This window comes from Polaribacter huanghezhanensis (genome assembly GCF_030444335.1).
In the GTDB taxonomy this organism is placed as follows: Bacteria; Bacteroidota; Bacteroidia; order Flavobacteriales; family Flavobacteriaceae; genus Polaribacter; species Polaribacter huanghezhanensis.
Map to the genome: position 1 here is coordinate 115,343 of NZ_CP128595.1, position 57,671 is coordinate 173,013.

A 57,671-nucleotide genomic window follows, 5' to 3' on the forward strand; every position below is an offset into this window, starting at 1 on the left:
TATTATCTACTTAAAGTTTTTTAACGAAATAGCTTCTCGTTTTATAGACAAATACAACGAGTTACAATCTTTTATCGCTTTTTTAATCTTTTATCTTTCCGTTGTTTTTGTGGCAAATCTGGCAAAATACATTTACTCTAAAAAAAATAAAATTTCTGCTGGCAAAAAAAATAATGTCCATTTTGGAATCGAAAATATTGCTAATTTTACCGTTGGCATTGCTGTTATTATAATGCTTATCAGCTTTTTTAGCGGTGTAAATCCAAAAGATTTAATCACATCATTAACCATTGTTGCTGCAGCAATTGCTATTTTAACAAAAGAATATATTGTTGATTTTATCAGCGGAATTTACTTAAGTTTTTCCAACACTTTTGAAATTGGCGATTATGTTAAGATTGATCACTTAAAAGGAAAAATAGTAGAAATTAGCATGTTAAAAGTAAAAGTTTTGAATGATGATGACGATATCGTAATCATTCCAAACTCTAAAGTACACTACAACGAAATTATCAACTATACCAAAAGAGATGCTCGGTTTATGACGGTCGATTTTCAAATTGCTTTAAAATATATTGATACTCTTGAGCAGCTTGAAAAAGAAATTATTTCATCACTAAGAAGTTTTAGTCAATATATTGAACCAAGAACTTACAACCTTAAAGTAGTAGAAATGAAAGTTGATTATTTAGATCTTAAATTTCAGTACACATTAAAACTCGTTGATATGGATATGCAACGAAAAATAAGAAAGAAAACAATTAGAGAAGTTTTTAATTTTATTTCTAGTAAAAAAGAACTTCCCATCGCAAATCCATCATTATAAAACACAGCACTTGTACTTTAAATAAGTAAAATGATTACTTATTATATTATTAAAAACTTCTTTATAAAACAGTAAGGTTTTTCTTTTTAGTATCTTTGAAAAAATCAATTTTCAGATGAAAAAATTCCTTTTCTTTTTATTTGCAACTTCTATTGCTGTTGCACAAACCAACACAGAAGTATATCTTTTTGAATTAAACAATAGCAAAGGAAATTGGACTGTTGGTAACGGAAAAAACATTTCTAACAACCCGGGGTACGATAGTCAACCTTATTTTTATTCAAAAAATGCTGTTATTTTTTCATCAACCAGAAACAAGCAAACTGATATTGCAGAATACAATCTAAAAACTGGGAGCATTAAGTTTATCAATAGCACCCCAAATGGCGGAGAATATTCGCCACAGAGAATTCCAAAATCTAAAGATATTTCTGCGGTTAGATTAGATACTGATGGATTGCAACGTTTTTATAAATACAATTACAAAACAGGAAAGAGCACAGAAATTATTGCAGATTTAAAAGTGGCGTACCCAATGTGGTATGATAAAAATACTGCTATAAATGTTGTAATTGTTGGCGATGATTTAGATTTAATTGTAAGTGAATTAAAGCTGAAAAGAAATACAACTATTCAGAAAAAAGTTGGCAGATCTTTACACAAAGTTCCAAATACAACTTTTATAAGTTATATCAATAAAGAAAAAGAGCAATGGGAAGTTACTATGTTTAATCCTAAGAGTGGAGAACGAAGAAAAATTATTGAAACAGTTGGACAAAAAGAGGATGTTTGTTGGTTGCCAGACGGAACCTTATTGATTGCCGTTGGAAATACAATCATGAAATTTAATCCTGTAATTGATAAAAACTGGAGCGTTTTTCACACGTTTCCTAAAACTAAATTTAAAAATATTTCGAGAATTTTAGTAAACTCAAAAGGAACTCAATTGGCTTTAGTCTCTGATTAATGCACTCTTTTTTCGAAATACCCTTTTAAATAAATTAATTGAATTGCCATAAAAATTCCGAAAATCACTTAATAAAAGCCACTTCTAATTAGAAGTGGTTTTTATTTTTTATACATTCGTGTTTTAAATTTAAATCATGAGAAAAATAATTACCAGTATCGCTATCTGTTTTACCATTACTTTATCGGCACAAACAGATCAAAAAATCTACGACATTATAAATAATGTTTCTGCAGATAGAATTAAAAAAGATGTTAAAACACTTACAGAATTTGGAACAAGAAATACATTTTCTGACACCATTTCTAATACACGTGGAATTGGAGCAGCGCGTCGTTGGGTAAAATCAACCTTCGAAACAATTTCGAAAGATTGTAATAATTGCATCAACGTTTTTTATCAAAAAGATTTAGTTACCACTAAAATGAGTAAAAGAGTACCGCATGATGCTTGGATTGTCAATGTTGTAGCAGTACAAAAAGGAACAAAATACCCAAACAGATATATTATTATGAGTGGCGATATTGATTCTCGTGCAAGTAATGGATCTGATTTTACAACCGATGCTCCTGGCGCAAATGACAACGCTTCTGGATTGGCAGGAACCATAGAGGCTGCAAGAGTTTTATCGAAATATAAATTCGAAAATAGCATCATTTATCTTGGATTGTCTGGTGAAGAGCAAGGATTGTTTGGCGGCGCAGGTTTGGCAAAGTATGCAAAAGAAAAAGGGTGGGATATTATTGGTATTTTAAACAATGATATGATTGGTAATATTACTGGAGTAGATGGCGTAATTGATAATAGATCGTTTAGAATTTTCTCTGAACCAGTACCTGCAAACGAAACCGAAAGACAACGTAAAGCAAGACGTTTTTATGGTGGAGAAGTTGATGGAAATTCTCGTCAATTAGCTCGTTACATTCATAAAATGACAAAAACATACATGCCAGAAATGAATCCGATGATGATTTATCGTTTAGATCGATTTGGTCGTGGCGGACATCACAGACCTTTTAATGATTTAGGTTTTGCAGGAATCAGAATTATGGAGGCGCACGAAAACTACACACAACAACATCAAAATATTAGAGTAGAAAATGGCATTAAATATGGTGATACTTTTGAGCATGTAAATTTTGACTATGCAAAAAAATTAACCGCTGTAAATGCTATTACAATGGCAGGCATCGCTTCTGCTCCACCAGCACCAAAAGATGTTGGAATTGGAGGTGCAGTTCAAGCAGCTGTGAAATTAGAATGGGACAAAGTTGATGGCGCAAAAGGATATAAAATTTATTGGAGAGACACCACCTCTCCAACTTGGGATAAAAGCCGTTACGTAGGTGATGTTTCTCGTTTTTTACTAGAAGGAATTGTTGTTGATAATTTCTTTTTTGGCGTTGCAGCTGTTGGAAAAGACGGACATGAAAGTGTCGTTGTTTTTCCTTCTAAGATTATTAGAAAATGGTAGAAAAACCTCTTTTATACTTTAAACATCAAACAGAATGGCGTTTATGGTTAGAAGAAAACCACACAAATTATAAAGGTGTTTTTTTGATCTTTTATAAAGTAGAAAACAAAGAAGCATCAATGCGTTGGGAAGAGGCCGTTAAAGTTGCCTTGTGTTTTGGCTGGATAGATTCTACCGTAAAAAGTTTAGGAAACGGAAAAAGAAAACAAGCATTTGGCCCACGGAATGAAAAAAGTGTTTGGAGTGCATTAAACAAAAAATACATTAAAGAATTATTAAAAGATAATTTGATGCATCCATCTGGTTTGGATAAAATTAAAACGGGTAAACAAAATGGTTCTTGGACTGCTTTAGATGCTGTAGAAAAAGGAATTATTCCAGAAGATTTACAACAAATATTTAATGTAAATTTTATCGCTTTTAAAAATTATCAAAACTTTGCTCCATCTTACAGAAAAAGTTATTTGTATTGGTTACATCAAGCTAAAAGAGAAGCCACAAGAGAAAAAAGAATAACAGAAATTATTTTACTTTGTGAAAGAAATATAAAATCTAGAGGAGAATGGTAATTGTTTTTAGTATTTTAGAACTTCTTAAAAACTAGTAGATGCAATTAGAAGAACTTGTAGTTCAATTTAAAAATAAAGATGTAAAAGCTTTTGAAACTTTATATGAAATGTATCATAAAAGTGTACAAGGTGTTGTCTTTAATATTGTTAGAGATAAAGAATCTGCAGAAGAAATTGCGCAAGATGTTTTTATCAAAGCATGGAATAATGCAGATTCTTATGCTGCAAAAAAAGGGCGTTTTTTTACTTGGATTATCAATATTGCAAGAAATGCAGCCATAGATGAAACGCGTTCTAAAAATTTTAAGAACAATTCTAAAAACCTTGATGCCCAAATTTTCGTAGATATATTAGAGACACACGATAGCTTAGATTCAAAAACAGATGCTATCGGAATTAGAAACTTTGTAAACAAATTAAAAGATAAATGTATTAAGGTAATTGAACTTTTATACTTTAAAGGTTTTACTCAAAAAGAAGTTTCTGAAAGTTTAGAGATTCCGTTAGGAACTATAAAAACAAGAAATAGAAATTGTATCAATGAGCTAAGACTCATGCTAAAATAATGACAAAAAACGAACACATAGAATCTGGAATTTTAGAGCTATATATTGCTGGCGCGCTTTCTGAAAAAGAAAACGAACAAGTATATCGTTTGTTACAAGAACATCCAGAAATATTAGAAGAAATTAAAGAAATAGAAAAAACCATTTCTACCTTAACTTCTAGTGTTGCGCCAAAAGAAAGTGAAAATTCTTTCAAAAATATTTTAATAAAAATGATTCAGGATAAAGAAAATACTTCTAAAGTAGTTTCTATATCAAAACCAAGAAATAACTGGGCAAAATATTCTGGTTGGGCAGCAGCAATTATTGTTGGTTCTACACTTACATATTCTGTTTACAATACTTCAAATTTAAACAACAAATTAGAAGCAATAAATACAGAAAAACAGCAGTTTGAATTACAATTAGAAAAAGCATCAACAGATTTAGCCCAAAACAAAAAATTACTAGGAGTTATTAGAGATAAAAATATTATTTCAATTCCTCTACAAGGACAAAAAGTTTTTCCAGAAGCGTATGCAAAAGTATATTGGGATCAAAAAACGCAAAATATTTATTTAGATGCGCAGGGTTTACCAGATCCGCCTAAAGGAAAAGTATACCAAGTCTGGTCTTTAAAACTAAATCCATTATCACCAACAAGTTTAGGAACCATTGATAATTTTACTGCGGATGCAAACAAGATTTTCTCAATAGAAAACCCAAATCAATCTCAAGCTTTCGGAATTACTTTAGAACCTGAAGGAGGAAGCAAATCTCCAACACTAGATCAATTGTATACTTTAGGAGCAGTAAGTCCTTAAAATCAAAAACTTATATATTAAAATAGCCGCTTTAAAAGCGGCTATTTTTGTTATCATTTGAATCCTTCAAAACATCACAATAACAATTGTTGATTAAAATTCCCTAATAATAATTCCACTTTCTTTTAAAAGGTGTAAGTAACTGATAGCTTTGCAGAAAATGGAGTTCCTGGTGTAAAATGAATTTCTTCTACAGGATTTGCTTCATTTTTTAATCTAGATGCTGTTGCAAACTGGGTTTCGTTCCAATCAACATTAAAAAGGTTTTGTAAAGAAACACCCAATGTTATCTTGTTTATTTTATAATTTAAATTTGCATCAGCTACAAAATATCCTTTTGCTACAATAGAATTGTCTTCGTTTGCAGCTCTATCACCTATATATTTATAGTTGATTGATCCAGAAAAATTATTGTAATTATTTACCGATAATCCGCCAGTTAAAGTAACTTTTGGCGCTAACGGAATATAATCTTGACCCGCAGCAGCTTCTAAACTTCTTGCCTTTGTAAATGTTGCATCGGTATTAAAATACACCCAATTTGTAAACTGATAACGGATTCCTAAATCCAAACCATAACGTTCAGATTTTCCTGATGGTTCTACGATTCCAGCATCACCAACATACACAAATTCTTCTTCAGATAACAAGTACCAGAATGTGGTATTTAAAAGAAATTTTGATACTGGTTTCCAACTATTTCCAACATCTAAACCATAAGCTCTTGGCAATGTTTTATTGGTTTGCTTTACAACTACACGCGCATCATTTGAATGAAAACCAATTCCCGATTTTAAAAACCATTGTATATTTTTATTTGGTGTGTAGGTAAAGTTTAACTTCGGGTTTACAATTGCTTTAGATGTAGATGCTGTATTATAGGTTGGTTGCAAAGCATCGTTGTATTGAAAAGTTAAATAATCTAAACGCAAAGCTGGTGCAATTGTAAAGTTTCCAAATTCAAATTCGGCGTTTAAAAATGCATAATAATTGGTTTGATTAAGATCACCCAACTGAATAGTATTCAGCGTAGTTTTTCTATCTAATGTATGCGATAATTCAACATTTTTTACATTATCATTTCTTAAGCCTGTTCCTGTAGTTACTGTTACATCAATATCAGAAATACGTGTATTCTTTTTAAACTGTGTGTTAAATCCAAAAATATCTCTATCTTCTTGTTGTTTAATTTGATCTCCGTTTATTGGATCATTTAAAAAGAACGTAAAGTTTGAAAATAGTTTAAAAGCATATTTTGTATAAAAAACATTGGTTTGTACTTCCACATCACTTTCTAAGGTTTTACTGTATTGAAAATTTAAATTTGTTCTAGACGTTTCTCCCCCTTCAGTATCATCAATTGCACCAAAACGAGTGATGTTTTTATGATCAACTTCTCTTTGTGGAATTTGCCCAGAAGCATCCCATTTACTTGTAAAATGAGAAGCGGTTAATGTAAACTTACTATTGTCTTTTAAGTATGTATTGTATTTGGTAAACAAATTAATTCTGCTAAAATTTTGAGGCGATTCTACAAAACCGTCAGTTGCTAAATATTCTAGGGCAACGTAGGCACTTTCATTGCTTTTGTTGCCTAATAAATTAAACATTCCTAAGGTTCTAAAAGTATTAAACTGACCAATACCAATATTAATTTGACTTTTTTGTATTGCTGTTTTTGTTTTAAAATCTACATATCCTGCAGTATTAAAATCTCCATGATTTGCATAATAAGGTCCTTTACCAAAATTTATTTTTTGAATGGTTTCTGGAATCAAAAAATGCAAATCGCTATACCCTTGTCCGTGTGCATGCGAAACCATATTTACGGGCATTCCGTCTACAGACAAACTTAAATCTGTTCCATGATCTATATCAAAACCACGTAAAAATATTTGTTCTGCTTTACCTCCACCAGCATGTTGACCAATAAATAAACCTGGTACTTTTTGTAAAATTTCTTGCGAAGAGTTTACAGGGTTTTTTGCCAAATCTATTTTTACAACAGTTTGAATGGGATCTATTTTTTTAGTTAAAATCAATTCATCTAACAAAAATACTTTGTCTTCTAAAATTAGCGTTACTTTGTTTTTAAGTTCAGATTCTTTCAAGGAAAATTGCTGCTTTTTATATCCTAAAAGTCCTATTTCAATAACATCGCCAACGGTAGAATTCTCGAGGATAAAACCTCCGTTTACTTTTGTATGTGTATGACTGTTTGATGTTGTATTATATACATATACATTTTCTAAAGGCTCTTTACTTGCATTTATGATACGTCCAGAAAATAATTGTGCAAAACTTTGCAAACTAAAGAGTATTGTTAATACAGTTAATAACGTTTTTGTTTTCAAAACAGTTTTTTTAAATATTATTGATTCTCCTCTCCATTAATGGCCCTAACTCAAAAGTACTTTCTAACAACTCTTTTTTAATTTTTAAAGCCTTATTTGTAAAACCGTTTACTTTATAAATTTCTGCTAAATGATATTTTGCTATTGGCGCAAAGGTTTTATTTACCACATAAGAATTCATTAACTCTAACGCTTTTTGATAGTCTTTTTTCTGAAAATAATACCATGCTAACAAATCATAGGTTTGTGGTGTAGGTCTGTTCTGAATTTCTTTTTTAATAATTACTAAAGCTTCTTCTTTTTTATCAAATTCCTCTAAAAATAATTTGATATTGTATTGATTATACATATTGCCATAAAGCTTATTTTTTACTGCAGAAAAATAGAATTCTAGGTTTTTATTTTTATTGGTTAAATTATTATCAAACTCAGCAATTTCTGCTTTTAACAAATAATAAATTGGGGATAAATTTTCTTTAGAAATCGTGTTTAAAATTCGCAAAGCTTCTTCTGGGTTTTTCTCATAAGAATACACAATCCAAGCAATTCCTTTTTTTGCATAGGTATTATTAGCATCTAACTTTAACGTTTTTAAATAAAAAGTATATGCTTTTTTAATTTTATTATTATGACCATAATAATCTGCCAAATTTGTATACGCCCAAATTTTTAAACCGGTATTATTCGAAGATTCTGCAATTTTAGTCGCTTTTTCCATAAAATGAATTGCCGAATCTAAATCGCCCATATGATCGTTCCATTTAGAATCTCTAATCAAATAATCAAAATCTGAAAAACTTTTAATTTTTGTTAAATAACTTTCAGCTTCTTTATAATTTCCTAGTTCTAAATGTATGTCAAAAAGCATTTTTTGAGTTGCTTTTAAATTATCACCTAAAATTTCTGCTTTTTTTACTAATTCTAAAGCTTCCTTAAATTTATGCTGAGAAATATAATTTCTAGCTAAAGCTCTTAAACTACCTGATTTTTTATATTCCGTTTTACTATTTAATTTTTGTAATTTTTGTTCTGCATTCACTAAATACTCAATGTTTCCTTCTGATGAAAAAAGCATCGTATTTGCACTTGCAATTTTCCCTAAATACGGATATTGACTTGGTTGTTTTTGAAGTTTATTTTCCCAAAAATCAAGTTCTTTTTGAGCTACTATTTTTGAAGTGTTTACCGATAAGTTTAAATAGGTATCGTAGTCTTTTTTATTGGTAATTTTAGAATCATTTTTAGTTGAACAACTAAATGAAACAACTGCAAATATTACTAAAATAAAATTTTGTTTTGTTTTCATTATTTCGAAGGATTTAAAGTGAAAATTATTGTAAAAATTGACTGTATTTTACAACAGTCAATTTTTATTTTTAAGGGGGATTTTATTAAGGGGGATTTTATTTTACCAAGGTGACGCCAAGTAAGGGAACGACGTAGAAAAAGTTTTGTCGTTTGCATCTACATGATCATCAGATAATGTTGGGTTTTCAGTAAAATCTTCTCCACCAAAAATCAACAATAATTCTACCGTAATAACATCATCATTCAACGCTCTTCCTGTCAACACATTTGTGCCATCATAAAAAGTTGTTTTTCCGTCTAATGATACTGTTAATACATCTGTTGCCAAAACACTTGTAAAAGTTGCAGCGTCCAACATTAATGCATTTTTATCTCCTGCATTTGCGTACGCCGGACTTAAGGCTTTTAAATTTATTTCAAACATTGATTGAAATGCTGCTCCTTGTTGAGTAGGAATTGTAACATTAAAAGCATCTTTCATATTTGAGTTTACAAATACAGTATTAATCGCTGGTCTTCCCATTTGATCTTTCTGCGCATATGTACCAGAAAAATCAATCATAACCTCTGTTTCTAAACTCGATTTTTTACTACAACTTGTCAATGACATAATTGACAAAATTAATACGGTTACTATTTTTATATTGTTAAGTTTCATTTTTAAAAGTTTTAAAATTGTTAATTAATTATTGTTTTACTTTAGATTCTACCCAAGTATTAATTGTTCCGCTTCCACCAATCATAGATTTTGGAACTTCAACTACAATAGATAATACATTAGTTCCTGCAAAAGTATCTGCACCTGGATTGTTAAAGCTTGTTGCTCTACCTCCAATAATTTCTCCGTATTGTGCAAAATCCATAAAGAAAGGATCATCTCTTGGACCAGCAAAGAATTTCATTTCTCCTTTTGTTCCTATGATTGCATTTGAACCATAAGGTGTAATTGCTACTCCATACGCAGAATTATCAGTAGGAATTGTACTATTTAAACCTGTAGAACCTGGTGCAAAAGGACCAAAGAAATACATTTTCCCGTTTCTTGGAATTGCTTGTATTACCCAATCTTCAATTTTATCATCGTTGGTATCAATATTAAATTCTACCAAAACGTTTTCATCAAATTTTGCTGTTTGTGACGCCATCGGACTTAATAGTCCTTGTACGTTGGCAACAAAAACTAAATTGTTGGTGTTTTCGCCTTGAAAGGCATAAAAATCGGTGATATCACTTGAACCACCTGCTACTGTTGGAGCATCAATATGATCTGCTGCATATAGGATTAAACCTAATACTGCAAATGCGCATGTTCCAATAATTAATTTCATTTTTTTCATGATTGTAAATTTTAGTTAATTACTTATTCTCCTCTACTTACGAGAAAAAGAAAGGCACGGTTTTATTTTTTTTAAAAAAAATTAATTTTATTTTAAAAAAATACCTTAAACAACTAATCATAAGTATTTTAACTTATTAAAAAATATTTATTTTTTCTGATAAGAATCCTTATTTTTGAATGATGACTACAATTTTAATTACAGGAGGAACAGGTTTGGTAGGAAAATTACTTGCCGAAAAATTGATTGTTAAGAATTATACTGTTCGTGTTTTAACAAGAACTCCAAAAAAAGAAAATGAATTCTCCTGGGATATTGCCAATAATTTTATTGATGAAAAAGCATTTGACAATTTAGATTATATCATTCATTTAGCTGGCGCAGGAATTGCCGATAAAAGGTGGACATCAAAAAGAAAAAAAGAAATAATAGATAGTAGAACACAATCTACACAATTACTATTAGATAAAGTAAAAGAATTAAAAGTGCCACTTCGTAGTTTTATTTCTGCATCTGCTGTTGGTTATTACGGAGCCATCACTTCAGGTAAAATTTTTACCGAAAGGGATGTTTCTGCAAATGATTTTTTAGGAACTGTATGCAACCTTTGGGAGAAAGCTGTTTTAGAATTTGACAAAATTGCGATTCCAACTACAATTTTTAGACTCGGAATTGTATTGAGTAAAAAAGGAGGGGCATTAGAAAAGATGAAAACACCCATTATTACTCCGATTGCAAACGGAAAACAATATATCCCTTGTATAGATATTGAAGACTTAACTGATATGTTCATTTTTGCCATTGAAAAGAATCTAACAGGAATTTTTAATGCCGTTGCGCCAGAAGAACAAACCAGTTATGGTTTCTCTAAATTATTGGCTAAAAAAACAAAGAGACCATTTGTACCAATTGGTGTTCCAACATTTTTATTAAAACTAATTTTTGGTGAAATGTCTATTCTATTAACTACAGGAAGTAGGGTTTCCTCTAAAAAAATTATAGAAACTGGCTTTCAGTTTACACATAAAAAACTAGAAAGTTCGTTAAATAACTTAACTTAGCATCCACTTTATAACACTACAAAATGAAAAATAAAACGTTTTTAAGTATAGTATTTCTTCTAATTACAATTTCGATTACTGCTCAAAAAAATAATTTTACAAGACAAGATACTTTAAGAGGATCCATAACTCCAGAGCGCGTTTGGTGGGATTTAAAATACTATCATTTAGACATTCAGGTTTTTCCAGAAACCAAATCTATCAAAGGAAAAAATACCATAGAGTATACCGTTTTAAAACCATATCAAGTATTACAAGTAGATTTACAACCGCCTTTAAAAATCACCAAAGTAACTCAAAATGGTAAAGCGTTAAAAGTAATTTCTGAAGTAAATGCGCATTTCGTTCAACTAGAAGAAAAGCAACAAGTTGGGGCTGTAAATGCTATTGTAGTGTATTATGAAGGCAAACCACAAGAAGCAAAAAGAGCACCTTGGGATGGCGGGTTTTCATGGAAAAAAGACAAAAATAACAATGAATTTATAGCAACATCGTGTCAAGGTTTAGGCGCAAGTGTTTGGTGGCCAAATAAAGATCATATGTATGACGAAGTTGAAAACATAGATATTAGTGTTCGTGTTCCATCAAATTTAATGGAAGTATCCAACGGAAAATTGAAAAGCGTAGAAAAACATAATGATCATACAACCACGTATAATTGGACGGTAAAAAATCCAATCAATAATTATGGAGTAAATGTAAACATTGGAGATTATGCACATTTTTCAGAAAAATACAATGGAGAAGCTGGCGTTTTAGACATGAATTATTATGTATTAAAATACAATCTAGAAAAAGCGAAAAAGCAATTTAAAGATGCTCCAAAAATGATGAAAGCGTTTGAGCATTGGTTCGGGAAATATCCTTTTTATAAAGATGGTTATAAGTTAGTTGAAGTGCCGTATTTAGGTATGGAACACCAAAGCTCTGTAACTTACGGAAACAAATTTGCAAACGGATATTTAGGCAGAGATTTATCTGGAACTGGTTGGGGTTTAAAATTCGATTTTATCATTATTCACGAATCTGGACACGAATGGTTTGCTAATAATATTACGTACAAAGACATGGCAGATATGTGGATTCATGAGAGTTTTACCAACTATTCTGAAAGTTTGTTTATAGAATATTATTACGGAAAAAAAGCAGCTGCTGAATACATCATTGGTTTAAGAAAAACTATTGGAAATAGAAGTCCGATTATTGGAAAATACGATGTAAATAACTCAGGTTCTGGCGATATGTACAACAAAGGTGGAAACATGTTACACACCATTCGTCAACTAGTGAATAATGATGAGAAATGGCGAGAAATTTTACGTGGATTGAATAGCGAGTTTTATCATCAAACAGTTACCACAAAACAAATTGAAGAGTATATGTCTCAAAAATCTGGCGTGGATTTGTCTAAAGTGTTTGATCAATATTTAAGAGATTATAGAATTCCAGAATTTGCATATGCAATTAGAGGAAATCAATTAAAATACAAATGGAATCATGTTTTAGACGGATTTAATATGCCAATAAAAGTGATGATTAACGGAAAAATTAAAACTTTGCAGCCAACGGATATTTGGAAAACAGCACAATTAGAGGGTTCTAATCCAACGTTAAAAGTGGATGAAAATTATTATGTAAAATCTAAAAAACTAGACTAATTCTTTTACTAAAATTTGATCCAAACAAACATCGTGTGTTTCTTTAGGAACAGCAGCTACTTCTTGAAACGGATAAAAAATCCCGATTTTAAAAGCAGTTGGAAGTTGCGCTAAAAACGTATCGTAATATCCGCCGCCATAACCCAATCTAAAGTTTTGATTATCGAAAGCCAAACCTGGCACAATAACCAAATCATAATTTCCAGAATACACAGTAGAATTTGCTGGATACGATGTGCCAAAAATACCTTTTTCTACGTCTTCTAAAGCATGTAATTCTAAATTTTCTAACTGACGTTTAGGTAACGTTTTTGGAGAAATAATTTTGATATTTTGCGCTAACATTTTTTGTATAAACGGACGAATATCGATTTCTGTTCCCATGGGTAAATAGGCATGAACCACTTTTGCGTTTTGTTCTTTTACCAATTTTTCTAGTTCTGCACAAATCCATAAATCGTATTCTTTTTTAGCTGCAGATCTATTTCTTGCGCGTTTTTTATACATTTCTTTTCGCAATGCATCTTTCATGTCTAAAATTGGCTCCATGTAAAATTCTTTTAACTCAAAGATAAATGAAATTCACTAAAAACCCATTTTGTAGTATGTGCATTTTTGTATATTGCTAACATAAATAGAACTATGGATTTCTGGCAACAACTTTTAACGCAATTACAACAAAATAAAAAAGTATACCTCTTAACGGTAATCGAAAATTTCGGAAGTTCTCCTGGCAGAAAAGGATTTAAAATGTTGGTTGCTGATGATGGATTTATCTTCGGTTCTGTTGGTGGCGGCGTTATGGAATTTACCTTAGTAGAAGAAGTAAAAGATTTGTTGCAAAAAGAAAATCAACCTGTATTTTTTAGAAAACAAATTCACCAAGGAAACGGAAAAGACAAATCTGGGATGATTTGTTCTGGAGAACAAACGGTAGTTTTTCATCCTATACAGACTTCAAATATTCAGCTTGTAAAAAACATTTTAAACTGCATCAACAATAACGAGCCACAAACGTTATCTTTTACTCCAAACGGAATTCAGCTTTCAAAAAATACCATTGCCGATAAATACGAAACTCAAATAGAATCTGAAAAAGAATGGACATTTAAAGAACATATTGGCTTTAAAGAAACACTTTATATTGTTGGTGGCGGACATGTTGGTTTGGCGGTTTCTAAACTGTTTCGATTCTTAAACTTTACGGTTGTGGTTTTTGATAATAGAGACAATTTAAACACGCTAGAATCAAATACTTTTGCACATCAAAAACACGTCATTGACTACACAAAAATTACCGATTTTATTAAAAAAGGAAACGATAGTTATGTAGTAATTATGACCAATAAATATACGGATGATAAATTGGTGTTGAGTCAATTGCTACGAAACAAATACGCCTATGTTGGTGTTTTAGGAAGCAAAGCCAAATTAAAAACCATGTGGGAAGTTCTACTTAAAGAAGGTTTTAAACAAAAAGAACTTGACACTGTTTTTGCGCCAATAGGAATTCATATTAAAAGTGAAACTCCAGAAGAAATTGCAATAAGTATTGCCGCAGAAATTATACAAACTAAAAATAAAGCGCTGTAATTTAGTTTGTTTTAAATTTATTTTTAGATAACTTCTATGTTGGTGAATTTATTTCAGCAACTCTTGAGGTAAACATTTATGCTAAAAGAAATATAACTTGAATTATATGCAAAAAAGCATATATATTTGATTATATGCAAAAAAGCATATATATTTGATAAAAATTAAAACTTATGATTGCAGTTATAACTGGAGATATTATCAATTCTAGAAATATAGATGCTCAAAAATGGATGCCCAAATTAAAAAAGGTCTTGAACAAATATGGATCAGAACCAAAAACTTGGGAAATATATCGAGGTGACAGTTTTCAAATAGAAGTACAAGCCACAGATGCATTAAAAGTAGCAATACTAATTAAATCAACAATAAAGCAATTTAAGTCATTAGACGTTAGGTTGGCAATTGGAATTGGAGAAAAAACGTATGAATCGGAAAAAATAACTGAATCAAACGGAGATGCCTTCATATATTCTGGAGAAACATTTGAGAAACTAAAAAAACAAACACTTGCTATTAAAACCATATGGAATGATTTCAATCAAACAATAAATTTAATGTTTGACCTTGCAACTCTTACTATGGACAACTGGACTCCATCTTCTTGTTTAATCATAAAAACAGCAATAGAGTCTGAGAATATTAATCAAAAAGAATTAGCTGCTCTACTTAATAAAAAGCAAAGCAATATTAGTACTAGTTTAAAAAGAGCTGGGTTCGATGAAATCCAAAAGCTACTACACTACTATCAACAAAAAATTAAAAACAAATGTTAACACTAGCCATAAAGTTTATTTTAGCTCATTTAGCAGGGGATTTTTTATTTCAAACCGATAAATGGATAGAGGATAAGAATGAGAAAAAACATAAATCATCTTATTTATATTGGCATCTATTAATTCATTTCATTTTACTATTATTCACGTTACAATTCGACTTTCATTACTGGGTTGGAATTGTCATTATCATAGTTTCGCATTATATCATAGACCTCTTAAAATTGAACTTGAATAAAAAAATGAATTCGCAGGCACTTTTTTTTACAGACCAAGTTCTACATTTTATAGTAATCTTAGGAGTTGTTCATTACTACATTCCTTTTAAAATAGATCTAACTTCTATTTACAGTACTGAGTCCTTACTTTTAATTACATTTATGCTAATAACCACGCATGTATCTTCTGTTGTAATTAAAACACTTATCTCTAAATGGAAAATAGATGAGGAGTCTCCAAATCAAGCAGGAAAGTATATTGGAATGTTAGAAAGGTTGTTTGTTTTTTCCTTTATAATTTTAAATTATTGGGAAGGAATTGGTTTTCTTCTTGCTGCTAAATCTGTATTTAGGTTTGGTGACTTGTCCAAAGCTAAGGATAGAAATTTAACTGAATATATTTTAATCGGAACATTATTAAGTTTTGGTATTGCAATTGCAACTGCTGTTGGATACAAATATTTAGTAGAGATATCCATTTAACTTTCAAAATATAAGAACACAACTCTTTATTTGTCGGTAACAAATTAAAAAATCTTCCTCATTTATGAAGAAGGTTTTTTAATTCAATTAATTTATAAATTCACTTATTTTCTACATTGTTTTAAAGCTTCTTGTGCTCTATCAATGCCGCCAAAAGGATGAAATTTTCCTGCTGGTTTTTCCTTTTTAAACAATTCTATAGAACGTTCTATTTCTTTACAAAAGGGTTTGGTAGATTGTCCAAAAAATGTTGCTCCACCAATATCCCATTGTGCTTTTGCCAGAACAACTCTTGGATTGTTTGGTGCAATTTTTAAAGCTGTTGCATACAATTGTATGTTCTCTCCAGATAATGTCATTCCGTATTTTTGTCCATCAAAAGCAACATATACTGTGTTTAACATTGCTTGTGTTATGATAATTTCTGGATTGCTTTTAGAAAGTGCATTTGCGTCGTCTAACAACTCTTGTGCTTTGTCTAAATGTGTTTTTAACTTTGTTTCGTCTTTGATAGAAAAACCATCAATAATTAATATGGTTGCGGCATAATAAGGTGGCAACCAATTGTCTTTTTCTGCGGAAGCAATTCTTTCAAAAAGCTGAACAGCTTCTGTGTTTTTTTGTTGTCCCCAAAGTGCAAATGCTTTGGTCATTCCTTTTTCGTAAGGTGTTTGTGCAGAAATACTTACTGCAAAAATAAATGCGAATACTAGTGTTATTTTTTTCATCTTTTAATAGTTTAGTTTGTTTATAATGATTACTGTCATTGCGAGAAATTTTAATTTTGTGGCAACCTCATTAATTTAAAAGATTGCTTCATTGCACTCGCAATAACGATAGTTATTCTACTTTCACAGGAATTGAAATATCTTTTGTTACGTTAAATTTTGCGTCTTTAAATTTTGGCGGCCCCATAAACCCAGTTGCTCCATTAGAACATCCAATTGGTTCTTTTGGGATTCCAAAAATTCTAGTGTCTAGTTTTTTATTGTCGTTTTCATCATGGAAAACCGAAATTGCATAAATTCCGTTTTCAATATCATCAAAAACTGCTGTTGCTTTTTTAGCTGATACTTTTACAATAGTTCCTTTAAAACTTTTATTTAAAAAATCTTTTTCAGAATTGTATAAGGCTACAAAAACGTCCCCTTTATCAGAAGTCATTCCAGAAATTGTTACGGTAATTGTGTGTGTTTCTTTTTCTTGTGAAAATGCTTGAAAGAAAAAACTTGTGATGATACATACGAGTGTTAAAATTACTTTTTGCATGGTGTTTGGTTTTTAGTACGATTCAAATATCTAATTGTTTTACAACTTAAAAATATATTTATAACCGAATTGTCGTTTTTTAATACTGAGTTGTTAATTCTACTAGTTCTCGATACATTACTCCTAAAGCGTGACACTCGAACTGACATTTATAAATTCTTTAATTGATTGTCGTTTTTATTGTCGCTAATTGTCCAAAAGAACCCTACAAAAAAGAACCGATCTGCGGATGGAGTTATCGCTCTACTTTCAAATTGTCCCTGTCCGTTTTGTTGATTTGAATATTGATACCCGTTCACATTTTTAGTCCCCAACACATTACTAACTGATACATACAATATTTTTTGCTGACTTATTAAATACGCCCAATTGACATTTAATGCATTGTAACTTTTGGTTTGATCGTTTAAAAATCCTGCCTTATTTGGGTTTGTAAAATTTCTGCCAGAAGCATAATTATAACTAAATCCAATTTGACTTTTCCAATCCGTTACAAAATGTTTTACAACTACTGATACATTGTGTTTTGCAACAAAATTGGGCGTTGCAGAAGCAACATAATTTTTATAATCTCTTTTGGTGTCTAAGAAAGAATATGAAATCCAATAATCTGTTTCTTTGAATGTTTTATTATCTCTCCAAAAAACATCCAATCCTTTTGCGTACCCAAAACCATTATTAGAATAGTTTGATGTTGGCAACGTAAAATCGGTGTCGTATTTTACCAAGTCGTTATATTTTTTATAATACGCTTCAATTCTTAAAATTTTCTTGTCTTTTACATATTGATAATTGGCAATTACATGCGACGTATTTTCTGCTTTAAAATTAGTATTAAATTTTAAATAGTCATTATTTGGATTTTGATAAAATCGCCCATACGCTAAAGAAAACTGTCCGTTTTTACTTGCTTTATACGCCAATGAAACTCTTGGAGAAAGTGTAGATTCTTTTAATAATTGCGAATATTCTGACCTCAATCCAATTTTTGCCGCAATTTTTTTAGAGAAAAAAACATCTACTTCTGCAAAGGTTCCAAAAATGTTATTATCAAATCCGTAGTTAGAATTCCCAACATTTGTGTTTTTATAGGCTTCTTTAAAATTGGTCATAAAGTATTCTGCACCAACATTTAATTTAACACGATTGTTGATGGTTTTCTTAAATCGCGCTTTAAAATGTGCCGAATTTTCGTTGTTTATTACTTCATCAGCTTCTAATTTTATATCAGAATGATCGTTTGTTAACGACAAACCTGTTAAAAATGTCCAATTATTTTTTAAAAATCCTTTGTAAGAAGTATTGAAATATACGTTTCTATTCTTTAATCCAAAACGAAATCCGTTGGGTAAATTGATGTCTTCTTGCGTTACATCTAAATCTGAGTAACTAAACGCTCCGTACACTTTTAACATGCCGTCATTTTTCATTTTCTGACGATAAATCATTTCTCCACCTAAAGCTTGCACAGGTTTATGCCATTTATTATTGTCTGGAAAAGCAGCTTGATACGGAGCTAAATTGATATATGAAACATTTACACTCAATGATTTTTCACCCCAAATTTGTGTGTTTCCTAAACCTAAACCAACTGTCATAAAAGACACATCGGTTTTTTCTTCTATGGGTTCATCAACCGAATTTAATAATAAAACACTCGACAAAGCTTGTCCGTACTCAGCAGAATATCCACCGGTAGAAAATGTGATTCCTTTGAATAAAAACGGAGATAAACGTCCGCGAGTTGGAATGTTATTTGGTGATGGAGAATACGGCGTAAAAACTCTAATTCCATCTACAAAAATTTGTGTCTCACCAGCATCACCTCCACGTACAAAAAGTCGCCCATCTTCAGAAACATTTGTTGTTCCTGGCAAGGTTTGTAAAGCACCCACAAAATCGCCCATCGCTCCAGCAGTTGTTACTACGTCTAATGGTTTTAAAGCGGTTACTTTTGCGTTATCTCCGGCTTCAAAAGTTCCTGCGTTGATGTTTACAGCATCTAAAGTGTTGACATCTTCTCTTAATTTTATCAACAATTTTGAAAATGTTTTGACATCCGCTGTTTTAAAATACTGCACGTAAGAAATAAATGAAATTTTTAAGGTTTGAATTCCTTTTTCTGAAGTTGTAAAAGAAAACTCCCCTTTTTCGTTGGTTGATGTTCCGTCGTAAGTGCCATCTAAAAACACGTTTGCACCAATAATTGGTGCTCCTTTTTTATCGGTTACTTTTCCAGAAACCGTAGTTTGTGCTGTTAAAGAAATTTGACAAATGACGAGAAGAAAAAATAATACTTGTTTCATTTTTATGAATTTGTTTGTTTGATGCCACAAAGGTGTAGTAGAAAACAAACGCTTGCTAAAAAGAAGTACCGAATTGTATTAAAAGAATGATGAATTGTTTGAATCTACAATCAGGAGAATCAATTACATGACTAGAAATAAGGTGTTGTTATTTAAACGATTGGTTGTTTTTATTTTTAAACGGACGGATAATTAGTCTGTTTTCTTTATCAAAACGGATGTAATTATATATCCAATTTAAAAAAACAACTACTCTATTTCTAAAACCAATCAAAGAAAATAAATGTACAAACATCCAAACAAACCAAGCAAAAACACCTTGAAATTTCCATTTTGGCAAATCTACAACGGCTTTATTTCTACCAATTGTTGCCATTGATCCTTTATCGTGATACACAAATGGTTGTAATGGTTTGGATTTTATTTCTGCTAAAATATTTTTTGCTAGTAATTTTCCTTGTTGCAATGCTGGTTGCGCCATCATTGGATGTCCGTGTGGATTTTTATCAGAATTCATGGAAGCGACATCTCCAACTGCAAAAATATTTTTAGAACCGTTGATTCTATTAAATGCATCAACTTTAATTCTGTTGGCTCTTTCTATAATGCATTCTTCGTCTAAACCGCTAATGGTTTCTCCTTGAACTCCGGCTGCCCAAATTACGGTTGCGGCTTTAAAAGTTTCATTCGTATTTGTAGTAACGATATCTCCATCATAATTAGTCACCTGAAGATTTTTCCAAACATTTACGTCTAAATTAACTAAAAAATCTTCTGCTTTTTCAGATGCCTTTACACTCATTGCATCAATCAATCGGTCTGAACCTTGAATTAAATTGATTTGCATTTCTCGAATGTCTAAATCTGGATAGTCTTTTGGTAGAATTCCTTTTTTCATTTCTGCCAAAGCTCCAGCTAATTCAACTCCAGTTGGTCCACCACCAACAATAATAAAGTTCATTAGTGCATTGCGTTCTTCAAAATCTGATGTTAGTAAAGCTTCTTCAAAATTTTCTAAAACTAAACTTCTAATGTTTAAGGATTGCGGAATGCTTTTCATTTCCATTGCATATTTTTCGATATTTTTATTACCGAAAAAATTGGTTTTAGAACCTGTTGCTATCACCAAATAATCATATTCTAAATTACCAATAGATGTTTCTATTTCGTTTTTTTCTGGATGAATTTTTAACACCTCAGCCAATCTAAAATGATAATATTTTAAATTGTTAAATAATTTTCTGATAGGAAACGCAATAGAATCTGGCTCTAAACCGCCCGTTGCAACTTGATATAATAACGGTTGAAAAGTATGGTAATTGTGTTTATCTACTAAAACAACTTGAACTTCTTTTTTTTCTAGTCCTTTTGCGAGTGCTAATCCAGCAAAACCTCCTCCAACAATTACAACTCTTGGCAAACTAGTTTGTGGTATGTTCATAGTAGATTTTTAGAATATTAGCTATTTAGGTTTTTATAAAAACAAATTTACTGAAAAGTGGTGATTTCTTATTTGAAACTTCGCTTTATTTCTTGTAAAGTTTTATCTGAATTTATAAAAGTTAAAATAATTTGACTTCTTAACGTAGAAATATCTTCATCAAAATAGTTTGCCCATGTATCATTTGAAAATAGCTTTCTAATTTGAGCAACTTTTTTTTGAGCAGTTGCTGCAAAAAACAAAAAAACATCTTCTTTTGTTCCTTTATGATGAAAATTGACACTCTTTTTTTTAAAATCTACAGCAATATAAAATTGCTTCTCGGCTTCGTTTAATGCATAGAAATCTGTCCATTTTGCAAACCCAATATAATCATTTTGATTTTCAATTTTTTCATCAGAAAGCAATCGCCACCTACAATTTGCAACGCGTCCCCAATGATTTGATTTCCGATAAACTCCTTCATCCGTATAAAAATAGAAGCTCTCTGACTTGCTTTTATAATGTGTGTTTTCTGAAAACTCAAAGTCAATTACTTTTGTAAATTCACAAAAAGTATGTTTAAAAAAATTGGTTGGATTGTAGGTTTTTAACAATTAAAAATTATTTAATTACTAATTTTCTTGAAGGCTCTCTATAATAACCTTCAACAGTAATGGTGTCTTTGTCAAATTTAACTTTAGCAAATGCTGAAGTGTTCTCTGTATCTACCATTCCTTTAAAAGTTAAATAATGCACATTATCAACTAATTGATACCCTCCTGCATGATTATGTCCATTAAAAAAAATCTTTACGTTTTTATATGGTTTTATAAGCGATAGAAATTGGTCTCTATTCCAAATATTATGTTGATCAACAGGGAAAATAGAAAAGTGACAATAAAACCCAACTTTCTCATTATTTTTAACTGCTTTTTCTAATTCTTCTTTTACCCAAGTTAATTGTTTTGTGCTTAAACCACCATTCCATTCTTTTAAATAAGGTAAATCTCTATCTTTAAACGAGTTAAATAGAGAATCTGTTTGTTGTTTTTTAGTTTCGGTTAACGCACCATAAAAACTAAGATCATTGCCATCTAGAACAATAAAACGCCAGTCTTTTTCTACAAAACTATAATATCGAGATTTTAAATTGAACTGTTGTATAACTTCTTTTTTTAGTGAATCTTTTACTTCAAAATCATGATTCCCTAACACATGATACGAAGGTGACTTTAATTTTTCCCATGTTGGCATTACGCTGTCTAAACTTTCAAAATTTTTATCAATAAAATCGCCTAAATGAATGGTATAACTTAATGTATCTTTATTTAAAACCGAAACAGCTTCTTTTAACCTTTGAGGTGCTTTTTTATAATATCGATTCCATTTAATATCGCAATTACAATATTGGCTATCAGTAACAACACCTATTTTAAAAGAAGTCTCATTTGTGTTTGAGCAAGAAATTATACTTGAAAAAATTATTGAAAAGAAAACTATTTTTTTCATTTTTTAATACGTTTTATAGCTACAAATATACAGCATTCTAAAATCAAAAAACGCAACCAACTTAATGATTGCGTTTTATTTTATGTTTCTGAATCTTATTCAGAAAGGCCTGTTTCTTATTCAGAAATATTTATTTTGAAATCCCGCTTTTCAGCGGGATAAGTTCAATTACGTATTTTGAAAACAAAATACTATTTCACTTACTTCACTTCCTCAAAATCTACATCTTCAACATTGTCTCCTTGAGCGTCACTTGCTTCTGGTTGACCTTCTGGTGCTCCAGCTCCACCTTGCGCTTCTTGCTCTGCTTTATACATTTCTTCTGAAGCAGCTTTCCAAGCTTCATTTATGGTTGACATTGCAGCATCAATTTGTGCAATATCTTTAGATTCGTGCGCAGCTTTTAATTCAACTAATGCAGCTTCAATCGGCGCTTTTTTATCGTCAGATAATTTTTCTCCAAATTCTTTCAATTGCTTTTCAGTTTGAAAGATCATTCCGTCAGCTCCATTGATTTTCTCAGCAGTTTCTTTTGCTGCTTTATCTGCATCAGCATTTGCTTCTGCTTCTTGCTTCATTTTTTGAATTTCTTCTTCTGATAATCCAGACGAAGCTTCGATTCTAATCTCGTGAGATTTGTTCGTTCCTTTATCCAAAGCAGAAACTTTGATAATTCCGTTTGCATCAATATCAAAAGTTACTTCAACTTGTGGAATTCCTCTTCCAGCTGGCGGAATACCATCTAAATGGAAACGACCAATTGTTTTATTATCTGCAGCCATTGCTCTTTCACCTTGTAAAACATGAATTTCTACTGAAGGTTGATTGTCTACTGCCGTAGAAAATACTTGAGATTTCTTTGTTGGAATTGTTGTATTTGCATCGATTAACTTTGTAAATACATTCCCCATTGTTTCGATTCCTAATGATAAAGGTGTAACGTCTAATAACAATACATCTTTTACATCACCAGATAAAACTCCACCTTGAATTGCAGCTCCTAAAGCAACAACTTCATCAGGGTTTACTCCTTTACTTGGTGTTTTTCCAAAGAATTTTTCAACTGCTTCTTGTACAGCAGGAATTCTTGTAGAACCTCCAACTAAAATTACCTCATCAATATCACTTTTAGATAAACCTGCCGCTTTTAATGCTGATTCACATGGAGCAATTGTTCTTTTTACTAAATCGTCAATTAATTGCTCAAACTTTGCTTTTGTTAAACTTCTTACTAAGTGTTTTGGTCCACTTGCAGTTGCAGTAACATATGGCAAATTGATTTCTGTAGTTGCAGAACTAGATAATTCTATCTTCGCTTTTTCTGCAGCTTCTTTTAAACGTTGTAAAGCCATTGGGTCTTTACGTAAATCAATATTTTCTTCAGCTTTAAATTCTTCTGCTAACCAGTTGATGATTTTTTGATCTACATCATCTCCTCCTAAATGAGTATCTCCATCAGTTGCTAATACTTCAAAAACTCCGTCTCCTAATTCTAAGATAGAAACATCATGTGTTCCACCACCAAAATCAAAAACAACAATTTTTTGGTCAACTCCTTTTTTATCCATTCCATACGCTAAAGCAGCAGCAGTTGGCTCGTTGATAATTCTACGAACTTGTAATCCTGCAATTTCTCCAGCTTCTTTTGTAGCTTGTCTTTGTGCATCATTAAAATATGCTGGCACTGTAATTACCGCTTCAGTAACATCTTGTCCTAAATAATCTTCAGCAGTCTTTTTCATTTTTTGCAAGATCATTGCAGAAATTTCTTGTGGCGTATATAAACGGCCATCAATATCTACTCTTGGCGTATCATTATCTCCTTTTACCACTTTATAAGGAACTCTTTCTGCTTCTTTTTTAGATTCAGAATATTTGTTTCCCATAAAACGTTTGATAGAATACACGGTTTTTGTTGGATTGGTTACCGCTTGTCTTTTTGCTGGATCACCAACTTTACGTTCTCCTCCTTCAACAAATCCAATAATAGATGGTGTTGTTCTTTTTCCTTCTGCATTAGGAATTACAACTGGCTCATTTCCTTCCATTACGGAAACACATGAATTTGTTGTTCCTAAGTCAATTCCTATAATTTTACTCATAATTGTTATTTATATAATTAATATTGTTATTTCAATTTTACAATTCTCTAATAGTCAATTTGTATGCCATCTCTTTTTAAATAAAAAAAATGTCAGTTTCTAGGATTTACAACTAAAAAAATATGACAGGTTGACAGAAATTTGTGTTTTTAGGTATCGTAAAATCCGAGAAATAAAATTTTTCAAATCGACAAATTTTATACATTAGCCAAAAATTTAAGTATGTCGCAATTTATTAGTGTTTTTGATATGTTAAAGATTGGAGTTGGACCATCAAGTTCTCATACTCTTGGACCTTGGCGTGCCGCTCAGCTTTGGATAAAAAAGTTGAATCTAGAAATTATCACCGATGTAGTTACACATATTAAAGTAGATTTATACGGATCTCTTTCTTTAACAGGAAAAGGACACGCAACCGATTTAGCTGTTTTATTAGGTTTAAGCGGAACAGATCCAGAATACATTCCGATTGATTCTATAAATGCAATCATATCAAACATAAAAGACACAGGAATTCTAAAACTAAATGGTTTAGATGATGTTCCTTATACAGAAAATACGATCTCTTTTAATAGAGATTTTTTACCATTTCATTCAAACGGAATGACGTTTACTGCGTATCATGATACCAAAGTACTTTCTAAAGAAACCTATTATTCTATTGGTGGCGGATTTATTGTGCAAGAAAATGACAATTTAGAAGATGAAATAGAAATTTCAAAAAAGAACTTTCCATATCCTATCAACAGAGCAAAACAATTAGAAGAATATTGTGAAGCAGAAAATAAATTAATTTCTGATATTGTTTTATTAAACGAATTGGAATTAAAATCTGCCGATGAAATTGATTTTGAATTGCGTAGAATTTGGGATACGATGTTAGAATGTATGTACATTGGTTGTCATACAGATGGAATTTTACCTGGCGGATTAAATGTAAAACGCAGAGCTTTAAGCATGCATGATAAATTGATTAAAGATAGTTCTTATACAAATCCGAAAGAATGGATTACTGCAATTAGAAGTACAGAAGTAAAATTTAGAGAAATCTTAAAATGGGTAAGTTGTTTTGCCTTATCTGTAAACGAAGTAAACGCTTCTTTAGGAAGAGTTGTTACAGCACCAACCAACGGAAGTGCAGGTGTAATTCCAGCTGTTTTAATGTATTATTTAGTGATTGAAAACCATGATGCTGACTTTGTACACATCAAAAAATTCTTATTAGTTGCTGGTGAAATTGGAAGTATTTTTAAAAAGAATGCAACTATTTCTGCTGCGATGGGCGGTTGCCAAGCAGAAATTGGCGTTTCTTCTTCAATGGCTGCTGCTGCATTAACTGAAGTTTTAGGAGGAACACCAGCGCAATGTTTGGTTGCTGCTGAAATTGCAATGGAACATCATTTAGGTTTGACTTGTGATCCGATTGGTGGTTTGGTTCAAATTCCGTGCATAGAACGCAACGCAATGGGAGCGATAAAAGCAATTAATGCCGCAGAATTGGCATTAGATACCGATCCAAAAGACACAAAAGTTCCGTTAGATAAAGTGATTGATACGATGTGGGAAACTGCAAAAGACATGAACAGAAACTACAAAGAAACTTCTGAAGGTGGTTTGGCAATTACAGTTCGTTTAGCCGATTGCTAGATTCAGTGATCAGTTATCAGAAATAAAAAAGTTGCAGAGTTGCAAAGGCTCAAGGTTTCAAAGATTCAAAATTCAAAGATTCAAAGATTGTTCATTTGCGAATGTAATGAAGCAATCTCTTTGTTTTTAGTTAATTTCTTGTCTAAAAGAACTGAAATAAATACACCAATTATATATGCGAGGATATCTAACCAATCAAAAGTAGCTCCTAAAATAATAGTTGCTATTTTATTATCTTCAAGTCCAACTATTTTTACAAATTCAACATATTGTAATATTTCAATTGTAACCGCAAATAGTAAAACCCCGAATCCAAGATTTAAACCATTTCTTTTGTAAAAAATTCTTAAAAATGAAAAAATAAGCATTACAGCTAAAACATCTCCAACAAAAGGACGTATAAATTGATCTTGAATATAACCCGCAATAATCAATTCAATAATTAATACTAATAAAGTAAGATAGATATATTTCTTATTGATTGACATCTGTTTTATTACAAACTTTTATTCATTGCTATAAAATCAAAAACATATTTTCCTATTTGAAATTGATGTTCTCCAACCTTCTCAAAACCGTTTTTTAGGTAAAAATTAATAGCTCTAAGATTATCAACATACACAGACAACCATATTTGCTTACTTCCTAAATCAGCAGCTTTTTGCAATACTGTTTTTTGGAGTTTTAATCCGATTTTCATAGACAGAAATTCTTTTAAAACATAAATTTTCTGCAATTGAGAAACGTTTTCTCTAGTCACAAATTCTGATGGAGAATGCACTTTTAACTTTGCATAACCAACAGGGTTTTCATCAACAAAAGCCAACCAAAATACATTGTTTTCTTTTTGAATACTGTTTTTCATTTTATCTTCAGAAAAAGTACGGCTAAAATAATCTAGTAAGATTTGTCTGTCTTCAAATAAATGTCCAAAAGTTTCATCAAAAGTTGTGATTGCTAGTTCTGCAATCATTGCAGCATCATTTGTATTTGCTTCTCTAATTTGCATTATCGTGTAAAGACCAATTCTGTTTTGGTAGACATATTTTCATCAAAACCATAACCATCAATATGAAATCCTTTTAAACCATCAATAGTTGTAATATTGTTATCAATGATATAACGCACCATTAATCCGCGTGCTTTTTTAGCAAACATCATAATCGTTTTATATTCTCCGTTTTTAAAATCTTTAAATACTGGCGTAATCATGGGCACTTTTAATACTTTTTGATTGACCACTTTAAAATATTCTGAACTTGCTAAGTTGATGAACAAATCATCTTCTGCTAATTCTTCGTTTAAAGCATTGGCAATTTTATCGCCCCAAAATTGGTACAAGTTTTCTGTGCGTCCAACTTTTAACTTTTTCCCCATTTCTAAACGATAAGCTTGTATTAAATCCAACGGCTTTAACAAACCATACAAACCAGAAAGAATGCGTAACCGATCTTGCAACAACGGAATTTTATCTGCCGCTAAAGAATTTACATCGATTCCTCTAAAAACTTCTCCGGTAAATGCAAAAATGGCTTGTTTAGAATTGTCTGGTGTAAATGGGATACTCCAATTTTGATTGCGCTCGTAGTTCAGTTCTGCCAAGTCTTTTGAAATACTCATAAAATCAGCAATCTTTTTTCGAGACAAGGTTTTTAATTTCTTATTCAGTTTTACTGAATCGTCTAAAAATTGTGGCTGCGAATGCAAACTCGCTGGCACTTTACTTTCAAAATCTAAAGATTTTGCTGGAGAAATAATAATTTTCATAAAACTGTTTTCTTAATGAAGTAAAAATACAATTCAAAAAAAGAATTATCAAACTTTTAAAAACTTTAATTTTTATCGATAAAAAAACACTTCTCCCCTAAAAAATAATTCAATTCCTTTTATATTTACACAGAAACGCAAAACATTCATGACCTTAACCATTGAAAATATATTATTAGTTGGCTCTCTATTGCTTTTTTTAAGTATTATCGTTGGCAAAACATCGTATAAATTTGGCGTTCCAACATTAATTCTTTTCTTAACAATCGGAATGTTAGCGGGTTCTGACGGAATTATTGGCATTCGTTTTAACGATCCAAAAATTGCGCAGTTTATTGGAATTGTTTCGCTAAATTTTATTTTATTTTCTGGAGGATTAAACACGCAATGGTCTAGTGTAAAACCAATTTTAAAAGAAGGAATTGCTTTATCTACTCTTGGTGTTTTACTTACAGCAATTTCGGTTGGTGTTTTTGTTTGGTATGTTACCGATTTTACAATTTACGAAAGCATGTTGTTAGGTTCTATTGTATCTTCTACAGATGCAGCCGCCGTTTTTTCTATTCTTAGATCTAAAAATTTGGCTTTAAGAAAAAACTTAAGACCCACTTTAGAATTAGAAAGCGGAAGTAACGATCCGATGGCTTACGTGTTAACAATTGCATTTTTAAGTTTGGTTATCAATCAAGATCAAGGTTTATTATCCGTTGTTCCAATGTTTTTTCAACAAATGATTTTTGGCGCCATTGCAGGTTTTGGTTTTGGAAAATTAAGTGAACTTATTATCAATAAAATAAAACTTGGTTTTGAAGGTTTGTATCCTGTCTTGGTAATCGCTTTAATGTTTATTACTTTTTCGGCAACAGATTTTGTGGGCGGAAATGGATTTTTAGCCATTTATATTTGTGCTGTTTATATAGGAAATCAAGATATAATTCATAAAAAAACCATTTTAAAAATGTACGATGGTTTGGCTTGGTTGATGGAAATTGTGTTGTTCCTTACTTTAGGTTTGCTTGTTTTTCCTACGCAAGTTTTTCCGTTTATGGGAATTGGATTATTGATTTCTTTGTTTTTAATTATCATTGCGCGTCCTGTTGCCGTTTTTATCAGCTTGCTATTTTTTAAAATGAAACTTCGCAGACGTTTTTATATTTCTTGGGTTGGTTTACGTGGCGCAGTTCCTATTGTGTTTGCAACGTATCCGCTTTTAGCGGGAATTGAACAAGCAAATAATATTTTTAACATTGTCTTTTTTATTTCTGTTACTTCTGTATTGATACAAGGAACAACCCTGTCTATTGTTGCAAAATGGTTAAATGTTGCTACGCCTGACAAGAAAAAAATTCTTACAGATTTGGATAAATTTATTTCTGATTCGCCCAAAACCACGATGAAAGAATTTGAAATATCTCCAACTTGTTATGCAGCAAATAAGAAAATTGTAGCATTAAAATTTCCGAAAAATGCAATTATTGCAATGATTAAAAGAGATGATAAATTTATAACTCCAAACGGCTCTACAATTATTGAAGCCAATGACACACTTGTAGTACTTTCTGAAAGTCAAGCAGGAATTGACAGTGTTAATCTTTGCTTAAATAAAACAGAAATATAACTTTATTTCTACTTTATATCATTTTCTTATTTACTTTTACAGCATGACAAAATACCTGCACTTTTTTGGATTAGCGTTGCTAATTGTATGTTGCTCTTTTACCAAAGGAAACACGCATACAAATACAACCAAAAAAGAGCATAACGAAGTTTCTTTTTTTAAAGAAAAAGCTTCTTCTTCTGTTGAATCTACTTTTTTTAAGGCGATTCAAGTAGCAGAAATAACTATAAATCAATTAGGTGCTAACACGTTTACCTTTTCTTCTGAGGAGTCAACTGTAAAGCCCTTTACTACAAACAAAGGACTAGAGCAGTTTATTGAATTTCAGTTTTTACAATATGTAAACACCGAAAAAAACTTTCTTTTTCTCTCTAGAAAATCTGATCTTATTTTTCCTTTTCATTACCATTGGTAATTGATGTAAACTAAGTAGCTACTTGGCTATTCACATCATTTTTTAAGCATTATAATTTCATAATGCAACTTATCAATATATCCATTTAATAAAAATAACAACAATGAATTTAGGAAGTACTTTTGTTGGAATTGTTTTGGCAATTATTTGTATTGCGCCATTTCTAGTTCTAGATCAACAAAGAAAAAAGAAGAAAAGAAACAGATTAAAATCACTCAACTTAAACGCACATAAAGTTGAATGCAAAATTGACACACATGAGTTTTGTGGAGATTATCTTATAGGCATCGACACTAAAAAAGGAGTTCTTTTTTTTAATAAAAAATTGAAAGAAAACTCAGAAGAAGTTTCTATTAATCTTACTCAAGTTAAAGAATGTAGCATCTATACTCGTTATCAAGAAGCAAAAATAAAAGGTCAAAATTTTAAAGAAATTCAACAACTTTCTCTAAGTTTTATTCCGCTAGATAAAAGCGCATCAGAAATAAAATTAACCTTTTTTGATGCTGATATAAATATGATGCTCAGTGGCGAATTAGAATCCATTAAAAAATGGCTGACTATTATTAACACACAATTAGCTGCAAAAACATAAAAACTGCACCCCCTAAATAATAAAATAAAAATGAAAAAAATAATAGCAATACTCATTTTAACTATTTCAATACATTCTGTACAAGCACAAAATTCAGTAACTTTTATCATAAAAGTTAAAGGAAGTAATGATACCTTATTTGGTGTAAATTGCATATTAAAGAATACGACTATTGGAACAAGCTCAGATGAAAAAGGTGCTTGTGAGTTCAACAATATTCCAAATGGAAAACAAACATTTGAGTTTTCCTATATTGGTTTTAAGAATGTTGAAAAAACGTATACCTTCCCATTAAAAGACAAACAACCAATAGTCATTTATTTAGCAGAAAATACCGTATTAGAAACAGTAACTATTTTCTCTACAAGAACTAAAAACAGAATTAAAGAAATACCTACAAAAATTGAAGTTTTAGGAAACGAAGAAGTCGTTGAAGAAACAGCCATAAATCCGGGAAATATTTCTAAACTTTTGGGTGAAACATCTGGTATACAAGTACAACATACTTCTGCTATTTCAGGAAATGTAAGTTTTAGAATTCAAGGATTACAAGGGAAATATACACAATTGCTAAAAGATGGATTTCCGTCTTATGGCGGTTTTTCATCAGGACTAAGTTTATTGCAAATTCCACCCCTCGATTTAGAACAAGTTGAAATCATAAAAGGTTCGGCTTCTACACTTTATGGCGATGGTGCTATTGCAGGAATTGTAAATTTAATTTCAAAAAAACCAAAAGACAAACCTAAATTTTCTGTAATGCTTAATCAAACTCACAAAGGAGGAAATGATATAAGCACTTATTTTTCTGGTAAAAAAGGGAAGTTTGGTGCGACCTTAATTGCAAGTACTAACACCCAAAAAGAAAAAGACATCAATAATAATGGGTTTTCAGATTTGCCTGAATATACTAGGGCTGTAATTGCCCCAAAGTTATTTTACACTTTTGATGACAATAACAAATTTGAAATTGGTTTTAGTAATGTAACAGAAAATAGAATTGGTGGTGATATAAAAGCAATTAATAATGAAAATGACAGTAATCATCCATTTTTTGAAGAAAATAAAACAAAAAGATTAACTTCTAATATTAAATATGAAAACACGTCAACATCAGGAAATGTACTTACTTTAAAAGCTTCTTTTGGGAATTTTGACAGGACCCTAAAAACAAATACCAATATTTTTTCTGGTGTTCAAAAAACGGTATTTTCGGAATTATCATACTACATCGAAAAAGAGAAACACAAATTTGTAAGCGGAATGAACTTTTACTTCGATGATTTTAATCAAAAAAATCCAAATACGTTCACCCTAAATTATAACTACAAAACGATAGGTGTTTTTTCACAAGATAATTGGAAAATAACAGATAAATTTTTCTTAGAACCAGGCGTTCGCTTAGATTACAATTTTAAAAAAGGATTGTTTTTTCTTCCAAGACTGGCAGCAATGTATCACGTAACTGATCATTTTTTTACGCGTTTAAGTGGTGGATTTGGCTACAAATTGCCAACCCCTTTTACTGATGAAGCAGAACGAACCAGATATCAATCTGTAGCTTTTTCAACAGGTTTAAAAACAGAAAAATCAATGGGATTAAATCTTGATTTTAATTATAAAACCGAATTAACAGATGAATTATTCTTAACGTTGAACCAAGCGTTTTTTATCACAAAAATTAACAATCCTATTATTGCCAATCAAAATTTATTAGCCAATCAAATTGTAAAATATGAAACAGCAAATGGCTCTATAATAAGTAAAGGATTGAATACAAATTTACGTTTGACATTAGACGAATTAATACTATATGTTGATTACACCTATCTTAATCCTATAAAAACATACGACCAAAACAAAATAGTAGAATATACACCACAAAATAAATTAACCTCTACATTGGCCTATGAAGACGAAGAAGAACATTGGAAAGTTGGTTTAGAAGCCTTTTATTTTGGAAATCAATATCGTGAAAACGGCACTAAAACTCCCAATTACTGGTTACTAGGAGCATCGGCACAAAAAGAATTTGGACATTTTACAATAGCCATAAATTTTGAAAATATTTTAGACGTTCGTCAAACCAGATATGAAAACATTGTAAGTGGTTCCATAAACAATCCAAACTTTAATGAATTGTATGCCCCTTTAGACGGATTTGTTGGAAACATGGTTTTAAAATATGATTTGTTTTAAATCAAGTACATTAAAGAATCAATAATAGTAAAACGAAAATGAAGCCCTTTTAAATCCTATTTTCATGCTCAAATCATAAATAAATACTTTAAAAATGTAGCTAAACCTCGTCTTTAGAGTTAATAGTATACGTTCTCCATTTTTCTAAACAGTCAGCAATGTCTTGCGGAATTTCAGAATTAAAACGCATAAACTCACCTGTTTTTGGATGTGTAAACCCGAGTGTTTTTGCATGCAATGCTTGTCTTGGCAACGTTTTAAAACAATTCTGTACAAATTGCTTGTATTTGGTAAACGTAGTTCCTTTTAAAATGTCATTTCCGCCATAACGTTCATCATTAAACAAAGTGTGACCAATATGTTTAAAATGCGCTCTAATTTGATGCGTTCTTCCAGTTTCTAATTTACACTGCACCAACGTTACATAAGTCAACCGTTCTAACACTTTATAATGTGTAACGGCATGTTTTCCAAAATCTCCTTCAGGAAAAACATCCATTTGCAAACGATTTTTTAAACTACGTCCAATATTTCCTTCAATGACTCCTTCATCTTCTTCAACATTTCCCCAAACCAACGCGTAATACAAACGTTCTGTAGTTCTGTCAAAAAATTGTTTTGATAAATGCGCCATTGCAAATTCGGTTTTTGCAACTACTAACAATCCACTAGTATCTTTGTCAATTCTATGCACCAAACCTGGGCGTTCGTTAGAATTAGTTGGTAAATTTTCTATGTGATGAATCAATCCGTTTACCAGGGTTCCAGAATAATTTCCGTGTCCAGGATGCACCACCATTCCGGCTGCTTTATTAACCACAATTACCGTGTCGTCTTCGTAAATAATATCCAACGGTAAATCTTCTGCAACCAATAAATTTTCTGCTGGCGGATGTGCTAACACCACACGAACAACATCATGTGGTTTTACTTTATAATTCGATTTTACGGCGACATCATTTACTAAAACATTTCCTGCTTTTGCAGCTTGTTGCACTTTATTACGCGTTGCGTTTTCTACAAAATTCATCAAATATTTATCTACTCTTAAAGGTTCTTGACCTTCGCTTGCGGTAAATCTAAAATGCTCGTATAATTCGTCGTTTTCTAAATCTGTATTTTCTTCCTGCATAAATGATGTGCTGTATTATTTTTAGTGAAATTTTCCACTTATTCAGTTTGACAACTGTTAATTGTTAACTGATAACTGATAACTGATAACTGATAACTGAACTTACTCTTTTCCGTCTCCTAAAACCAAATCGATGACCGAATTTTTTGGTCGTTTTTCTCCAGGTTTTAAGTTGCTTCCATTGTATTTCATTCCTCTTACAACATCTTTACCAATATCGCGTACATAAAAAGATTCTCCAATTCTAAAACCGATAGAAAGCAAATGTGTAATTGCTTGTCTTTTAGTTCTTCCGTTTAAATCTGGCAACACAACATCGTTGTATTTAGACGGATTTACAGTCAAGTAAATTTTTCGTTTTTCTTTTACAAAGTCTCCAGCTTCCGGATTTTGTTCAATCACCGATTTATTTGGGTACTCTGGATTGTATCTTGTAGAATCTATAACAATAAAAGTTAAGTCTACTTCTTGTAGTTTTTTAGCAGCCTCTGTTAGTTCCATTTTATTTAAATCTGGAACTTCAATTTTTTGATCGTGATTGGTTGTAAAACCAAGCCACCATTTTAATACAAAAACCAACAATAAAGAGACAACTACTACAATTGCAACTTGTTTAAAAAAAGAGGTGCTTTTGATAAATTTAAAAATGTTCATGATCAATTTTTTAAGAACAACAAAGATATAAAACCAAACGTTAGTCTTTCTATTTATATTTTGATAAATTTGTTAAACTGATTTTAATTTTTTACAAGTGAAAAAAAATATTGCCATTATAATGGGAGGTTACTCTTCCGAAGTAAACATTTCATTAAAAAGTGGTGGAGTTGTTTACAAAAATTTGGATCGGGAAAAATACAATCCGTATAAAGTTCATATTTTAAAAGAAAAATGGGTAGTTGTTGATGATGCAAGTACTGAATACCCAATCGATAAAAATGATTTTTCTGTAACTTATGGTGGAGCTAAAATAACTTTTGATTGTGTTTTTAACGCCATTCATGGAACACCGGGAGAAGACGGAAAGATTCTTGCTTATTTTGATTTAATAGGGCTAAAACATACGTCTGCTCCTTTTTATCAAATGGCATTAACGTTTAATAAAAGAGACACGTTAAGTGTTGTAAAACACTACGGAATAAAAACAGCAACTTCTGTTTATTTAAATAAAGGCGATGTTCTAAATACCGATAAAATTATTGCAACAGTTGGTTTGCCTTGTTTTATAAAACCAAATAATGCAGGTTCTAGTTTCGGAATTTCAAAAGCATATTCAGCCGAAGAAATTAGCATAGGAATAGAAAAAGCATACAAAGAAGATTCTGAAATTTTAATAGAACGTTTTTTAGACGGACCAGAAGTTTCAGTAGGTGTTATTCAGTATAAAGGAGATGTAAAAGTTTTACCAATAACTGAAATTAAATCTGAAAATGATTTCTTTGATTATCAAGCAAAATACGAAGGGAAATCTCAAGAAATAACTCCTGCAGATTTATCAAAAGATACTGCAGAAAAAGTAAGAAAAGCAGCAAAAAAAGTATATCAAATTTTAAATATGAGTGGGTTTTCTCGTTCAGAATACATTTTGGTAAATAACGAACCCCATTTTTTAGAAATGAATTCAGTGCCTGGCTTAACCGAAGAAAGTTTATTACCACAACAAGCAAACGAAGCCAATATTAGCTTGGCAGATTTATTTGATAACGCGATTGAAATGGCGTTACAAAAAAGTTAATCTGTTTATTTGTTGATTTGTATATTTACAACTTAACAAATAAACAGATACACATTTAAACATTTGTATTATGAAAAAAGCAATTTTTCCAGGTTCATTCGATCCAATAACTTTAGGGCATATAGATATTATTAAAAGAGGAATTCATTTGTTTGATGAAATTGTAGTTGCCATCGGAATCAATGCTGATAAAAAGTATTTATTTTCTTTAGAAAAACGTAAAAAATTTATTCAGGATGCTTTTTCTTCGGAGGATAAAATTACTGTAGAAACCTATACGGGTTTAACAGTTGATTATTGTAAATCCATCAAAGCAAATTTTATTTTACGCGGCTTACGAAATCCTGCTGATTTTGAATTTGAAAAAGCTATTGCACAAGCCAATGGAAAATTATCAAATATAGAAACGGTGTTTTTATTAACGAGTCCAGAAACGTCTTTTATCAGTTCATCCATCGTTAGAGATATTCTTAAAAATGGTGGTGATGCTTCTATTTTAGTACCTAAATCTGTATCAGAATCTTTAAATAAAAAATAAACTCCTAACAAACAACTTCTAAAACTTGTTGATTTTTTTCTACAAAACTTTCCAATACTTTAAAGAAATTTAAAATATCTTCTTCAGTGTTTGTTGCGTTTATAGTAACCAACCTTATAAAAGTATCTTCATTAAAATCACCAAAACCAACAACGGTTATTTGGTGTTCGTACAACAACGTACACAATGTTTTTGGGTCAATATCTTTATAGTTAAAGCAGATAGAAATTGAATCTTCAGAACTATACAAGGTATAATCTGGATGATTTGCAACATAAGTCCTCGCAATATCTGCCAAATAAAATTGTTGGTCTACAATTTTTTCAATTCCATTTGTTCCGATTGATTTCCACAAGGTCCAAAACTTCAATGCGTCATTTCTTCGTCCACATTGAAAAGATGTTTTTCCTAAATTGAAATCATCCCCATCCGTTTGATACAAATAATCTGCATCATTGCTAAAAGAATCATGAAGATGCTTTTTATCTTTCACTAAAATAAGAGAACACGTCAATGGCGTTCCAATCATTTTATGCGCATTATAACTAAAAGAATCAGATCGTTCCATTCCTTTTAACAAATGTCTTTTTGCTTCACTAAAAATAACAGAACCACAATATGCGCCATCTACATGCAACCAAATATTGTGTTTTTCTGTAATAGTAGCAATTGCATCTATCGGATCAAAAGCTCCTAAAACAGTTGTTCCTGCCGTTGCATTTACAAAAGTTGGAATCTTTCCATTCTCAATATCAAGATTAATTTGTGCTTCTAATTTAGCAGGAATCATACGCCCTTTTTCATCAGCTTCTATATATCGAATATTCGCTTTTCCAATTCCGGCAAAACTTGCATTTTTCGCATTGGAATAATGAGATTCTTTAGACGTATAAACAACTAAAGACTTCGACATTCCGTTTTGTCTACAATCTGGATCTTTTACATCTCTAGCCATAATCAACGCCATATAATTACTCATTGATCCACCAGTAGGAAAAGTTCCGTTACTTTGCGATCCATAACCAATCATATTGCAAGATTGTCTAATAATTTCTTGTTCAATGCCAACTTGCGGACCAGCAACTTTATATGTGTACATGCTGTTATTTAACAAAACAGCCAATAAATCTCCTAAAACAGCTTTGCTTTGTCTTCCTCCAAAAAGTTGATTAAAAAATAAGTTTGTTGCTGTTTTTGGCGTAGTAATAAGTACTTCTTTAAGCACTTTTTTAAAGACGTCATCAACTAATGCGTCTTTATGAAGAGATAAATCAATAGTTTCGTATAAAACATCTGAGTCTATGCGTTTTGCAACTGGATGATTCTCTTCTTCGTTTAATAAAACTTCAACCAGTTCATTAAAAAGGATTAAATCATTACTTAATTCAGACATATATTGTTGTTCTTTTTTATGGTTGATTGTTGTACTCCTTTGACGGTGTCATAAGACATCTCCTTACAAACAAATTCATTTTTTTCTGAATCGTACACATTGCAGTTCTTAATTGGTTTTGCATACAAATGTAACGACATGCTTCGTTTGTTGGATGTGTTTTCCAAATTATGAAAACCCATAAAATCGATCATGTAAGAAACATCTCCTGCATTTAAGTTAGTCGTTTTAACAATGTCTAACTCTCCCCTTTCGCTTTCGGTATAAATATGTTCTCTAAAAGTTCCATCAACAAAATACACCCAACATTCTTCTCCACCATGATCGTGAATTGCAGTAACTTGTTCTTTTTCCCAGCAAATTAGGATCAATTCAAAGTTTTCGTTTTCTGCAATACAGTTTCGAGTATAACAGGTTTCTGACCACGTTGCATATTTTTTAAATTCAGCAATTGGCAGTTCCATAGATTTTAAAATAGCAGTGTAATTCGCCCTCTCTTCTTCATCTAAAACCTGAATAAGTTCCGAAAGCTTTTGTAATGAGTTTTGAGTATTTTTTGTAGATTCCAAAGGATTTTGAATGTTTTTCGCATTAAATCAAAGGAAAAACCCCTGTTTTTAGCATTATTGCTAAGATACCTTTTTAGAAACTTTTAAACGAATAATTCAGAAAAAATCCCTTTTTAATTTTATTAGAATAGCTCAGGTTTACTTCAATTATTGTAAGGATTTTAAGAAACGACTCTTATTCTAAATAAGTTAAATTCAGTTAATTTTTCTGCTTTTTTCAAAAAAGTAGTAACTTAGTGAGCACTAAAAAAATCAACCATTTGAAAACACTTACAATCAACGGAAAAAACCACAGCCTAGAAGCGCAAGATGATATGCCTTTGCTATGGGCAATTAGAGATATTATTGGATTGACAGGAACAAAATACGGCTGCGGCATTAGTCAATGCGGTGCTTGTTCTGTTTTAATTGATGGAGAAGTAGTTCGTTCTTGCAGTTTGCCTGTAAGTTATGGACTTGGAAAACAAATTACAACCATAGAAGGAAAAACAGATAATCTTGAATATTTAAGAGAAGCTTGGGAAGAAATTAATGTTCCGCAATGTGGTTATTGTCAGTCTGGACAATTAATTGCTGCAACTTCTTTACTTAACAGCAACCCAAACCCAACAGACCAAGATATTGATGACGCCATGAGTGGTAATATTTGTAGATGCGGAACCTATCCAAGAATTAGAAAAGCAATTCACACTGCTGTAAAACTTAAAAACAAATAGATATGGAAGGTATGCAAAACATGAGCCGTAGAAATTTCGTGAAAGTTTTTGGTTTGGCTTCAGGAGGATTAATTATTGGATGTCAATTTATCTCAGAAAATGAAATTGTTAGAATTGATGACGGAACCACTTTTACTCCGAATTTATTTATACAATTAAAAAAAGACGGAAAATTAATTTTAGTCTGTTCTCGTTCAGAAATGGGACAAGGAATTAGAACCTCTTTGACTTCTGCTATTGCAGATGAAATGGATGCTGATTGGAAGTATGTTTCTGTAGAACAAGCAACTGGAGATAAAAAATTCGGAAATCAGAATACAGATGGTTCTCGTAGTGTAAGAACTATTTTAGAGCCGATGCGTAAAATGGGCGCAACTGCAAAAGCAATTTTAATTAGTGCTGCTGCAAAAAGATGGCAAGTTTCTGAATCAGATTGTACAGCAGAAAATCATTATGTCATCAATAAAAATAATGACAAAAAACTCTTTTTTGGTGATTTAGTTGAAGATGCAATGCAAATTGATATTCCTAAAGACATAAAACTTAAAGACAAAAAAGACTTTAAATATATTGGTAAATCTTTAAAAAGCATTGACATCAATCATTTTACACATGGTTCTGCCATCTACGGATTGGATGCTCGTTTGCCAAACATGAAATTCGCAACCGTTGCTCGTTGTCCGTCTGCTTTTGGAACTGTAAAAAGCGTTGACAAAACCAATGCTCTTAAAGTTGCTGGTGTTGTAGATATTATTGAATTAGAACAAGTAAAAAAACCTTTCGGAATGTTTGGCGGAGTTGCAGTAATTGCTACAAACACTTGGGCGGCAATACAAGGAAAAAATAAATTAGACATTACTTGGAATAACGGTAGAAATGGAAAATACGACAGTAAAAAGTACATGCAAAAAATTACCAATCGTGTCCATAATAAAGCAAAAGTTGTTCCGCCAACAACAGGAAATGTAAATGAGGCTTTTTCTAAAGCTTCTCAAATTGTTGAAGCAACGTATCAATTACCACATTTGGCACATGCACCAATGGAAACACCAAATGCTTTGGCTTGGGTTCATGATGGAAAATGTGAAGTTTGGGCGCCATTACAAGATCCACAAACTGCAAGAGATGATGTGGCTGCATATTTAGGAATAGACAAAGAAAATGTAACCATTAATGTTACTTTTTTAGGCGGTGGATTTGGACGGAAATCAAAACCAGATTTTGTAAATGAAGCTGTTGCCTTGTCTAAAAAAATGAATGCTCCAGTGCAAGTAGTCTGGACACGAGAAGATGATGTTCAAAATAGTTATTATCACGCTACAGATGCACAATATTTAAAAGCATCCTTAGATAAGAATGGGACAGTAACAGGTTGGTTACACAGAACTGCATTTCCTTCTATAAACTCAACTTTTATGCCGGGTGTAGATTATGCTGCTGGTTGGGAAATTGGTCAAGGAATGAATAACAACCCTTTTGAAATTGAAAACACCCGTTTTGAAAATGCCAAAGCAGAAGCATATGTTAGAATTGGCTGGCTGCGTTCTGTTTGTTCAGTTTTTCATAGTTTCGGAATCAATTCTTTTATAGACGAATTAGCAGATAAAGCGAAAAAAGATCCGTTACAATTTAAATTAGATTTAATTGGTAAAGACAGAATCAGAAAAGAAAACTCTCCGCATCCATTAAACACAAAACGTTTAAAAAATGTGATGAACATTGCTGCAAAAAAAGCTGATTGGGGAAGAAATTTACCGAAAGGACATGGCTTAGGAATTGCCTTTTATTATAGTTTTTATAGTTATGTTGCAACTGTTGTAGAAGTTTCTGTAATCAACAACAAAGTAAAACTCCATAACATTTGGACCGTTTTAGATTGCGGTATGATCCTTAACAAAGACAATGTACTAAACCAAATGCAAGGTGCTGCCGTTTTTGGAACATCAATTGCTTTATATGGAAAAATTACGGCGAAAGACGGAGCTATAGAGCAAAGTAATTTTCACGATTATAAAATGGCAAGAATGAATGACATTCCGCCAATTGATGTAACTCTTGTAGAAAGCGATGAAGCTCCAACCGGAGTTGGAGAGCCGGGAGTTCCGCCAATTGCACCAGCAATTGTAAATGCAATTTTTAATGCAACAGGAAAAAGATATCGTTCTTTACCATTGTCTGATCACGGCTTGGTATAATTACAACACAATGTCATTTCGAGTGATTTTCTGTCAGATTGAGCGCAGCCGAAATCAAAGAAAATAGTATCGAGAAATCTCTCAATAGTTCTCGATACAAATTTCATTTTTTATCAAAAAGGAAATTCACTCGAACTGATCAATTTTACATGAAAAAAGAAACAGTTCTTATTATTCTTGCAGGCGGAAAATCATCTAGAATGGATTTCCCAAAAGGCTTGTTGAAACACAAGAATCATTTTTGGATACTTTCTCAAATGGAATCTTTTATTGGAGAAAAAATTACTATTGGATTAGGTTTTGATTATCAATTGTATTTTGATGCCATTCCTTGGCTAGCAAAAGCTGTTGAAAAGCCACAAAATTATCAACAGAAGATAGTGCATGTGGTTATTAATAAAACTCCAGAATTTGGATTGTTCTCTACAGTACAATCTGTTTTGAAAACTCTCGATACAAATCATCAAGCAGTCATTTTACCGATTGATGTTCCATTATTAAAATCATCAGAATTGAAAAAAATTATTGATACAGAAAATGAAATTGTCATTCCGACTTACAACAACAAAAACGGGCATCCAGTGAAATTAGCTCCAAAATTCTGGAAATCACTTTTAGAATTAAATATAACCGATAAAAACTCCAGATTAGATCTTCAAATCAAAAAAAGAAATGCATCAAAAATTTCATTGGTAGAAATTAATGATGCATCTATTTTAAAAAATTTAAACACGCCAAAAGATTGGCAAGCATTTACTTCTTAAAATTTATATTCTGACAATGGTTTTGTAAAATCTTCTGGATTTGCAGCCAAATGATACCGTGGATCATCAATTGCTTCTTCTATAATTCCGGCAAAAATTGGACTTGACTTATACAATAAAACCTTACAATCTTCACTTAAATGTTTTAACACAATCGATTTTCCTTCTGCTTGGTATTTTTCTACCAAGGCAAAAATTGCTTCAATGGCAGAATGATCGCTAATTCTAGCTTCTACAAAATCAATTTCTATATGTTGTGGATCATTTTTAACATCAAACTTATCGTTAAATGCAGAAATACTTCCAAAGAATAATGGCCCCCAAATTTCGTATACTTTTGTTCCGTCTTCTTTAAGACGTTTTCTTGCTCTAATTCGTTTTGCATTTTCCCAAGAAAAAACCAACGCACTTACAATAACTCCAGCTAAAACAGCAATTGCCAAATCGAAAATTACTGTTAAACCAGAAACCAATATCAATACAAAAACATCGGTTCTTGGTATTTTATTTAAAATTCTAAAACTAGACCAAGCAAATGTTCCGATTACGACCATAAACATTACTCCAACTAGCGCTGCAATTGGAACTCGCTCTATATAAGAAGATGCAAAAACGATAAAAATAAGCAACATAACAGCTGCTGTAATTCCAGATAATCTTCCTCTTCCACCACCTTTTATATTGATAATTGATTGTCCAATCATTGCACAACCTCCCATTCCACCAAACAAACCGGTAAGCATATTTGCACTTCCTTGCGCCACACATTCTCTATTTGTGTTCCCTCTGGTTTCTGTTAAATCATCAATTAAATTCAAGGTCATTAACGATTCAATCAAACCGATTGCTGCTAAAATTAAAGCGTATGGAAAAATGAATTTCAAGGTTTCAAAATTCATTGGGATTTTAGAAAATGTTTCTAAATGCAATGTTGGTAATCCACCTTTTAAGCCTTCTCCTCCACCATCTCTAATAAATGAACCAACGGTTGCAACGTCTAAGTTTGCAAAAATTACAATTCCGGCTACAACCAAAATAGCAATGAGGGCTTCAGGTAATTTTTTGGTTACTTTTATCTTTGGCAATCCCCACATAATAAGCATCGTTAATAAAACCAAACCAACCATATACCACAAACTATTCCCTTCTAACCAAACTTTTTCGCCATTTACAGTTGACTTAAACATGCCCAATTGTGCTAAAAAGATGACAATTGCCAATCCGTTTACAAATCCCATCATTACTGGGTGCGGAATCAATCTTACAAACTTTCCTAATTTAAAAACTCCAGCAGAAATTTGTATCAATCCCATTAAAATTACGGTTGCAAATAAATAGTACAATCCTAAATTTTCATCAGGACTTCCCATTGCATTTCCTTCAGAAACCAAGCTCACCATTACAACAGCCAAAGCACCTGTTGCTCCAGAAATCATTCCTGGTCTTCCACCAAAAATAGACGTAACTAAACCAACCATAAATGCAGCATACAATCCTACTAACGGATCCACTCCGGCAACAAATGCAAAAGCAACAGCTTCTGGCACTAAAGCTAAAGCAACTGTAATTCCTGATAAGACATCATTCTTTACGTTTTTAACTCTTTTTCTAATAAATTCAGTCATAGTTTTGGTTGATTTTTGAAGTCGGCAAAGATAGGTTTTATTTTAAACTTATAACTGCTTATAAGAATCTAGAACCAATCTAATGTTTGCGTATGTATTCTGCATTGCTTCATTAACTTGAGCTTCATTTTTAAATGCTACTTTGGTAATTCCCTCTTCTAATTGTGGTGTTAATTTTTCTTGAAAATCTGTTTTCATTAAAAACCAATGGGTGATTTTTAATTGCTGAAGGTCATCCATAATAAACAAATGATACGTTATTTTTAAAGGATTTTCTAAAACCAAACCTTTCACTCCGCATTCTTCTTCTACTTCTCTAACAGCAGTTTCTTCTATGGTTTCCCCTTTTTCAATTCTTCCTTTTGGCAAATCCCAAAAACCAAGTCTATAAATAAAAAGTATTTCTTCCTTTGGATTTAAAACCAATCCGCCAGCGGCAGAAACTACTTTGAAATGGTTTTTAAACGTTTTCCAATCTTTTTCAAGATTTGCACAAAATAAATTTACACCTTTAGAATTGCCTCTTTTTAGTTTGTGCAAGATTTCATCAATAACAATATCTTTAAAAATATAAACACGGTAATTGTTGTTTTTTTTTAATGAATCTGTTAAAATAATTGGCTTATCATTTACAAAAACTTTATACATTTGCAGCATGATTTTAAACAAAGATACAGCAAAAAAAACTGCTGAACTTTTATTGCAAGTAAAAGCCATAAAGTTAAATCCTTCACAGCCTTTTGTTTGGGCTTCTGGATGGAATTCTCCAATCTATTGTGATAATAGAATTACCTTATCTTATCCATCTGTTAGAAATTTTTTAAAAGAAGAACTTGCTAAATTAGTTGAACAAAAACATGGAAAACCAGATGTTATTGCTGGTGTTGCAACTGGTGCAATTGCAATTGGAGTTCTCGTTGCTCAAGAATTGGGTGTTCCGTTTGTGTATGTGAGACCAGAAGCAAAAAAACATGGACGTAAAAATCTGATTGAAGGTTACATTGAAGAAGGGCAAAATGTTGTTGTTATTGAAGATTTAATTAGCACCGGAAAAAGTAGTTTATTGGCTGTTGAAGCATTAAAAGAAGCCAATGTAAACATTAAAGGAATGGTTGCAATTTTTACCTACGGGTTTGAAATTGCTGACAATAATTTTAAAGAAAGTAATGTAGAATTAACTACCTTAAGTAGTTACGAATATTTACTAGAACAAGCGTTAGACAGCAGTTACATTTCAGATAAAGAATTAAATACACTATACGATTGGAGGAAAAATCCAAGCGAGTGGAATCAATAAAATAAACGATGAATTTAGAAAGCACAAAAGTTACCGTTGCAAAATCTTCAAAAGAAGTTTTTGAGTTTTTAATCAATCTTCAAAACTTTGAACAATTAATGCCAGAAAACACGCAAAAATTTGAAGTTGATCGAGATTCGTTTTTATTTGCTTTAAAAGGAATGCCAGAAATTAGATTGGTGTTAAAAGAGAAAACAGCATTTTCGAACATTACTTTAGGAGCTGCAAGCAGCAAATTACCATTTACTTTGTCTGCAAACATTTCAGAGTTAACTAATGATAAAAGTGAAGTTCAATTGTTCTTTAGTGGCGATTTTAATCCGATGATGGCAATGATGGTTAAAAAACCATTGACGAAGTTTATTGAGGTTTTGGCTGAAAATATTTCTAAACTTTAGACGAACGAAACTTCTTTAATGCCGAATTCCTTGATAGAATCATCTTCTAATTCAATTTGAAGTTTACCAATAGAAGAAACGTCAACAATTTTACCCATAAACAAAACGCCTTTGCTGTTTTTAAACATCGCAGGGATATTTTTCCTATACAAATGTTTTAAATAATTTTTCTTTAAAACATTTGTAGATGAATTTGTTATATAAGAAATTTGAGTTTTTAATTCAGCAATTAATAAATTTAAAAATTCATCAATATCTACTTCGGTTTCTATTTCTTTTAACATAGAAGTTGCATTAAAATTAGTTGGGAAATTTAGTTGATTTACATTTAATCCTACACCAATAATAGACGATTTAATTTCGTTTTTTTGCATGACATTTTCTACCAAAATACCACATATTTTCTTATTTGATGACAAAATGTCGTTCGGCCATTTAATTGCTACTTTAGGCATTTTATAGCTATTTAGCACATTCACAAGCGCAATTGAAACTGCATAATTAACCAAAACCTTATGCATTGCAGGAAAAGAATCAAACCTAACAAACACACTGCACAATAAGTTTTTATTGGCTTCAGAAAGCCAACTTGTTCCCATTTGCCCTCTCCCTTTTATTTGTTTCTTAGCAACAATAACTGTAAAATTTTCTAACAACGAAGATTGTGCCATTTCCTTTAAAAAAGAATTGGTAGAATCGATGGCATTAAGTTTGATTATCCTCATTTGTTAAAAATTCTACAAACATGTAGAATATACCGCAAAATAATCATAAAAAAACAATAACTTTGTTTTAAATATTAAAGAATTTTAATGACGATAAAAAAAATAGACACAGACGAGTTAATTGCTGAAATAATTAAAGGAATTGATGATGTAAAAGGAGAAGATGTTCAACTACTAGATTTAAGAGAAATTGAAAATACAGTTTGCGATTATTTTATTGTTTGTTCTGGAAATTCTAACACACAAGTTAAAGCCATTTCTGGTTCAATTCAAAAAGTTGTTAGCAAAAGCTTAAAAGACAAACCTTGGCATATAGAAGGAGAAATAAACTCTGAATGGATTTTAATGGATTACGTGAACGTTGTAGTTCATGTTTTTCAAAAACAAATTAGAGAGTTTTACGATATAGAAAGTCTTTGGGGTGATGCTAAAATAACAACAATTAGCGCAACCAATTAATCAAACAGTACAGAAAATTTACACATGAGTGATTCTAAAAATAGCAATAAAAAAAACACACCTAAGTTTAACTTTTACTGGGTTTACGGAGCAATATTTGTTCTTATACTAGCGTTTCAGTTTTTAAATTCTGGTGATGCTGCTTCTAAAAATATTTCAACAAATAAATTCAATGAAGTTTTAAATAGCAATGATATTAAACAAATTGTTATTGTTAACAGAAGTAATGCGCAAATCTACCTTACCGAAAAAGCGTTAAACAAAGAAGCGTATAAAAAATATAAAAAGACAACCGTTTTTAATCAGAAAGCACCTGCTTTTTCTTATGATTTTGGTGATTTACAAAATTTTGAAAATCAACTTACTGAGGCTAAAAAAACGCACAATTTAGATTTTGATCAAAAAAATATAGAACAAACAAGTTTTATGGATCAAATTTTCGCCTTCTTACCATTCATTATTTTAATCGCAATTTGGTTGTTCTTTATGAAGAGAATGTCTGGAGGCGGAGCTGGCGGAGGCGGTGGTGGTCAGATTTTTAATATTGGCAAGTCTAAAGCAAAACTTTTTGACAAAGACACCAAAGTAAAAACTACTTTTAAAGATGTTGCTGGTTTAGAAGGTGCAAAAGAAGAAGTGCAAGAGATTGTAGACTTCTTAAAAAACCCAGAAAAATATACTGCTTTAGGAGGTAAAATACCAAAAGGTGCCTTATTAGTTGGACTACCTGGAACAGGAAAAACATTATTAGCAAAAGCCGTTGCTGGTGAAGCTGGCGTTCCTTTCTTCTCTTTATCAGGGTCAGATTTTGTAGAAATGTTTGTTGGAGTTGGAGCTTCTCGTGTTAGAGATTTATTTAAACAAGCTGCACATAAGTCGCCTTCAATCATTTTTATTGATGAAATTGATGCGATTGGTAGAGCTCGTGGTAAAAACAGTATGACTGGCGGAAACGATGAGCGTGAAAACACTTTAAATCAACTTTTAACAGAAATGGATGGTTTTGGAACTGATGTAAATGTTATTGTACTTGCTGCAACAAACAGAGCAGATGTTTTAGACAAAGCATTATTGCGTGCTGGTCGTTTTGATAGGCAAATTTATGTTGATTTACCAGATATTAATGAACGTCAAGCAATTTTTGAAGTACATATAAAACCTTTAAAACTTGCTGAAAATGTAAATATTGAATTTTTAGCACAGCAAACTCCAGGTTTTTCTGGAGCTGATATTGCAAATATGTGTAACGAAGCTGCTTTAATTGCTGCAAGAACTGATAAAAAAGCTATTGAACATCAAGATTTCTTAGATGCCGTAGATAGAATTGTTGGTGGTTTAGAAAAGAAGAATAAAGTAATCACCCCAAAAGAAAAGAAAACAATTGCATATCACGAAGCTGGTCATGCAACCGTTAGCTGGATGTTAGAACACGCAGCTCCTTTGGTAAAAGTTACCATTGTACCAAGAGGACAATCTTTAGGTGCAGCTTGGTATTTACCTGCAGAAAGAATGATTGTTCAAACAGAACAAATGCTTGATGAAATGTGTGCTACTTTAGGCGGAAGAGCTGCCGAAAAAATTGTTTTTGATAAAATTTCTACTGGAGCTTTAAGTGATTTAGAAAAAGTAACGAAGCAAGCAAGAGCAATGGTAACGGTTTATGGTTTAAATGAAGAAGTAGGAAACATTACCTATTATGATTCTTCGGGTAACGATGCTTTTGTAAAACCTTATAGCGAAGAAACTGCTAAAAAAATTGATAAAGAAATTTCTAAAATGATAGAAGCTCAGTACATTAGAGCTATTGAATTGTTAAAAAATAATAAAGAAAAATTAACTATTTTAGCGGAGTTATTATTAGAAAAAGAAGTCATCTTTAAAGATGACTTAATGAAAATATTTGGAAAAAGACCTTTTGAAGAAGAAGAAATAATAAGAAAAGAAATTGTTATAGACGGAGAAGAAACAGATAAAAAAGAAGAATAATCTTATTTTAGCTAAATGAGTTTTTTTAAAAAGGTATTTAAATTATCATCAGAAACATCTGAAGATAAATTGGCGAAACAACAAGAAGTCAATTTATCTTTGGATGATTCTTTTGTACACTATTTCTTAGAAAAAGGCGGTAAATTTTTATACTGTACAAAGAAAGACGAAATTGAATTTCACTTACATAATATCATCAAAGAAAATGGTTGGAATGAATTAGTTTGTTTAGATAAAAAACTAAATGAACTAATAAAAAAAACAGACATTATTAGCAAATCTGATATTAATTATTCTGCTCCCTTTTTTACAACTTGCGAACATTTAATTGCAGACAACGGAGATATTCTTTTTTCTTCAAATCAAATACGAAGCAAAAGACTTGCATCACTTTCAGAGCACTTTATCGTCTACGCAACTACAAGTCAATTAGTTAAAAACACCGGAGAAGGTTTAACGGGAATTAAAATCAATTTTAAAGGCAATATCCCAACAAATATTAGTGCCGTTAAAAATTATTCTTTGCAAAAAAAGGATGATAATTTCTTAAATTACGGCAACAGTAATTCAAAAAACTTATATTTGCTGTTGTATGAAGATTTATAAAATGAGTCCCTTGTTAACCAGAAGCCTATCTGGTATCGTTTATGTCACTATCTTTTTAAGTGCTGTTCTTTTTTCAAAATTTACTTTTATAGCTTTAGTTTCTATCTTTGCTATCTGTTGTATTTTTGAGTTTCACAAGCTTATTTTATTCAAAAATGTGATGCCATATATTGTTTTTATTGGACTTACTTTTTTTTTAGTCCGCAATCCAACTAGCAAAATTATAATTCCTATACTCGCATTAACTCTATTAGCTTCTTTACAACTCATTTACAGACTGTATTCTAAAACCAAGTTACAATCTTCTAGGTTAGCAGAAAAACTAGATATTTCAATTAGATATATCGTCTTTTCATTTTGTCTTTTAATCTTATTACCTTATCAAAATGGCGAATATGAATCTCTTATCTTAATAAGTATTTTAATTCTTATTTGGGTGAATGATAGTTTTGCTTTCTTAGTTGGAAAAAACTTTGGAAAGAACAAGCTTTTTCAAAGTGTTTCGCCCAAAAAAACAATTGAAGGTTTTATAGGAGGTGTATTATTCTCTATTATTGCTAGTGTAATTATCGCATATAAAACAGAACTTTATTCGGTTTTAGACTGGGTAATCATCGCTTTAATTACTTCTATTATTGGCTCGATTGGCGATTTGGTAGAATCAAATTTTAAAAGACACGCTGCTGTAAAAGACAGTGGCAACATTATGCCAGGTCATGGTGGCTTATTAGATCGATTAGATAGTTTAATCTTTGCGATTCCTTTCTTATATTTGTATATACATTATATTATTTAAAATTAGCAGTTCTTATGTTTCACAAAGAAGGATTTAAAATTATTACAATAACATCTTTAATTATTGTAGCTGGAATCTTATTAGCAGATAAATTTATTGAGATTTCTTGGTTGCAAAAAGCAATTCAAATTACATTAATTTTCCTATTTATAATTGTACTTCAGTTCTTTAGAAATCCAAGAAGAAATACTGCTATTAACGATGGTCAAATTATTGCTCCGGTTGATGGAAAAGTTGTTGTAATTGAAGAAGTTTTTGAACCAGAATTTTTTAAAGACAAAAGAATACAAGTTTCTATTTTTATGTCTCCTTTAAACGTACACGTTACACGTTATGCGTTAAGCGGAATTGTTAAGTACAGCAAATATCATCCAGGAAAATATTTAGTTGCTTGGCATCCAAAAGCATCTACAGAAAACGAAAGAACTACAATAGTTATAGAAAACAACGTTTTTGGTCAAGTTTTATATAGGCAGATTGCAGGAGCATTAGCTAGAAGAATTGTAAATTATGCTAAAGAAGGACACGAAGTGGTTCAAGGAGCAGATGCTGGTTTTATTAAATTTGGTTCGAGAGTAGATTTATTTTTACCTTTAAATACTAAAATTGATGTAAAAATTGGCGATAAAGTAAAAGGTGGAGAACAAATTGTTGCACATACATAAAATGGGTAAATCAATAGACATACAATTTCAAGAAGCGTATCAAACAGTTTCTAGTCTGTCTCAAGATCAATTTGCGCCAGACATTATGTTAAAACTGTACGCTTTTTACAAACAAGCTACCTATGGCGATAACAATCCAGAATTCATAGAAACAGACGAATTAGATTTAAGAAATGGCTTTAAATTAAATGCATGGATTCAACTAAGAGGCATGCCTATAGAAAAAGCAAAAAAAGAATACATTAACATTGTTAAAAAATTATAAGATCATGAAAAAATTATTTATAACAACACTTATATTAACACTTTCTTTTCAATTGACTTCTTGTAAGTCTGAAGTAAAAAAGAAAACAGTAAAAAAAGAAGTAGTAACAGCAGCTTTTTCATTAGAAACTGCAAATAATTCAATTGATTGGGTTGCCTATAAAACAACGGATAAACTTCCTGTTAAAGGGTCATTTAAAAAAGTTACAATCACTAAAAACGGAAATGGTGACACGGCAAAAGACGCAATAAATAATGCTGAATTTTCAATTCCTGTAAGTAGCGTTTTTACAAATAATCCTGATAGAGATGGCAAATTGAAGAAATTTTTCTTTGGTGTTATGGACAACACAAGTTTATTGTCTGGAAAATTAATATTGACAGATGACACAAACGGAATTGCATCAATAACCATGAATGGAATTACTTCAGATTTACCTTTTACCTACACAATAGAAGGAAAAGAATTTAAGCTAAATACAACCATGAATTTAGACAATTGGAATGCGCAGAATGCTGTAAGTTCTTTAAACGTTGTTTGTAAAGATTTACACAAGGCGGCAGACGGAATTTCTAAAACGTGGAGTGAAGTTGCCATCAACATTACTACTGTTTTTAAATAAGACACAAATAAATAGACACAGGCATAAAAAACCTCGCAATTGCGAGGTTTTTATTTATGATAAAATCTTTTTAATTAGTTCTTGTTTTCCTTTTTTATCATCACCAAAAATCCATTGTAGCACATTATCATCCCAAATTTCATCGCGTTCTGTTTCACTGATAATTCCTTGTTTAATTGCTAAATCTAAAATTTTCCCTGGATACGAAGATTGTATTTCACTTTCCATTTCTCCTAACGGATACGGATCGTCTAAGCCCATCAGTACCTGCTTTGAACCTTGATTTTTAATCAATAATTGCAATCCGCCAGTATCGTGGACCAACGTATCAAAGAAAATGTTTTTATGTCCAACTGCTTTTCTAGGATGTGTTTTTCCTTCAAATAAATCTGGTCTTCCATCAAAACCCTGAATTCTACGTCCTAAATTTATTTGTGCTAATTGTCCGCCATGCGCAAAACATACGCGCATTCCTGGATATTTATCTTGATAGCCATTTAAAGTTAAAAAATGATACGCATCTGCACATTGTGCCAACATCCAGATCAAATGAAAACGCCAAGAAGTATTTTCTAATTTGATGAATTTTTCTCCGTCATAGGGATGAATTTCTACTGCCAAATTATACTTACTAGCCAATTCAAAAATAGGCTCATTTTCTTCATCAAAAATACAACGCCACGTTCCGATAGTATCCATATAATGTGTTGGCAAACACAACAAACGCATTCCTAATTGTTCTACACAACGCTCAATTTCCCAACAAGCTCCTTGAACAAATCCTGGGTGCACTACAAATCCACAAGTAAATTTAGAAGGATTCTCTTGTTGAATTCTCGCATTAAAATCGTTTTGAAAACGCAATGCTTGTTTCATTTCTTCTACACGCAAACCATTTCCGTACAATTGAGATAAATTCAAAACGACCGCATGATCAATCTTAAAACGCTCCATCCATTCTAATTTTTCATCTAAGAAAAAGCTAGAATCTGTAACGGGTCTGCTCCAATCTTTTTGAAGCATAAATTTACGGTCTTTATCCACCCAAAAAATTCCTTTGTCTTTCATAAACTGTGGAATCTCTTCTGGATAGGGCAATAAATGTGAATGTCCATTGATACGTAATTTTCTTTTTTCCATCTTCTGTCATTCCTGTGAAAACAGGAATCTCATTTTAAAATAGTTAGTATTTAATAGTGAATTCCTGCCTCCGCAGGAATGACACTTTTTATATCTTTCTTGGCGCCTCCATAACAGTTCCACAATGATCACAAGTACATTTCTCTTTATCAGAATAATACTTGTCAAAAATTATTGGCATATCTGTTTCAATATTATCCAACGCAAATTTTTCTCTATACAATTGATTTCCACAGTTTTCACAATACCATTCCAACGCATCTAACATTTCTTTAGAACGTGGATATTCGATGACCAATCCAACAGTATTTGCTTTTCGTTGTGGAGAATGTGGCACTTTTGCTGGCAACAAATACATATCACCTTCGTTGATTGCTACATCTTGAGATTTTCCATCAACAATAATTTTTAACACCATATCACCTTCAACTTGATAAAAGAATTCTGGCGTTTCGTTATAATGATAATCTTTTCTAGCATTTGGACCTCCAACAACCATCACAATATATTCTCCGCTATCCCAAACACATTTGTTCCCAACAGGCGGTTTTAATAAATGACGATGTTCATCAATCCACTTTTTAAAATTTAAAGGTTGTACTAAATTCATATTATAGATTTTTAGATTATTGGATATTTAGAATCAAAAGATAAGATTTCATTTAAAACTACCTCAACTCTTTTTACTCTATTCTTTATTCTTTTTTTGGCGTTACCTAAAAGTCGGGCTTTCTCCTATATCTTTTTATGGTCATTGCGAAGAAAGTTTTTCGCTTTCTGTGGCAATCTCAAATTTATAAAGAGATTACTTCGTTTTACTCGTAATGACGCTCTTTACAAACTGACATAAAAAGGATGCCGCTTCAATCCCTAACGCAAGAATCCGTTAAATTTACAAACTTTTTGTTCTTCCTCCATCAACAGGAACATTAATTCCGTTGATAAAACTTGCTTTCTCGCTTGCTAAAAACACTACCGCATTGGCAATCTCTTCTGGTTTTGCAAAACGTTGAGCAGGTGAAGCTTTTTTCATTGCAGCTGCAACCTCATCAAAAGTTTTCCCTGTCTTCGCTGATTTATTCTTGATAATTTCATTCAACCGCTCTGTTCCTGTTGCTCCTGGCAATACATTGTTTACTGTAATTCCGAATTCTCCTAATTCATTTGCCAAGGTTTTTGACCAACTTGCCACAGCTCCTCTGATGGTATTTGAAACTCCTAATCCATCCAAAGGTTGCTTTACAGAAGTTGAAATAATATTGATAATTCTACCAAAACATTTTGTTTTCATAAACGGAGCAACTGCTTGCACCAATACGTGATTGCATTTTAAATGTTGCGTAAACGCACTTTCAAATTCTTCTAATTTGGCGTTAAAAATGGGGCCACCGGCAGGCCCGCCAGTATTGTTAACCAAAATATGAAATTGCAACGCAGAAGCTTCTAACTTTTCTTTCAATGCTTTCGGATTCGAAAAATCTGCCACTAAATAACTATGACATTGATTATTATTCGGCAATTCTGCTAAAACTGCTTTTAATTTCTCTTCATTTCTTGCAACCAACGTTACATTTACGCCTTCTGCTGCCAATGCCATTGCTGATGCTTTTCCAATTCCTTGTGTACTTCCGCAGACTAAGGCATTTTTATTTTGTATTTCTAAGTTCATTTTTTCTGTCTGGTCGAGCGCAGTCGAGACCTAATTAATGTCACAATAAAACAATAACCTCTCGACTGCGCTCGAGGGGACAAATTACTATTCGTATTTTATACATATATTTTTTGCTTCGGTAAAGAAACGCAAAGCTTCAAAACCTCCTTCTCTACCAACTCCGCTTGCTTTTGAACCACCAAAAGGTGTTCTTAAATCTCGTAACATCCACGTATTTACCCAAACAATTCCTGTTTGTAATTGCTTCGAAAACTGCATCGTTCTGTTTAAATTATTGGTCCATAATGTTGCAGACAATCCGTAAGTTACATCGTTTGCTAATTGTAATGCTTCTTCATCCGTTTTAAAAGACATCATCGTTACAACAGGACCAAAGACTTCTTCTTGATTAATTCTGCATGAATTATCTTGTACTTCAATTATAGTTGGTTGAAAATAATATCCATTCTCATATCCAGGAACAGTTACTTCCAAACCTCCACACAAAACTTTTCCGCCTTCATCTTCAGCAATTTTGACATAACTTTCTACTTTTTCTAAATGTGATCTTGATACTAATGCTCCAATATTTGTGCTTTTTTCTGATGGGTGACCAACTTGTAATTGCTTTACTTTTTGCACAAAATCTTTCTTGAATTTTTCATAAATAGATGCTTCTACAAAAATTCTGCTTCCGCATAAGCAAATCTGACCTTGATTAGCAAAAGAAGAACGCACTGTGGTTTCTAACATCTTATCATAATCGCAATCTGCAAAAATAATATTCGGGTTTTTTCCTCCTAACTCTAACGATAATTTCTTAAACATCGGTGCTGCAACTCTTGCAATATGTGCTCCCGTTTGTGTTCCGCCAGTAAAAGAAATTGCTTTGATGTTTGGATGTTCTACAATTGCTTGTCCAGTTGTTGTTCCCAAACCGTGCACAATATTTAAAACGCCTTTTGGGAGACCAGCTTCTGTACAAATTTCTCCTAATAAATATGCTGTCATCGGAGTTACTTCACTAGGTTTTGCAATTACGCAGTTTCCTGCTGCAATTGCCGGAGCAATTTTCCAAGTAAATAAATACAACGGTAAATTCCAAGGAGAAATACAACCTACAACTCCGATTGGTTGACGCAACGTAAAATTCACAGCATCCAATCCAACACTTTCATGAGATTCTGATGCAAACTGTGTAATAGCATTTGCAAAAAACTGAAAATTTGCTGCAGCTCTAGGGATATCAATTGCTGTCGCTAGCGAAATAGGTTTTCCGTTATCTTTAGATTCTGCTTCTGCTAAAAAGTCTAATTTTTCTTTTATTAATTCTGCAATTTTGGATAGAATTTTACTTCTAGTTCCTAAAGTTGTATTTGACCACTGACTAAATGCAGATTGGGCAGCGTTATAAGCTAAATCGATGTCTTCAACAGTTGAATTCGGAATCTGCCCATAGATTTCTCCATTAGATGGATTGTAATTATCCAACCAATTATTATTAATTGGGTTTACAAATTCTCCGTTGATGTAGTTTTTTATCTTTTGCATAAGGCTTTTAGCTTTAGGCTTTAGGCTTATAAGCCGTCACCTTAATTTCAACAACCAAATCCGGATGCGGCAATTGATGTACAGCAACGGTTGTTCGTGTTGGTCCAGTTTCTTTATTAAAAAATTCTGCATACGCTTTATTATAACCTGCAAAATCATTCATATTTACTAGAAACGTAGAAACATCAACCACATCTTTTATACTCGCGCCTACTGTTTTTAAATTGGTGTCAATATTGTTTAAGACTTCTCTAGTTTGAGTTTCAATATTTAAGAATTTCGTTCCCATTTCATCAATAATATCAACTCCAGCTATTGTATTGTCTGGTCTTCGAGAACTTGTTCCTGACACAAAAATAAAATCTCCCACCACTTTTATGTGTGGATATGCGCCTCTTGGTGTTACTTTTTTTTCTTCCATTTTTTATGCTTTCGCTAATTCTAATAACTTTAAAGTTGTTCTTAAATTACGAGAAGTTGCTGTTACTTTTAATTTTTTTTCAAATAGATTATTTGTCAATTTTGTATTCCCCATTCCTGACGGGCAATAAATATACGCAACATCATCTATAATTGTATACACATCATCATTGGTTGCATTTACTTCAAACGTTTTTTCTTTCGGAATATCACTTAAAAATGCAAAACCCAAAATTTTATGATTCTCTGTTGGATACGGATTATTTGCAATCGCCTTTTCCCATTCATCAATTGTTCTTGCTAAAACCGGAACATCGTACCCAAATTTTGAAGCAATTCCTTCTTTTATTTTTTGACAAACATTTGATTTTATTTCATCAGCATCTAAAATGATATTTCCACTTTGAATATATGTTTTTACATTTTGAAATTTTAATTTATTTAAGAGCACTCGTAGTTCTGACATCGGAAGTTTATTTTTTCCTGATACATTTATTCCACGAAGTAGTACTATATACGTTTTCATTAATTCAATCCTATTGTCCGTTCGAGCGCAGTCGAGAACTCTTTATTCGTTATTTGGTTTATATTTATGATGCGTAGCATTTCTACATTCGGATAATATTTCTAACATATCATAATTTCCATTTGCCAGAGCTATCTTTTTCCCTTTACTCCATTTCTTAATTTTCTTCTCAAAATAAATTGCTTGTTCTACATCATTAAAAACTTGATTAAATATCAATTCTAAAGGTCTTCTTTTAAATGTAAAACAATTTCTATTCAATCCTTTTTGATGCTCTTTAAATCTCCTTTCAACGTTATTTGTTATTCCTGTATACAGAAAACCATCAGAACATTTCAACATGTAAACATAATACGTTTTCATAATAACCTCTCGACTGCGCTCGAGGAGACATTTTGTTAAATTTTATAACCCCGCTATTTTATCTTCATTTAAAATTTCGTTTGTTTCCTGCTTCACTTGTTCTAAAACGATCTGTAATTCTTCTTTTGTCATATCGAGCGAAGTCGAAATATCATCATCAGCAATTAAATTCAATAATGCTTTGTCTTGCGCGCGTCCTTTTTTCATGGCTTCATCGTACGAAATGTTTTCATTAAAAGTAACCATAGAATATTTTGAAAAATATTCAGTCGGAAAATTTTTCTCCAAATCCATTTCTATTTTTCGCTTCTCTTTGAATAACGGATTTGCAACATGATCTTTCATCTCATAAAAATTATCAATCGCTAAATCTGCAATGGCATCTGTATCTTGTTTTCTTGCTTTTTCAAACGATTTAAAAACAGTTTCCCAATTGCCTACTTCTCGTCTGCGCTCGAAATTATTCAAAATTTCATCAAAAACGGTAACATCTTCAAAAGAAGCATTCATTCCTTGTCCGTAAAACGGAACAATTGCGTGCGCAGCATCACCCATTAAAATGGTGTTTTTTTGATAAGACCAAGGCGAACATTTTACAGTTCCTAAAGCGCCAACCGGATTGTTTGAAAACTCATCTTTTATACTTGGAATTAAAGTCAAGGCATCCGGAAATTCATTTTCAAAAAACGCTGTA

Annotated in this window: 60 protein-coding genes (2 of these 60 running past the window's edge); 30 read left to right on the top strand and 30 right to left on the bottom strand. The window is 31.6% G+C overall.

Features of this window, described 5'->3' with window-relative positions:
* The 6 genes from KCTC32516_RS00550 to KCTC32516_RS00575 all read left to right on the top strand — a co-directional run.
* A protein-coding gene (locus KCTC32516_RS00550; RefSeq protein WP_301401149.1) for a mechanosensitive ion channel family protein crosses the window boundary here: on the top strand, positions 1 to 826 show its 3' portion. It extends 47 nt beyond the left edge of the window; 826 of the gene's 873 nt are visible here — the last part of the coding sequence; its start codon lies beyond the left edge, outside the window; the stop codon is at positions 824 to 826.
* A 115-nt stretch (positions 827 to 941) separates the two neighbouring features.
* Positions 942 to 1,793, top strand: a complete 852-nt coding sequence (locus KCTC32516_RS00555; protein WP_301401152.1) for a TolB-like translocation protein — start codon at positions 942 to 944, stop codon at positions 1,791 to 1,793.
* 136 nt (positions 1,794 to 1,929) lie between these two features.
* On the top strand, positions 1,930 to 3,267 hold the full coding sequence (locus tag KCTC32516_RS00560) for a M28 family peptidase (RefSeq protein ID WP_301401155.1): 1,338 nt from the start codon (positions 1,930 to 1,932) through the stop codon (positions 3,265 to 3,267).
* Positions 3,261 to 3,836, top strand: a complete 576-nt coding sequence (locus KCTC32516_RS00565) for a YdeI/OmpD-associated family protein (RefSeq protein ID WP_301401158.1) — start codon at positions 3,261 to 3,263, stop codon at positions 3,834 to 3,836. Before KCTC32516_RS00560 ends, KCTC32516_RS00565 begins: the two co-directional genes overlap by 7 nt.
* 38 nt (positions 3,837 to 3,874) lie before the next feature.
* Positions 3,875 to 4,402 carry an RNA polymerase sigma factor gene (locus KCTC32516_RS00570; RefSeq protein WP_301401160.1) on the top strand — a complete coding sequence of 176 codons (528 nt, stop codon included), beginning with the start codon at positions 3,875 to 3,877 and terminating at the stop codon, positions 4,400 to 4,402.
* The gene (locus tag KCTC32516_RS00575; RefSeq protein WP_301401163.1) at positions 4,402 to 5,205 is read left to right on the top strand and encodes an anti-sigma factor; all 804 of its coding nucleotides are present in this window, start codon (positions 4,402 to 4,404) and stop codon (positions 5,203 to 5,205) included. The genes KCTC32516_RS00570 and KCTC32516_RS00575 overlap by 1 nt, the downstream gene beginning before the upstream one ends.
* A 125-nt stretch (positions 5,206 to 5,330) precedes the next feature.
* Here the strand turns inward: KCTC32516_RS00575 and KCTC32516_RS00580 are convergent, their stop codons facing one another.
* The 4 genes from KCTC32516_RS00580 to KCTC32516_RS00595 all read right to left on the bottom strand — a co-directional run bounded on the left by KCTC32516_RS00580 (position 5,331) and on the right by KCTC32516_RS00595 (position 10,204).
* Positions 5,331 to 7,559: a TonB-dependent receptor gene (locus KCTC32516_RS00580; RefSeq protein ID WP_301401165.1), complete on the bottom strand. Its 2,229-nt coding sequence runs from the start codon at positions 7,557 to 7,559 to the stop codon at positions 5,331 to 5,333.
* 10 nt (positions 7,560 to 7,569) lie between these two features.
* A complete protein-coding gene (locus KCTC32516_RS00585) occupies positions 7,570 to 8,865 on the bottom strand; it encodes a tetratricopeptide repeat protein (RefSeq protein WP_301401168.1) in 1,296 nt (431 codons plus the stop codon).
* 102 nt (positions 8,866 to 8,967) lie between these two features.
* A complete protein-coding gene (locus KCTC32516_RS00590; RefSeq protein ID WP_301401170.1) occupies positions 8,968 to 9,525 on the bottom strand; it encodes a DUF4331 family protein in 558 nt (185 codons plus the stop codon).
* Positions 9,526 to 9,553: 28 nt separating this feature from the next.
* Positions 9,554 to 10,204 (bottom strand): DUF4331 family protein, encoded by a 651-nt coding sequence (locus KCTC32516_RS00595; protein WP_301401171.1) that lies wholly within the window; start codon positions 10,202 to 10,204, stop codon positions 9,554 to 9,556.
* Positions 10,205 to 10,383: 179 nt separating this feature from the next.
* Here KCTC32516_RS00595 and KCTC32516_RS00600 point away from each other — a divergent pair, with 179 nt between their 5' ends.
* Positions 10,384 to 11,265, top strand: a complete 882-nt coding sequence (locus KCTC32516_RS00600) for a TIGR01777 family oxidoreductase (protein ID WP_301401175.1) — start codon at positions 10,384 to 10,386, stop codon at positions 11,263 to 11,265.
* Between the two features lie 23 nt (positions 11,266 to 11,288).
* A complete protein-coding gene (locus KCTC32516_RS00605; RefSeq protein ID WP_301401178.1) occupies positions 11,289 to 12,923 on the top strand; it encodes a M1 family metallopeptidase in 1,635 nt (544 codons plus the stop codon).
* On the opposite strand, the gene KCTC32516_RS00610 is transcribed toward KCTC32516_RS00605, so the two are convergent.
* Positions 12,915 to 13,472: a 5-formyltetrahydrofolate cyclo-ligase gene (locus tag KCTC32516_RS00610; RefSeq protein WP_301401290.1), complete on the bottom strand. Its 558-nt coding sequence runs from the start codon at positions 13,470 to 13,472 to the stop codon at positions 12,915 to 12,917. The two genes, KCTC32516_RS00605 and KCTC32516_RS00610, sit on opposite strands and share 9 nt — an antisense overlap.
* A gap of 93 nt (positions 13,473 to 13,565) precedes the next feature.
* On the opposite strand from KCTC32516_RS00610, the gene KCTC32516_RS00615 reads away from it, so the two are divergent.
* The 3 genes from KCTC32516_RS00615 (at position 13,566) to KCTC32516_RS00625 (ending at position 15,993) form a co-directional block, all read left to right on the top strand.
* Positions 13,566 to 14,516 carry an XdhC family protein gene (locus KCTC32516_RS00615; RefSeq protein ID WP_301401291.1) on the top strand — a complete coding sequence of 317 codons (951 nt, stop codon included), beginning with the start codon at positions 13,566 to 13,568 and terminating at the stop codon, positions 14,514 to 14,516.
* Between the two features lie 173 nt (positions 14,517 to 14,689).
* On the top strand, positions 14,690 to 15,292 hold the full coding sequence (locus tag KCTC32516_RS00620) for a SatD family protein (protein ID WP_301401292.1): 603 nt from the start codon (positions 14,690 to 14,692) through the stop codon (positions 15,290 to 15,292).
* The gene (locus KCTC32516_RS00625; protein ID WP_301401294.1) at positions 15,286 to 15,993 is read left to right on the top strand and encodes a DUF3307 domain-containing protein; all 708 of its coding nucleotides are present in this window, start codon (positions 15,286 to 15,288) and stop codon (positions 15,991 to 15,993) included. Before KCTC32516_RS00620 ends, KCTC32516_RS00625 begins: the two co-directional genes overlap by 7 nt.
* A gap of 104 nt (positions 15,994 to 16,097) precedes the next feature.
* Here KCTC32516_RS00625 and KCTC32516_RS00630 read toward each other — a convergent pair whose 3' ends face one another.
* From KCTC32516_RS00630 to dnaK, 7 genes are all read right to left on the bottom strand, one after another.
* Positions 16,098 to 16,721, bottom strand: a complete 624-nt coding sequence (locus tag KCTC32516_RS00630) for a tetratricopeptide repeat protein (RefSeq protein WP_301401296.1) — start codon at positions 16,719 to 16,721, stop codon at positions 16,098 to 16,100.
* Positions 16,722 to 16,833: 112 nt separating this feature from the next.
* Positions 16,834 to 17,262, bottom strand: coding sequence for a DUF2141 domain-containing protein (locus KCTC32516_RS00635; RefSeq protein WP_301401297.1), 429 nt, complete (start codon positions 17,260 to 17,262; stop codon positions 16,834 to 16,836).
* A 149-nt stretch (positions 17,263 to 17,411) separates the two neighbouring features.
* On the bottom strand, positions 17,412 to 19,568 hold the full coding sequence (locus tag KCTC32516_RS00640; protein ID WP_301401298.1) for a TonB-dependent receptor: 2,157 nt from the start codon (positions 19,566 to 19,568) through the stop codon (positions 17,412 to 17,414).
* A gap of 148 nt (positions 19,569 to 19,716) precedes the next feature.
* On the bottom strand, positions 19,717 to 21,009 hold the full coding sequence (locus tag KCTC32516_RS00645; RefSeq protein WP_301401300.1) for an NAD(P)/FAD-dependent oxidoreductase: 1,293 nt from the start codon (positions 21,007 to 21,009) through the stop codon (positions 19,717 to 19,719).
* Positions 21,010 to 21,077: 68 nt separating this feature from the next.
* Entirely contained in the window at positions 21,078 to 21,605 is a 528-nt protein-coding gene (locus KCTC32516_RS00650) for a hypothetical protein (RefSeq protein WP_301401302.1), read from the bottom strand.
* A gap of 7 nt (positions 21,606 to 21,612) precedes the next feature.
* On the bottom strand, positions 21,613 to 22,500 hold the full coding sequence (locus tag KCTC32516_RS00655; RefSeq protein WP_301401304.1) for a metallophosphoesterase: 888 nt from the start codon (positions 22,498 to 22,500) through the stop codon (positions 21,613 to 21,615).
* Positions 22,501 to 22,700: 200 nt separating this feature from the next.
* The gene (gene dnaK / locus KCTC32516_RS00660; protein WP_301401306.1) at positions 22,701 to 24,602 is read right to left on the bottom strand and encodes a molecular chaperone DnaK; all 1,902 of its coding nucleotides are present in this window, start codon (positions 24,600 to 24,602) and stop codon (positions 22,701 to 22,703) included.
* A gap of 222 nt (positions 24,603 to 24,824) precedes the next feature.
* Between dnaK and KCTC32516_RS00665 the strand changes: the two genes are divergently transcribed.
* Positions 24,825 to 26,249 (top strand): L-serine ammonia-lyase, encoded by a 1,425-nt coding sequence (locus KCTC32516_RS00665; protein WP_301401308.1) that lies wholly within the window; start codon positions 24,825 to 24,827, stop codon positions 26,247 to 26,249.
* 80 nt (positions 26,250 to 26,329) lie between these two features.
* Here KCTC32516_RS00665 and KCTC32516_RS00670 read toward each other — a convergent pair whose 3' ends face one another.
* From KCTC32516_RS00670 to yaaA, 3 genes are read right to left on the bottom strand one after another with little or no spacing between them, the layout of a single operon-like run.
* A complete protein-coding gene (locus KCTC32516_RS00670) occupies positions 26,330 to 26,737 on the bottom strand; it encodes a ribosomal maturation YjgA family protein (protein WP_301401310.1) in 408 nt (135 codons plus the stop codon).
* 8 nt (positions 26,738 to 26,745) lie between these two features.
* The gene (locus KCTC32516_RS00675) at positions 26,746 to 27,258 is read right to left on the bottom strand and encodes a GNAT family N-acetyltransferase (RefSeq protein WP_301401312.1); all 513 of its coding nucleotides are present in this window, start codon (positions 27,256 to 27,258) and stop codon (positions 26,746 to 26,748) included.
* Positions 27,258 to 28,016, bottom strand: a complete 759-nt coding sequence (gene yaaA, locus KCTC32516_RS00680; RefSeq protein WP_301401314.1) for a peroxide stress protein YaaA — start codon at positions 28,014 to 28,016, stop codon at positions 27,258 to 27,260. The genes KCTC32516_RS00675 and yaaA overlap by 1 nt, the downstream gene beginning before the upstream one ends.
* A 148-nt stretch (positions 28,017 to 28,164) precedes the next feature.
* Between yaaA and KCTC32516_RS00685 the strand changes: the two genes are divergently transcribed.
* The 4 genes from KCTC32516_RS00685 (at position 28,165) to KCTC32516_RS00700 (ending at position 32,843) form a co-directional block, all read left to right on the top strand.
* The gene (locus KCTC32516_RS00685; RefSeq protein WP_301401316.1) at positions 28,165 to 29,634 is read left to right on the top strand and encodes a potassium/proton antiporter; all 1,470 of its coding nucleotides are present in this window, start codon (positions 28,165 to 28,167) and stop codon (positions 29,632 to 29,634) included.
* Between the two features lie 43 nt (positions 29,635 to 29,677).
* Complete coding sequence (locus KCTC32516_RS00690) at positions 29,678 to 30,049, top strand: hypothetical protein (RefSeq protein ID WP_301401318.1); 372 nt, start codon at positions 29,678 to 29,680, stop codon at positions 30,047 to 30,049.
* A gap of 103 nt (positions 30,050 to 30,152) precedes the next feature.
* Positions 30,153 to 30,644 (top strand): hypothetical protein, encoded by a 492-nt coding sequence (locus KCTC32516_RS00695; protein WP_301401320.1) that lies wholly within the window; start codon positions 30,153 to 30,155, stop codon positions 30,642 to 30,644.
* 30 nt (positions 30,645 to 30,674) lie between these two features.
* Positions 30,675 to 32,843 (top strand): TonB-dependent receptor, encoded by a 2,169-nt coding sequence (locus tag KCTC32516_RS00700; RefSeq protein ID WP_301401321.1) that lies wholly within the window; start codon positions 30,675 to 30,677, stop codon positions 32,841 to 32,843.
* Positions 32,844 to 32,943: 100 nt separating this feature from the next.
* Here the strand turns inward: KCTC32516_RS00700 and KCTC32516_RS00705 are convergent, their stop codons facing one another.
* A complete protein-coding gene (locus KCTC32516_RS00705; RefSeq protein ID WP_301401324.1) occupies positions 32,944 to 33,975 on the bottom strand; it encodes an RluA family pseudouridine synthase in 1,032 nt (343 codons plus the stop codon).
* A 102-nt stretch (positions 33,976 to 34,077) separates the two neighbouring features.
* Positions 34,078 to 34,629, bottom strand: coding sequence for a PASTA domain-containing protein (locus tag KCTC32516_RS00710; protein WP_301401326.1), 552 nt, complete (start codon positions 34,627 to 34,629; stop codon positions 34,078 to 34,080).
* A gap of 121 nt (positions 34,630 to 34,750) precedes the next feature.
* Here KCTC32516_RS00710 and KCTC32516_RS00715 point away from each other — a divergent pair, with 121 nt between their 5' ends.
* A complete protein-coding gene (locus KCTC32516_RS00715; protein ID WP_301402771.1) occupies positions 34,751 to 35,707 on the top strand; it encodes a D-alanine--D-alanine ligase in 957 nt (318 codons plus the stop codon).
* A gap of 70 nt (positions 35,708 to 35,777) precedes the next feature.
* A complete protein-coding gene (gene coaD, locus KCTC32516_RS00720) occupies positions 35,778 to 36,245 on the top strand; it encodes a pantetheine-phosphate adenylyltransferase (protein WP_301401328.1) in 468 nt (155 codons plus the stop codon).
* Between the two features lie 4 nt (positions 36,246 to 36,249).
* On the opposite strand, the gene KCTC32516_RS00725 is transcribed toward coaD, so the two are convergent.
* A complete protein-coding gene (locus KCTC32516_RS00725; protein WP_301401330.1) occupies positions 36,250 to 37,638 on the bottom strand; it encodes a pyridoxal phosphate-dependent decarboxylase family protein in 1,389 nt (462 codons plus the stop codon).
* Positions 37,626 to 38,207 carry a cysteine dioxygenase gene (locus KCTC32516_RS00730; protein WP_301401332.1) on the bottom strand — a complete coding sequence of 194 codons (582 nt, stop codon included), beginning with the start codon at positions 38,205 to 38,207 and terminating at the stop codon, positions 37,626 to 37,628. The genes KCTC32516_RS00725 and KCTC32516_RS00730 overlap by 13 nt, the downstream gene beginning before the upstream one ends.
* Positions 38,208 to 38,467: 260 nt before the next feature.
* Here KCTC32516_RS00730 and KCTC32516_RS00735 point away from each other — a divergent pair, with 260 nt between their 5' ends.
* The 3 genes from KCTC32516_RS00735 to KCTC32516_RS00745 all read left to right on the top strand — a co-directional run bounded on the left by KCTC32516_RS00735 (position 38,468) and on the right by KCTC32516_RS00745 (position 41,882).
* On the top strand, positions 38,468 to 38,923 hold the full coding sequence (locus tag KCTC32516_RS00735; protein WP_301401334.1) for a (2Fe-2S)-binding protein: 456 nt from the start codon (positions 38,468 to 38,470) through the stop codon (positions 38,921 to 38,923).
* Between the two features lie 2 nt (positions 38,924 to 38,925).
* Positions 38,926 to 41,118, top strand: coding sequence for a xanthine dehydrogenase family protein molybdopterin-binding subunit (locus KCTC32516_RS00740; protein WP_301401336.1), 2,193 nt, complete (start codon positions 38,926 to 38,928; stop codon positions 41,116 to 41,118).
* Between the two features lie 149 nt (positions 41,119 to 41,267).
* Positions 41,268 to 41,882, top strand: a complete 615-nt coding sequence (locus KCTC32516_RS00745) for a nucleotidyltransferase family protein (protein WP_301401338.1) — start codon at positions 41,268 to 41,270, stop codon at positions 41,880 to 41,882.
* On the opposite strand, the gene KCTC32516_RS00750 is transcribed toward KCTC32516_RS00745, so the two are convergent.
* Positions 41,879 to 43,507, bottom strand: coding sequence for a SulP family inorganic anion transporter (locus KCTC32516_RS00750; protein WP_301401340.1), 1,629 nt, complete (start codon positions 43,505 to 43,507; stop codon positions 41,879 to 41,881). The genes KCTC32516_RS00745 and KCTC32516_RS00750 overlap by 4 nt on opposite strands.
* 48 nt (positions 43,508 to 43,555) lie before the next feature.
* The gene (locus tag KCTC32516_RS00755) at positions 43,556 to 44,155 is read right to left on the bottom strand and encodes an NUDIX hydrolase (RefSeq protein WP_301401342.1); all 600 of its coding nucleotides are present in this window, start codon (positions 44,153 to 44,155) and stop codon (positions 43,556 to 43,558) included.
* A 7-nt stretch (positions 44,156 to 44,162) separates the two neighbouring features.
* Between KCTC32516_RS00755 and pyrE the strand changes: the two genes are divergently transcribed.
* Complete coding sequence (pyrE, locus tag KCTC32516_RS00760; RefSeq protein WP_301401344.1) at positions 44,163 to 44,804, top strand: orotate phosphoribosyltransferase; 642 nt, start codon at positions 44,163 to 44,165, stop codon at positions 44,802 to 44,804.
* An 8-nt stretch (positions 44,805 to 44,812) separates the two neighbouring features.
* Complete coding sequence (locus tag KCTC32516_RS00765) at positions 44,813 to 45,202, top strand: SRPBCC family protein (RefSeq protein WP_301401346.1); 390 nt, start codon at positions 44,813 to 44,815, stop codon at positions 45,200 to 45,202.
* Here KCTC32516_RS00765 and KCTC32516_RS00770 read toward each other — a convergent pair.
* Positions 45,199 to 45,927: a biotin--[acetyl-CoA-carboxylase] ligase gene (locus KCTC32516_RS00770; protein WP_301401348.1), complete on the bottom strand. Its 729-nt coding sequence runs from the start codon at positions 45,925 to 45,927 to the stop codon at positions 45,199 to 45,201. The two genes, KCTC32516_RS00765 and KCTC32516_RS00770, sit on opposite strands and share 4 nt — an antisense overlap.
* A gap of 87 nt (positions 45,928 to 46,014) precedes the next feature.
* Between KCTC32516_RS00770 and rsfS the strand changes: the two genes are divergently transcribed.
* From rsfS to KCTC32516_RS00805, 7 genes are read left to right on the top strand one after another with little or no spacing between them, the layout of a single operon-like run.
* Positions 46,015 to 46,386, top strand: a complete 372-nt coding sequence (gene rsfS / locus KCTC32516_RS00775; RefSeq protein ID WP_301401350.1) for a ribosome silencing factor — start codon at positions 46,015 to 46,017, stop codon at positions 46,384 to 46,386.
* 24 nt (positions 46,387 to 46,410) lie between these two features.
* The gene (gene ftsH, locus KCTC32516_RS00780) at positions 46,411 to 48,372 is read left to right on the top strand and encodes an ATP-dependent zinc metalloprotease FtsH (protein WP_301401352.1); all 1,962 of its coding nucleotides are present in this window, start codon (positions 46,411 to 46,413) and stop codon (positions 48,370 to 48,372) included.
* 15 nt (positions 48,373 to 48,387) lie between these two features.
* Complete coding sequence (locus tag KCTC32516_RS00785; protein WP_301401354.1) at positions 48,388 to 48,978, top strand: LUD domain-containing protein; 591 nt, start codon at positions 48,388 to 48,390, stop codon at positions 48,976 to 48,978.
* On the top strand, positions 48,965 to 49,774 hold the full coding sequence (locus tag KCTC32516_RS00790; RefSeq protein ID WP_301401356.1) for a phosphatidate cytidylyltransferase: 810 nt from the start codon (positions 48,965 to 48,967) through the stop codon (positions 49,772 to 49,774). The genes KCTC32516_RS00785 and KCTC32516_RS00790 overlap by 14 nt, the downstream gene beginning before the upstream one ends.
* Before the next feature lie 14 nt (positions 49,775 to 49,788).
* On the top strand, positions 49,789 to 50,439 hold the full coding sequence (locus tag KCTC32516_RS00795; protein ID WP_301401358.1) for a phosphatidylserine decarboxylase family protein: 651 nt from the start codon (positions 49,789 to 49,791) through the stop codon (positions 50,437 to 50,439).
* Between the two features lies 1 nt (position 50,440).
* A complete protein-coding gene (locus KCTC32516_RS00800; protein WP_301401360.1) occupies positions 50,441 to 50,704 on the top strand; it encodes an acyl-CoA-binding protein in 264 nt (87 codons plus the stop codon).
* A gap of 4 nt (positions 50,705 to 50,708) precedes the next feature.
* Entirely contained in the window at positions 50,709 to 51,326 is a 618-nt protein-coding gene (locus KCTC32516_RS00805) for a YceI family protein (RefSeq protein ID WP_301401362.1), read from the top strand.
* A 54-nt stretch (positions 51,327 to 51,380) separates the two neighbouring features.
* On the opposite strand, the gene KCTC32516_RS00810 is transcribed toward KCTC32516_RS00805, so the two are convergent.
* The 8 genes from KCTC32516_RS00810 to KCTC32516_RS00845 all read right to left on the bottom strand — a co-directional run.
* Positions 51,381 to 52,466: an amidohydrolase family protein gene (locus KCTC32516_RS00810; RefSeq protein ID WP_301401364.1), complete on the bottom strand. Its 1,086-nt coding sequence runs from the start codon at positions 52,464 to 52,466 to the stop codon at positions 51,381 to 51,383.
* Between the two features lie 88 nt (positions 52,467 to 52,554).
* Positions 52,555 to 53,076 carry a 3-hydroxyanthranilate 3,4-dioxygenase gene (locus tag KCTC32516_RS00815; protein WP_301401365.1) on the bottom strand — a complete coding sequence of 174 codons (522 nt, stop codon included), beginning with the start codon at positions 53,074 to 53,076 and terminating at the stop codon, positions 52,555 to 52,557.
* A gap of 282 nt (positions 53,077 to 53,358) precedes the next feature.
* Positions 53,359 to 54,135, bottom strand: a complete 777-nt coding sequence (locus KCTC32516_RS00820; RefSeq protein ID WP_301401366.1) for an SDR family oxidoreductase — start codon at positions 54,133 to 54,135, stop codon at positions 53,359 to 53,361.
* A gap of 87 nt (positions 54,136 to 54,222) precedes the next feature.
* A complete protein-coding gene (locus tag KCTC32516_RS00825) occupies positions 54,223 to 55,668 on the bottom strand; it encodes an aldehyde dehydrogenase (protein ID WP_301401367.1) in 1,446 nt (481 codons plus the stop codon).
* Between the two features lie 13 nt (positions 55,669 to 55,681).
* Positions 55,682 to 56,089 (bottom strand): RidA family protein, encoded by a 408-nt coding sequence (locus KCTC32516_RS00830; RefSeq protein WP_301401369.1) that lies wholly within the window; start codon positions 56,087 to 56,089, stop codon positions 55,682 to 55,684.
* 3 nt (positions 56,090 to 56,092) lie between these two features.
* Positions 56,093 to 56,614, bottom strand: a complete 522-nt coding sequence (locus KCTC32516_RS00835) for a DUF1697 domain-containing protein (RefSeq protein WP_301401371.1) — start codon at positions 56,612 to 56,614, stop codon at positions 56,093 to 56,095.
* Between the two features lie 42 nt (positions 56,615 to 56,656).
* On the bottom strand, positions 56,657 to 56,977 hold the full coding sequence (locus KCTC32516_RS00840) for a GIY-YIG nuclease family protein (RefSeq protein WP_301401373.1): 321 nt from the start codon (positions 56,975 to 56,977) through the stop codon (positions 56,657 to 56,659).
* Positions 56,978 to 57,019: 42 nt separating this feature from the next.
* Positions 57,020 to 57,671 carry the end of an FAD-dependent oxidoreductase gene (locus KCTC32516_RS00845; protein WP_301401375.1) on the bottom strand. Its footprint extends 773 nt past the window's final position, so 652 of the gene's 1,425 nt are visible here — the last part of the coding sequence; its start codon lies beyond the right edge, outside the window; the stop codon is at positions 57,020 to 57,022.

Coding starts and splice junctions, on each gene's coding strand:
- KCTC32516_RS00555 (WP_301401152.1), top strand. CDS start 942: ATGAAAAAATTCCTTTTCTTTTTATTTGCAACTTCTATTGCTGTTGCA.
- KCTC32516_RS00560 (WP_301401155.1), top strand. CDS start 1,930: ATGAGAAAAATAATTACCAGTATCGCTATCTGTTTTACCATTACTTTA.
- KCTC32516_RS00565 (WP_301401158.1), top strand. CDS start 3,261: ATGGTAGAAAAACCTCTTTTATACTTTAAACATCAAACAGAATGGCGT.
- KCTC32516_RS00570 (WP_301401160.1), top strand. CDS start 3,875: ATGCAATTAGAAGAACTTGTAGTTCAATTTAAAAATAAAGATGTAAAA.
- KCTC32516_RS00575 (WP_301401163.1), top strand. CDS start 4,402: ATGACAAAAAACGAACACATAGAATCTGGAATTTTAGAGCTATATATT.
- KCTC32516_RS00585 (WP_301401168.1), bottom strand. CDS start 8,865: ATGAAAACAAAACAAAATTTTATTTTAGTAATATTTGCAGTTGTTTCA.
- KCTC32516_RS00590 (WP_301401170.1), bottom strand. CDS start 9,525: ATGAAACTTAACAATATAAAAATAGTAACCGTATTAATTTTGTCAATT.
- KCTC32516_RS00595 (WP_301401171.1), bottom strand. CDS start 10,204: ATGAAAAAAATGAAATTAATTATTGGAACATGCGCATTTGCAGTATTA.
- KCTC32516_RS00600 (WP_301401175.1), top strand. CDS start 10,384: ATGATGACTACAATTTTAATTACAGGAGGAACAGGTTTGGTAGGAAAA.
- KCTC32516_RS00605 (WP_301401178.1), top strand. CDS start 11,289: ATGAAAAATAAAACGTTTTTAAGTATAGTATTTCTTCTAATTACAATT.
- KCTC32516_RS00610 (WP_301401290.1), bottom strand. CDS start 13,472: ATGGAGCCAATTTTAGACATGAAAGATGCATTGCGAAAAGAAATGTAT.
- KCTC32516_RS00615 (WP_301401291.1), top strand. CDS start 13,566: ATGGATTTCTGGCAACAACTTTTAACGCAATTACAACAAAATAAAAAA.
- KCTC32516_RS00620 (WP_301401292.1), top strand. CDS start 14,690: ATGATTGCAGTTATAACTGGAGATATTATCAATTCTAGAAATATAGAT.
- KCTC32516_RS00625 (WP_301401294.1), top strand. CDS start 15,286: ATGTTAACACTAGCCATAAAGTTTATTTTAGCTCATTTAGCAGGGGAT.
- KCTC32516_RS00630 (WP_301401296.1), bottom strand. CDS start 16,721: ATGAAAAAAATAACACTAGTATTCGCATTTATTTTTGCAGTAAGTATT.
- KCTC32516_RS00635 (WP_301401297.1), bottom strand. CDS start 17,262: ATGCAAAAAGTAATTTTAACACTCGTATGTATCATCACAAGTTTTTTC.
- KCTC32516_RS00640 (WP_301401298.1), bottom strand. CDS start 19,568: ATGAAACAAGTATTATTTTTTCTTCTCGTCATTTGTCAAATTTCTTTA.
- KCTC32516_RS00645 (WP_301401300.1), bottom strand. CDS start 21,009: ATGAACATACCACAAACTAGTTTGCCAAGAGTTGTAATTGTTGGAGGA.
- KCTC32516_RS00655 (WP_301401304.1), bottom strand. CDS start 22,500: ATGAAAAAAATAGTTTTCTTTTCAATAATTTTTTCAAGTATAATTTCT.
- dnaK (WP_301401306.1), bottom strand. CDS start 24,602: ATGAGTAAAATTATAGGAATTGACTTAGGAACAACAAATTCATGTGTT.
- KCTC32516_RS00665 (WP_301401308.1), top strand. CDS start 24,825: ATGTCGCAATTTATTAGTGTTTTTGATATGTTAAAGATTGGAGTTGGA.
- KCTC32516_RS00670 (WP_301401310.1), bottom strand. CDS start 26,737: ATGTCAATCAATAAGAAATATATCTATCTTACTTTATTAGTATTAATT.
- KCTC32516_RS00675 (WP_301401312.1), bottom strand. CDS start 27,258: ATGCAAATTAGAGAAGCAAATACAAATGATGCTGCAATGATTGCAGAA.
- yaaA (WP_301401314.1), bottom strand. CDS start 28,016: ATGAAAATTATTATTTCTCCAGCAAAATCTTTAGATTTTGAAAGTAAA.
- KCTC32516_RS00685 (WP_301401316.1), top strand. CDS start 28,165: ATGACCTTAACCATTGAAAATATATTATTAGTTGGCTCTCTATTGCTT.
- KCTC32516_RS00690 (WP_301401318.1), top strand. CDS start 29,678: ATGACAAAATACCTGCACTTTTTTGGATTAGCGTTGCTAATTGTATGT.
- KCTC32516_RS00695 (WP_301401320.1), top strand. CDS start 30,153: ATGAATTTAGGAAGTACTTTTGTTGGAATTGTTTTGGCAATTATTTGT.
- KCTC32516_RS00700 (WP_301401321.1), top strand. CDS start 30,675: ATGAAAAAAATAATAGCAATACTCATTTTAACTATTTCAATACATTCT.
- KCTC32516_RS00705 (WP_301401324.1), bottom strand. CDS start 33,975: ATGCAGGAAGAAAATACAGATTTAGAAAACGACGAATTATACGAGCAT.
- KCTC32516_RS00710 (WP_301401326.1), bottom strand. CDS start 34,629: ATGAACATTTTTAAATTTATCAAAAGCACCTCTTTTTTTAAACAAGTT.
- KCTC32516_RS00715 (WP_301402771.1), top strand. CDS start 34,751: ATGGGAGGTTACTCTTCCGAAGTAAACATTTCATTAAAAAGTGGTGGA.
- coaD (WP_301401328.1), top strand. CDS start 35,778: ATGAAAAAAGCAATTTTTCCAGGTTCATTCGATCCAATAACTTTAGGG.
- KCTC32516_RS00725 (WP_301401330.1), bottom strand. CDS start 37,638: ATGTCTGAATTAAGTAATGATTTAATCCTTTTTAATGAACTGGTTGAA.
- KCTC32516_RS00740 (WP_301401336.1), top strand. CDS start 38,926: ATGGAAGGTATGCAAAACATGAGCCGTAGAAATTTCGTGAAAGTTTTT.
- KCTC32516_RS00745 (WP_301401338.1), top strand. CDS start 41,268: ATGAAAAAAGAAACAGTTCTTATTATTCTTGCAGGCGGAAAATCATCT.
- KCTC32516_RS00750 (WP_301401340.1), bottom strand. CDS start 43,507: ATGACTGAATTTATTAGAAAAAGAGTTAAAAACGTAAAGAATGATGTC.
- KCTC32516_RS00755 (WP_301401342.1), bottom strand. CDS start 44,155: ATGTATAAAGTTTTTGTAAATGATAAGCCAATTATTTTAACAGATTCA.
- pyrE (WP_301401344.1), top strand. CDS start 44,163: ATGATTTTAAACAAAGATACAGCAAAAAAAACTGCTGAACTTTTATTG.
- KCTC32516_RS00765 (WP_301401346.1), top strand. CDS start 44,813: ATGAATTTAGAAAGCACAAAAGTTACCGTTGCAAAATCTTCAAAAGAA.
- KCTC32516_RS00770 (WP_301401348.1), bottom strand. CDS start 45,927: ATGAGGATAATCAAACTTAATGCCATCGATTCTACCAATTCTTTTTTA.
- rsfS (WP_301401350.1), top strand. CDS start 46,015: ATGACGATAAAAAAAATAGACACAGACGAGTTAATTGCTGAAATAATT.
- ftsH (WP_301401352.1), top strand. CDS start 46,411: ATGAGTGATTCTAAAAATAGCAATAAAAAAAACACACCTAAGTTTAAC.
- KCTC32516_RS00785 (WP_301401354.1), top strand. CDS start 48,388: ATGAGTTTTTTTAAAAAGGTATTTAAATTATCATCAGAAACATCTGAA.
- KCTC32516_RS00790 (WP_301401356.1), top strand. CDS start 48,965: ATGAAGATTTATAAAATGAGTCCCTTGTTAACCAGAAGCCTATCTGGT.
- KCTC32516_RS00795 (WP_301401358.1), top strand. CDS start 49,789: ATGTTTCACAAAGAAGGATTTAAAATTATTACAATAACATCTTTAATT.
- KCTC32516_RS00800 (WP_301401360.1), top strand. CDS start 50,441: ATGGGTAAATCAATAGACATACAATTTCAAGAAGCGTATCAAACAGTT.
- KCTC32516_RS00805 (WP_301401362.1), top strand. CDS start 50,709: ATGAAAAAATTATTTATAACAACACTTATATTAACACTTTCTTTTCAA.
- KCTC32516_RS00810 (WP_301401364.1), bottom strand. CDS start 52,466: ATGGAAAAAAGAAAATTACGTATCAATGGACATTCACATTTATTGCCC.
- KCTC32516_RS00815 (WP_301401365.1), bottom strand. CDS start 53,076: ATGAATTTAGTACAACCTTTAAATTTTAAAAAGTGGATTGATGAACAT.
- KCTC32516_RS00820 (WP_301401366.1), bottom strand. CDS start 54,135: ATGAACTTAGAAATACAAAATAAAAATGCCTTAGTCTGCGGAAGTACA.
- KCTC32516_RS00825 (WP_301401367.1), bottom strand. CDS start 55,668: ATGCAAAAGATAAAAAACTACATCAACGGAGAATTTGTAAACCCAATT.
- KCTC32516_RS00830 (WP_301401369.1), bottom strand. CDS start 56,089: ATGGAAGAAAAAAAAGTAACACCAAGAGGCGCATATCCACACATAAAA.
- KCTC32516_RS00835 (WP_301401371.1), bottom strand. CDS start 56,614: ATGAAAACGTATATAGTACTACTTCGTGGAATAAATGTATCAGGAAAA.
- KCTC32516_RS00840 (WP_301401373.1), bottom strand. CDS start 56,977: ATGAAAACGTATTATGTTTACATGTTGAAATGTTCTGATGGTTTTCTG.